The 57,671-nt window shown below is 34.1% G+C and carries 46 protein-coding genes (2 of these 46 cut by a window edge); 24 read left to right on the forward strand and 22 right to left on the reverse strand.

The features are described 5' to 3' along the window. The 4 genes from OZP15_RS00470 to OZP15_RS00485 all read left to right on the forward strand — a co-directional run. Nucleotides 1-617 carry the 3' portion of a 2-hydroxyacid dehydrogenase gene (locus OZP15_RS00470; RefSeq protein WP_269227838.1) on the forward strand. Its footprint begins 286 nt before the window's first position, so 617 of the gene's 903 nt are visible here — the last part of the coding sequence; the start codon falls outside the window, past its left edge; it ends in the stop codon at nucleotides 615-617. Between the two features lie 141 nt (nucleotides 618-758). After that, complete coding sequence (locus tag OZP15_RS00475) at nucleotides 759-1,133, forward strand: DUF805 domain-containing protein (RefSeq protein ID WP_269226538.1); 375 nt, start codon at nucleotides 759-761, stop codon at nucleotides 1,131-1,133. A 26-nt stretch (nucleotides 1,134-1,159) separates the two neighbouring features. Next, nucleotides 1,160-1,543 carry a DUF4234 domain-containing protein gene (locus tag OZP15_RS00480; RefSeq protein ID WP_269226539.1) on the forward strand — a complete coding sequence of 128 codons (384 nt, stop codon included), beginning with the start codon at nucleotides 1,160-1,162 and terminating at the stop codon, nucleotides 1,541-1,543. Beyond that, complete coding sequence (locus OZP15_RS00485) at nucleotides 1,521-1,982, forward strand: DUF2752 domain-containing protein (protein WP_281336698.1); 462 nt, start codon at nucleotides 1,521-1,523, stop codon at nucleotides 1,980-1,982. Before OZP15_RS00480 ends, OZP15_RS00485 begins: the two co-directional genes overlap by 23 nt. A 26-nt stretch (nucleotides 1,983-2,008) precedes the next feature. Here the strand turns inward: OZP15_RS00485 and OZP15_RS00490 are convergent, their stop codons facing one another. Continuing rightward, nucleotides 2,009-3,811 (reverse strand): lysophospholipid acyltransferase family protein, encoded by a 1,803-nt coding sequence (locus OZP15_RS00490; protein WP_269226541.1) that lies wholly within the window; start codon nucleotides 3,809-3,811, stop codon nucleotides 2,009-2,011. Between the two features lie 113 nt (nucleotides 3,812-3,924). On the opposite strand from OZP15_RS00490, the gene OZP15_RS00495 reads away from it, so the two are divergent. The 5 genes from OZP15_RS00495 to OZP15_RS00515 all read left to right on the forward strand — a co-directional run bounded on the left by OZP15_RS00495 (nucleotide 3,925) and on the right by OZP15_RS00515 (nucleotide 7,495). Beyond that, on the forward strand, nucleotides 3,925-4,689 hold the full coding sequence (locus OZP15_RS00495) for an exodeoxyribonuclease III (protein WP_281336699.1): 765 nt from the start codon (nucleotides 3,925-3,927) through the stop codon (nucleotides 4,687-4,689). Between the two features lie 69 nt (nucleotides 4,690-4,758). Then, nucleotides 4,759-5,700: an OmpA/MotB family protein gene (locus OZP15_RS00500; protein WP_269226542.1), complete on the forward strand. Its 942-nt coding sequence runs from the start codon at nucleotides 4,759-4,761 to the stop codon at nucleotides 5,698-5,700. 109 nt (nucleotides 5,701-5,809) lie between these two features. Then, on the forward strand, nucleotides 5,810-6,124 hold the full coding sequence (locus OZP15_RS00505; protein ID WP_269226543.1) for a nucleotidyltransferase family protein: 315 nt from the start codon (nucleotides 5,810-5,812) through the stop codon (nucleotides 6,122-6,124). Continuing rightward, nucleotides 6,114-6,455, forward strand: a complete 342-nt coding sequence (locus OZP15_RS00510) for a HepT-like ribonuclease domain-containing protein (RefSeq protein ID WP_269226544.1) — start codon at nucleotides 6,114-6,116, stop codon at nucleotides 6,453-6,455. The genes OZP15_RS00505 and OZP15_RS00510 overlap by 11 nt, the downstream gene beginning before the upstream one ends. A gap of 2 nt (nucleotides 6,456-6,457) precedes the next feature. Next, entirely contained in the window at nucleotides 6,458-7,495 is a 1,038-nt protein-coding gene (locus OZP15_RS00515) for an aldo/keto reductase (protein WP_281336700.1), read from the forward strand. 135 nt (nucleotides 7,496-7,630) lie between these two features. On the opposite strand, the gene OZP15_RS00520 is transcribed toward OZP15_RS00515, so the two are convergent. After that, nucleotides 7,631-9,280 carry a DUF4139 domain-containing protein gene (locus OZP15_RS00520; protein WP_281336701.1) on the reverse strand — a complete coding sequence of 550 codons (1,650 nt, stop codon included), beginning with the start codon at nucleotides 9,278-9,280 and terminating at the stop codon, nucleotides 7,631-7,633. A 205-nt stretch (nucleotides 9,281-9,485) separates the two neighbouring features. On the opposite strand from OZP15_RS00520, the gene hflX reads away from it, so the two are divergent. The 3 genes from hflX to OZP15_RS00535 all read left to right on the forward strand — a co-directional run bounded on the left by hflX (nucleotide 9,486) and on the right by OZP15_RS00535 (nucleotide 14,725). Continuing rightward, nucleotides 9,486-10,718, forward strand: coding sequence for a GTPase HflX (gene hflX / locus OZP15_RS00525; protein ID WP_269226546.1), 1,233 nt, complete (start codon nucleotides 9,486-9,488; stop codon nucleotides 10,716-10,718). Between the two features lie 213 nt (nucleotides 10,719-10,931). Beyond that, a complete protein-coding gene (locus tag OZP15_RS00530) occupies nucleotides 10,932-12,974 on the forward strand; it encodes a M3 family metallopeptidase (RefSeq protein WP_281336702.1) in 2,043 nt (680 codons plus the stop codon). Nucleotides 12,975-12,988: 14 nt separating this feature from the next. After that, nucleotides 12,989-14,725 carry a DUF885 domain-containing protein gene (locus tag OZP15_RS00535; RefSeq protein WP_281336703.1) on the forward strand — a complete coding sequence of 579 codons (1,737 nt, stop codon included), beginning with the start codon at nucleotides 12,989-12,991 and terminating at the stop codon, nucleotides 14,723-14,725. Nucleotides 14,726-14,850: 125 nt separating this feature from the next. Here OZP15_RS00535 and OZP15_RS00540 read toward each other — a convergent pair whose 3' ends face one another. The 6 genes from OZP15_RS00540 to OZP15_RS00565 form a co-directional block, all read right to left on the reverse strand. Then, nucleotides 14,851-15,132: a F0F1 ATP synthase subunit delta/epsilon gene (locus OZP15_RS00540; protein ID WP_269226552.1), complete on the reverse strand. Its 282-nt coding sequence runs from the start codon at nucleotides 15,130-15,132 to the stop codon at nucleotides 14,851-14,853. Nucleotides 15,133-15,204: 72 nt separating this feature from the next. Continuing rightward, a complete protein-coding gene (atpD, locus tag OZP15_RS00545; RefSeq protein ID WP_281336704.1) occupies nucleotides 15,205-16,716 on the reverse strand; it encodes a F0F1 ATP synthase subunit beta in 1,512 nt (503 codons plus the stop codon). Nucleotides 16,717-16,960: 244 nt separating this feature from the next. Next, nucleotides 16,961-19,849: a TonB-dependent receptor domain-containing protein gene (locus OZP15_RS00550; protein ID WP_281336705.1), complete on the reverse strand. Its 2,889-nt coding sequence runs from the start codon at nucleotides 19,847-19,849 to the stop codon at nucleotides 16,961-16,963. Between the two features lie 204 nt (nucleotides 19,850-20,053). Further along, on the reverse strand, nucleotides 20,054-21,901 hold the full coding sequence (gene glmS / locus OZP15_RS00555; protein WP_281336706.1) for a glutamine--fructose-6-phosphate transaminase (isomerizing): 1,848 nt from the start codon (nucleotides 21,899-21,901) through the stop codon (nucleotides 20,054-20,056). Nucleotides 21,902-21,909: 8 nt separating this feature from the next. Continuing rightward, on the reverse strand, nucleotides 21,910-23,520 hold the full coding sequence (gene bamH, locus OZP15_RS00560) for a BamH family beta-barrel-assembly machinery protein (protein WP_269226553.1): 1,611 nt from the start codon (nucleotides 23,518-23,520) through the stop codon (nucleotides 21,910-21,912). A 23-nt stretch (nucleotides 23,521-23,543) separates the two neighbouring features. Beyond that, entirely contained in the window at nucleotides 23,544-24,350 is an 807-nt protein-coding gene (locus tag OZP15_RS00565) for a glycogen/starch synthase (RefSeq protein WP_269226554.1), read from the reverse strand. Nucleotides 24,351-24,457: 107 nt separating this feature from the next. On the opposite strand from OZP15_RS00565, the gene panC reads away from it, so the two are divergent. The 6 genes from panC to OZP15_RS00595 all read left to right on the forward strand — a co-directional run bounded on the left by panC (nucleotide 24,458) and on the right by OZP15_RS00595 (nucleotide 29,254). After that, nucleotides 24,458-25,306, forward strand: coding sequence for a pantoate--beta-alanine ligase (gene panC / locus OZP15_RS00570; RefSeq protein WP_269226555.1), 849 nt, complete (start codon nucleotides 24,458-24,460; stop codon nucleotides 25,304-25,306). A 14-nt stretch (nucleotides 25,307-25,320) separates the two neighbouring features. Then, the gene (panD, locus tag OZP15_RS00575) at nucleotides 25,321-25,671 is read left to right on the forward strand and encodes an aspartate 1-decarboxylase (RefSeq protein ID WP_281336707.1); all 351 of its coding nucleotides are present in this window, start codon (nucleotides 25,321-25,323) and stop codon (nucleotides 25,669-25,671) included. A gap of 254 nt (nucleotides 25,672-25,925) precedes the next feature. Next, the gene (locus tag OZP15_RS00580; protein ID WP_281336708.1) at nucleotides 25,926-27,077 is read left to right on the forward strand and encodes an alpha/beta hydrolase; all 1,152 of its coding nucleotides are present in this window, start codon (nucleotides 25,926-25,928) and stop codon (nucleotides 27,075-27,077) included. Continuing rightward, entirely contained in the window at nucleotides 27,077-28,438 is a 1,362-nt protein-coding gene (radA, locus tag OZP15_RS00585; protein ID WP_269226558.1) for a DNA repair protein RadA, read from the forward strand. The genes OZP15_RS00580 and radA overlap by 1 nt, the downstream gene beginning before the upstream one ends. 13 nt (nucleotides 28,439-28,451) lie before the next feature. Beyond that, entirely contained in the window at nucleotides 28,452-28,589 is a 138-nt protein-coding gene (locus OZP15_RS00590) for a hypothetical protein (protein ID WP_281336709.1), read from the forward strand. 125 nt (nucleotides 28,590-28,714) lie between these two features. Next, nucleotides 28,715-29,254: a DMP19 family protein gene (locus tag OZP15_RS00595; protein WP_269226559.1), complete on the forward strand. Its 540-nt coding sequence runs from the start codon at nucleotides 28,715-28,717 to the stop codon at nucleotides 29,252-29,254. An 8-nt stretch (nucleotides 29,255-29,262) separates the two neighbouring features. Here OZP15_RS00595 and dinB read toward each other — a convergent pair whose 3' ends face one another. From dinB to OZP15_RS00610, 3 genes are all read right to left on the reverse strand, one after another. Beyond that, on the reverse strand, nucleotides 29,263-30,345 hold the full coding sequence (dinB, locus tag OZP15_RS00600; RefSeq protein WP_269226560.1) for a DNA polymerase IV: 1,083 nt from the start codon (nucleotides 30,343-30,345) through the stop codon (nucleotides 29,263-29,265). Nucleotides 30,346-31,006: 661 nt separating this feature from the next. After that, nucleotides 31,007-33,067 (reverse strand): rhamnogalacturonan lyase family protein, encoded by a 2,061-nt coding sequence (locus tag OZP15_RS00605; protein WP_281336710.1) that lies wholly within the window; start codon nucleotides 33,065-33,067, stop codon nucleotides 31,007-31,009. Between the two features lie 698 nt (nucleotides 33,068-33,765). Next, entirely contained in the window at nucleotides 33,766-35,847 is a 2,082-nt protein-coding gene (locus OZP15_RS00610; protein WP_281336711.1) for a recombinase, read from the reverse strand. Between the two features lie 187 nt (nucleotides 35,848-36,034). Here OZP15_RS00610 and OZP15_RS00615 point away from each other — a divergent pair, with 187 nt between their 5' ends. Together OZP15_RS00615 and OZP15_RS00620 are read left to right on the forward strand one after the other, a co-directional pair. After that, complete coding sequence (locus OZP15_RS00615; protein ID WP_281336712.1) at nucleotides 36,035-37,435, forward strand: T9SS type A sorting domain-containing protein; 1,401 nt, start codon at nucleotides 36,035-36,037, stop codon at nucleotides 37,433-37,435. Nucleotides 37,436-37,553: 118 nt separating this feature from the next. Further along, the gene (locus OZP15_RS00620) at nucleotides 37,554-38,021 is read left to right on the forward strand and encodes a CYTH domain-containing protein (protein ID WP_269226568.1); all 468 of its coding nucleotides are present in this window, start codon (nucleotides 37,554-37,556) and stop codon (nucleotides 38,019-38,021) included. On the opposite strand, the gene OZP15_RS00625 is transcribed toward OZP15_RS00620, so the two are convergent. The 4 genes from OZP15_RS00625 to pgi all read right to left on the reverse strand — a co-directional run bounded on the left by OZP15_RS00625 (nucleotide 38,022) and on the right by pgi (nucleotide 43,844). Next, nucleotides 38,022-38,579 (reverse strand): septal ring lytic transglycosylase RlpA family protein, encoded by a 558-nt coding sequence (locus OZP15_RS00625; RefSeq protein ID WP_349293278.1) that lies wholly within the window; start codon nucleotides 38,577-38,579, stop codon nucleotides 38,022-38,024. It abuts the gene before it with no gap. An 83-nt stretch (nucleotides 38,580-38,662) separates the two neighbouring features. Continuing rightward, nucleotides 38,663-39,085 (reverse strand): hypothetical protein, encoded by a 423-nt coding sequence (locus tag OZP15_RS00630; protein ID WP_269226569.1) that lies wholly within the window; start codon nucleotides 39,083-39,085, stop codon nucleotides 38,663-38,665. 100 nt (nucleotides 39,086-39,185) lie between these two features. Then, nucleotides 39,186-41,915 (reverse strand): TonB-dependent receptor, encoded by a 2,730-nt coding sequence (locus tag OZP15_RS00635; protein WP_281336713.1) that lies wholly within the window; start codon nucleotides 41,913-41,915, stop codon nucleotides 39,186-39,188. A gap of 285 nt (nucleotides 41,916-42,200) precedes the next feature. Then, complete coding sequence (pgi, locus tag OZP15_RS00640; protein WP_281336714.1) at nucleotides 42,201-43,844, reverse strand: glucose-6-phosphate isomerase; 1,644 nt, start codon at nucleotides 43,842-43,844, stop codon at nucleotides 42,201-42,203. 399 nt (nucleotides 43,845-44,243) lie between these two features. On the opposite strand from pgi, the gene OZP15_RS00645 reads away from it, so the two are divergent. The 3 genes from OZP15_RS00645 to OZP15_RS00655 all read left to right on the forward strand — a co-directional run bounded on the left by OZP15_RS00645 (nucleotide 44,244) and on the right by OZP15_RS00655 (nucleotide 47,230). Further along, nucleotides 44,244-45,452 carry a DNA cytosine methyltransferase gene (locus OZP15_RS00645; RefSeq protein WP_281336715.1) on the forward strand — a complete coding sequence of 403 codons (1,209 nt, stop codon included), beginning with the start codon at nucleotides 44,244-44,246 and terminating at the stop codon, nucleotides 45,450-45,452. Then, nucleotides 45,453-46,562: a hypothetical protein gene (locus OZP15_RS00650; RefSeq protein ID WP_269226574.1), complete on the forward strand. Its 1,110-nt coding sequence runs from the start codon at nucleotides 45,453-45,455 to the stop codon at nucleotides 46,560-46,562. A 230-nt stretch (nucleotides 46,563-46,792) separates the two neighbouring features. Then, complete coding sequence (locus tag OZP15_RS00655; protein WP_269226575.1) at nucleotides 46,793-47,230, forward strand: VOC family protein; 438 nt, start codon at nucleotides 46,793-46,795, stop codon at nucleotides 47,228-47,230. Nucleotides 47,231-47,255: 25 nt separating this feature from the next. Here OZP15_RS00655 and OZP15_RS00660 read toward each other — a convergent pair whose 3' ends face one another. From OZP15_RS00660 to uvrC, 4 genes are all read right to left on the reverse strand, one after another. Then, on the reverse strand, nucleotides 47,256-48,473 hold the full coding sequence (locus OZP15_RS00660) for a M23 family metallopeptidase (RefSeq protein WP_281336716.1): 1,218 nt from the start codon (nucleotides 48,471-48,473) through the stop codon (nucleotides 47,256-47,258). Between the two features lie 46 nt (nucleotides 48,474-48,519). Then, on the reverse strand, nucleotides 48,520-49,296 hold the full coding sequence (locus OZP15_RS00665; protein ID WP_269226576.1) for a DUF3108 domain-containing protein: 777 nt from the start codon (nucleotides 49,294-49,296) through the stop codon (nucleotides 48,520-48,522). Between the two features lie 746 nt (nucleotides 49,297-50,042). After that, nucleotides 50,043-52,313 (reverse strand): patatin-like phospholipase family protein, encoded by a 2,271-nt coding sequence (locus OZP15_RS00670; protein ID WP_281336717.1) that lies wholly within the window; start codon nucleotides 52,311-52,313, stop codon nucleotides 50,043-50,045. Nucleotide 52,314: 1 nt separating this feature from the next. Then, the gene (uvrC, locus tag OZP15_RS00675; RefSeq protein ID WP_281336718.1) at nucleotides 52,315-54,111 is read right to left on the reverse strand and encodes an excinuclease ABC subunit UvrC; all 1,797 of its coding nucleotides are present in this window, start codon (nucleotides 54,109-54,111) and stop codon (nucleotides 52,315-52,317) included. 169 nt (nucleotides 54,112-54,280) lie between these two features. Here uvrC and OZP15_RS00680 point away from each other — a divergent pair, with 169 nt between their 5' ends. Beyond that, entirely contained in the window at nucleotides 54,281-54,871 is a 591-nt protein-coding gene (locus tag OZP15_RS00680; RefSeq protein ID WP_281336719.1) for a 5-formyltetrahydrofolate cyclo-ligase, read from the forward strand. A gap of 135 nt (nucleotides 54,872-55,006) precedes the next feature. Here OZP15_RS00680 and OZP15_RS00685 read toward each other — a convergent pair whose 3' ends face one another. The 3 genes from OZP15_RS00685 to ileS all read right to left on the reverse strand — a co-directional run. Then, nucleotides 55,007-55,609 (reverse strand): lipoprotein signal peptidase, encoded by a 603-nt coding sequence (locus tag OZP15_RS00685; protein ID WP_269226579.1) that lies wholly within the window; start codon nucleotides 55,607-55,609, stop codon nucleotides 55,007-55,009. Between the two features lie 138 nt (nucleotides 55,610-55,747). Continuing rightward, nucleotides 55,748-56,128, reverse strand: coding sequence for a TraR/DksA family transcriptional regulator (locus OZP15_RS00690; RefSeq protein WP_269226580.1), 381 nt, complete (start codon nucleotides 56,126-56,128; stop codon nucleotides 55,748-55,750). Between the two features lie 7 nt (nucleotides 56,129-56,135). Further along, a protein-coding gene (gene ileS, locus OZP15_RS00695; RefSeq protein ID WP_281336720.1) for an isoleucine--tRNA ligase crosses the window boundary here: on the reverse strand, nucleotides 56,136-57,671 show its final stretch. It continues 1,866 nt past the right edge of the window; 1,536 of the gene's 3,402 nt are visible here — the last part of the coding sequence; its start codon lies beyond the right edge, outside the window — the gene reads right to left on this strand; the stop codon is at nucleotides 56,136-56,138.

The raw sequence follows: 57,671 nt of genomic DNA on the forward strand, positions 1-57,671 counted from the left end.
TTTTATCGCTTTTTAATAATTTGAATCAAGCCGACAGCGAAATAAAATCAGGACAATGGAACCGTGAAAAAAACCGTGGACATGAACTCGATGGAAAAACGGTTGGAATCATTGGTTACGGAAATATGGGCAAATCATTCGCCAAAAAACTGCGAGGTTTTGATGTTGAAGTGTTTTGCTATGATATTTTGGATAACGTTGGTGATGAAAATGCGAGACAAGTTTCCCTTGAAGAATTACAGCAAAAAACAGATGTTTTAAGCCTGCATATTCCTTGGACTCCCGAAACCGACAAAATGGTTAACGCTGATTTTATAAATGCTTTTGCAAAACCGTTTTGGATTATAAACACCTCAAGAGGAAAAAATATTGTCACGGCTGATTTGGTCGAAGCCCTGAAGAAAAAGAAAATTCTTGGCGCAGGTTTAGACGTTTTAGAATACGAAAAACTATCTTTCGAAACCCTTTTTACACACAAAGAAACTCCAGTAGCTTTCCGATATTTATTGAAAGCAAAAAATGTAATTCTCTCGCCACACATCGCCGGTTGGACTTTTGAAAGCCACGAACGACTAGCTCAAGTCATTGTCGATAAAATTAAGAAGATCTATTCTTAAAGTTTTTATTAGATTAAATTTTAGAAACCAATAACACTACTTTTCCTTATATTTTATATATTAGCATTTCCAATGGAATAAAACGACTCAAAAGAGTTGTCAAAATCCAAAAAACAGGAACTAACTAAAAATTTTAAAATTATGATCGAATGGTACAAAAAAGTAGTTTTTGAAAACTACGCAAATTTCAAAGGAAGAGCAAGTAGAAGCGAGTATTGGTATTTTGTTTTGGCTAATATGATTATTAGTATTCCATTAAATTATATTCTCCCATTGGTTATTGCACCAGAACTAGCATTAATAGGAACTATTTATAGCCTTGGAGTTTTTTTACCTTCCATCGCAGTAGGCATAAGAAGAATGCATGATGTAGGAAAAAGCGGTTGGTATATTTTAATTCCGTTATACAATTTCATATTATTATGTACAGATAGCGAAGAAGGAACTAATGAATACGGTCCAAATCCTGATAATCTTTTCGAAGAAATTGAAGAAATTGGAACTTCAGAAGCATAATATATTAATTTCATCTCAAGAAATATATGGAAACAACAAGACCAAAAGAAGATTGGAATAAACCAAATCGCCCTATTCCTGTATTCAAAGTAGATCCTGTTATGGTATTGATCCTCGGATTTTTAACCTGCGGATTGTACCTTATTTATTGGAACGTGAAAGTAGCTGAAGTATTGAATGCAGTAGCAGAACGAGAAGTTATTTCGCAACCTGTTGCTATTTTTGCTGGATGTTGCTTTCCTGTAAATGTATATTTCTTTTATTTAGCAGGTCAAGATGGATTGCCACAAGTGTATAAACGCATTGGCTATCCGCATAAAGACGATTCTACTTTGTTAGTCATTTTAGGGTTTTTCTTTCCAATGGCAGCAGCAATGATTGTTCAAAATGACATCAATAAATTATATTAATACACAATCCAAACGTAAAATCTACGGAATTATCGGTGCTATAATCACGCTGATAGTTCCGTTTTTTTTGATGCTTTTCAATCAGGATAATCATCTGGAAACGGATCAATCTTTGTGTCCATTCAAAATGCTTACAGGTTTTCCTTGTGCGGGTTGTGGTATAACAAAATCAATGGTTTATTTGTATCAGGGTAATTTACAAAAAAGCTTGTATTATCATATTCTGGGCCCATTTGCTATCTTGTTTTGCGTGGTTACAATTACGGTGCTTACCACAGAATTAATTACTAAAAAAGAATATTTCAACGAGTATCTTTACAATAAAAAACTGGCTTATGGTTTGGCACTGTTTCTAATAAGCTACCACCTCATCCGAATTATTTATTTTATCCAAAATAATTCAATGGATACTATTTTACAACAATCCATTTGGAGATAATCTGCTATCTAAAATCTGCTAACTGATTACTCCTCTTTCTCTGCCACTTTTCTTTCCAATTCTGCCTGAAATTCTTCCATCACAGGTCTTACAGTACTATCTGGAATATCAGAAATTCGAATGTACATCAAGCCATCTATCGCATTGTTAAACAAAGGATCGACATTGAAAGCCACCACACGAGCATTTTGTTTGATGTATTTTTTAATCAAAACAGGCAATCGTAAAGTACCAGGTTCTAATTCGTCAATCAATTTGTCAAATTTGTTTAAATCAGCTTCGGCTTCATCAAAAATAAAATCCTTGTCGGCATCTTTCAATTTTACTCGGAAGGCTTTTTTAGGATGAATGTATTGCGCAATATAAGGATCGTAAAAATTAGATTTCATAAATTCAATCATCAACGATTTTGAAAAATCAGAAAATTGATTGCTAATACTCACACCGCCCAACAAGAATTTATGTTCCGGATGATGCAAAGTGATATGAATAATTCCTTTCCAAAGCAGGAAAAGGGGCATTGGTTTTTGTTGGTATTCTTTGATGATAAAAGCACGACCCATTTCGATGGATTGGTGCAACATATCGTGTAATTCGGGTTCAAAGCGGAAAAGGTCATTCAAATAAAATCCTTCGACTCCATATTTTGGAAAAATTTCGGAACCCAATCCCATTCGATAGGCTCCTGCAATTTTTTGTGCATCGGCATCCCATAAAAACAAATGACGGTAATATTTGTCGTATTTGTCAATATCAATGGATTCGTTTGTTCCCTCGCCTACTTCTCTAAAAGTAATTTCTCTCAAACGCCCTATTTCATGAAGTACATTCGGAATTTCTTTAGCTTCGGCAAAAAATACTTCGTAGTTTTTACTTTGCAACAATCTACAATCATTGTTACGCAAAGCATCTACTTCTACTACAATTTTTTCTTGGCTGGCTGCAGTAACAATTTCTTTTGGATTCTTGGGCAATTTTAATGTAGGTGTTGCCAAAAAAGGTGTTTCTTTTTCGAAAGGATTGGCCAGCATATAGGTTTTCTTTCTTAAAAAATCAGAGTAATCTTCAATCGATTTATGCTCGTTTTGTTCAGTAACCGAAATTGGCTTTCCTATACGTACTTTAATCACACGATGCTTTTGAGTCAACAATTCTGAAGGTAGTTTTGCGGTTCGCAACGTACCACTAATTTTCGAAAGAAAATAAAACAACCAACTATTCTTGGCGTGAAAATAAATAGGAACTACAGGAACTTGAGCTTTTCTGATGACTTTGATTGCGCCTTCTTCCCATGCTTTATCCACTACTAATTTTCCGTCTTTATAAGTCGAGACTTCTCCCGCAGGAAACATCCCTAATGGTTTTCCATCGCTCAAATGACGAAGCGTTTCCTTAATTCCAATCACACTAGATTTGGCATCTTTGTGATTCTCGAAAGGATTAACAGGCATGATATAAGGCTTCATGGGATCGATGCGATGCAACAAAAAATTAGCAATAATCTTAAAATTAGGCTCTTTCTCCAGCATTAATTTCAAAAGCAAAATACCATCAATTCCTCCAAGTGGATGATTGGAAATGGTAATATAAGCACCGTCCTTGGGTAATCTTTTATAATCTTCTTCTGGAATTTCAAATTTTATCTGAAATTCATCTAATATAGCGTTCAGAAATGGCACTTCTTTTAAGTGTTTGTTTCTGTTATATATTTTATTTAAAGTCGAAATTTTCAATACTTTCATCAATAACCAACCCGATAGAGTACCTAAAACTCCATACTTATCCGTGTTTATTGCTTTTGCAACTTCTTTTGCGGTTACTAAACCCATTTAGTTTTTGTTTTTTTGAGCAGGAAACAAAGATAACAAAAAACTCCATTTTCTTCCTTTTAGGTTACCAATCTTTGAAGTTTTTATTACATTTGAAACACAAAATAAAAATAATGAAAATCATTTCGTATAACGTCAACGGTATCAGAGCCGCTATCTCAAAAGGTTTTATTAACTGGTTACAACAAGCAAATCCCGATGTAATTTGCCTACAAGAAATAAAAGCCACTCCAGAACAAATTCCGCTATTGGATTTTGAATTAGCTGGTTATCCTTATCATTACTGGTTTCCCGCCACCAAAAAAGGTTACAGTGGTGTGGCCATTTTATCCAAAATAAAACCCAACAATGTGGTTTTCGGAACAGGAATCGAGCACATGGATTTTGAAGGAAGAAATATTCGTGTTGATTTTGATGATCTTTCCGTAATGAGTTTGTACCTACCCTCTGGCACGAATATTGAAAGGTTGAACCATAAATTCATGTTTATGGATGATTTTCAAAATTACATTAACGAATTGAAAAAGGAAATTCCCAATCTAGTTATTTGTGGTGATTACAACATTTGTCACGAAGCCATTGACATTCACGACCCCATTCGAAACAAAAAAGTTTCTGGATTTTTACCCGAAGAAAGAGCTTGGCTGGACGCTTTCATGAAAAGTGGATTCGTTGATAGTTTCCGTCATTTAAACAAAGAACCACATCATTACACTTGGTGGACGATGCGATTTCCATCGGCTAGATTAGAGAATAAAGGTTGGCGTATCGATTATTGTTTGGTTAGCGAACCTTTAAAACAAAAAATCAAAAGAGCCGTTATATTACCCGAAGCCAAACATTCTGACCACTGTCCGAGTTTAGTAGAAATAGAATAAATCAATTTTAATGGCAATGACAATTTCAATTTCAAAAAAGAATAAAACATCAATTTCAAATTAACTAAAATGATAAAAAAAATTTCCCTCGGATTGTTGATTATAGCATTATCTACATCTTGTGTTTCCAAGAAAATATACAATGATTTAGAAAGCAAATTTGCCGATTTAAAGAAAGAAAACAGAAGTATTTCTGATGAAAATGAAGAGTTAAAAAAAGCAAAAAACAAACTAGAATTGGATCGTGATGCTTTGAACAAAGAATTAGCAAAAGTAAAATCGGAACGTGAAAAACTACAAGCTGATTTGGTTGCTACCAACAAAAATATGGATGCTTTAAAAGCATCTTATGCCGCTTTAGAGAAAAATAGTGATGAATCTTTGAAAGCGAATATGGCGAAAAATCGTCAATTATTAGAGCAATTAGCTGCCAAAGAAAAAGCATTGGCATTGGAACAAGAAAAATTGAGCAAAAATGCACAACGTTTGCAAGAATTAGAAGATTTGATCGCTGCCAAAGAAGCCAGTATGCGAAAACTAAAAGAAACCCTTTCAAAAGCCTTGAATGGATTTGAAGGAAAAGGCTTGACCGTAGAACAAAAAAACGGAAAAGTGTATGTTTCTATGGAGAACAAATTGTTGTTTAGTTCAGGAAGCTGGGCTGTAGGTTCCGAAGGTAAAAAAGCAGTTGTGGAAGTAGGGAAAGTATTGGGCGATAATCCTGAAATTTCTGTTTTGATTGAAGGACATACGGATGATGTTCCGTACGGAGGTTCTGGACCAATCGCTGACAACTGGGATTTATCTACCAAAAGAGCAACTGCTATTGTTGCGATTTTGAGCGAAAACAAAGCCGTTAACAAACAAAATCTAACCGCTGCTGGCAGAGGAGAATTCTCGCCATTAGCCAGTAATACAACAGCTGAAGGAAAAGCAAAAAACCGTAGAATCGAGATTATCTTAACTCCGAAATTAGACGAAATTGCTAATATGTTGAATGAGATAAATTAAGACTAATAGTAGTTTAGAACTAAATTGCAAAAGGTTCGTGGTTTTTCTGCGAACCTTTTGTATTTTTACTCCAGCTTATAATGAAAATTTAACGATTAATTTCAAACTTATGATACATCCAAATTTTCAATCCAATTTGCCCATTATAATTGATTTGTTTAAAAAACATAAAATCAAAAATGCTTATTTTTTTGGTTCTATTCTTACCGATAAATTCAATGATGAAAGTGATTTGGATATTTTAATAAATTTCAAACCCGAAATAACCGACCCTTTATTAAAAGGAGAATTAATGTGGAATCTACAGTTTGCTATTGAAGATACATTTCATCGTAGTGTCGATTTATTACAAGAATCAACTCCAAAAAACCCTTATTTTATCAAGGAACTTCAGGAAACTAAAGAATTAATTTATGAACAATAAATATTATCAAGCCTTGCAAGCTATAAAAACTTGTATCGAGAACATTGACAATTTTATTGGAACACCAAAAGTTTTTGAGCAATATGAAAGTAATGCACTTTTGCAAGCGGCTGTAGAACGAAATTTGGAAATAATTGGTGAGGCAACAAAACGACTTTTGATCATTGATCCTACTATTGCGATATCAAATACCCGAAGTATAATAAACACTAGAAACAAAATTAGTCACGGATATGATGAAATCGAAAATCCTCAAATTTGGGGTATAATCATTAACCACTTACCAATACTAAAAATAGAGGTGGAAAATTTATTAAACGCAGGAATATAAAAATGAAACACACCACTTTATCCAATACCGATATAAAAATTAGTAAAGTTTGCTTGGGAACAATGACTTTTGGTCAACAAAATACCGAAGCTGATGGTCACGCCCAAATGGATTATGCTGTAGAAAAAGGAATTAATTTTTTTGACACTGCCGAAATGTATTCCGTTCCAGGACGCAAGGAAACGTATGGCAGCACCGAGAAAATCATTGGAACTTGGTTCAAAAAAACAGGCAAAAGAGAAGATGTCGTTTTAGCTTCTAAAATTGCTGGCCCTAATCCTGGATTGGCTTACATCAGAGAAAATATGGATTTTTCACCTGAAAGTATTGCTTTGTCTATTGATAAAAGTCTGACCCGTTTGCAAACCGATTATATCGATTTATACCAATTGCACTGGCCTGAACGCAAAACCAACTTTTTCGGGCAGCGTGGTTTCAAAGTGCAAGATGATGCTTGGGAAGACAATGTTCATTCTATTTTAGCAACTTTGGATGGTTTTATCAAACAAGGAAAAATAAAATATTTTGGACTTTCGAACGAAACACCTTGGGGAATGATGCGTTTTCTGGAAGAAAGCAAATACCAAAATCTACCAAGAATTAAAACCGTTCAAAATCCTTATTCCTTACTTAATCGAAGTTTCGAAACTGGTAATGCCGAAGTGTGTATGAGAGAAAATGTGGGATTGTTAGCGTATTCTCCCTTGGCTTTTGGCAGATTGTCAGGCAAACATTTATCAGGCGAAAGTCATCCGAATTCCAGAATTGAATTGTTTCCACAATTGGCAAGATATAATAGTGCAAAAACTACCGAAGCCACCCAATTATATCAAGAAGTAGCTCACAAGAATGGTTTGACTTTAACGGAAATGTCTTTGGCATTCGTAAACCAACAAGCTTTTGTAAACAGTACCATTATTGGTGCAACTACAATGGAACAATTAAAGGAAAACATCGCTGCATTTGATATGGTTTTATCCGACGAAATCTTGAAGGAAATTGATGCCGTTCAGGCTGTAATTCCAGATCCTGCGCCATAATTATTTAACCACAAAGGGCACAAAGAAGGCACAAAGGTCACAAAGAAAATATATTCTTTGTGACCTTTTTTTGTAAAGAAATATAAAAATAATTAGTGAGCTTTGTGCATTCTTTGCGTACTTCGTGTTTAGATTTTATAAATTATCAATCGTCTTATCTTTGGGATATCTTACTCGATAACTAATCCTGATTTTCTTGGTTTCGTTTGGTTTTAAATCCAAATCCCAAGTAAGTATCCCCGTTTCTGTATTTACTTTTGCACTATCACTTTGCAACAATTCAATTTCGATTTCCTTGTCTGAACTCAACGGATATTGATCTTTCAAGAGTACTTGAGCCGTTTCTTTTTTGTTGTTACGAATGGTAATGTCGTAGGTAAAAGTTTGTTCCTTTTTAGAAGATAAAAATTTAGTCCCTGATTTATCCACTACTTTTTCGCGCTTAATGGAAATTTTCTTATCTCGGCCCATACTCAAATTCAAAGTGTCTGAAGTCTGACTTGGATTAATTTGTGTTTTGCCTACATACAAACCTTCAAAAATGATATTAGCTTCTCCTTTTAGTAAATTGTATTTCGAATAATCAGTGATTTCTGCTAGAAGAAAAGCTTCTTTTTCTAGTCTTGGAGCTGCATAATATTTGAAACTAGCAGGAATTTTTATTTCTTTCAACGCTACGCTATGTGCTTTTCCGTTGGATAAAATATCATACGGAATATCAATATCGAAAGAAATATTAAGTTGGTTTTCGATTATTGCGGAGTTAATTCCAGTTACAATAACTTCTTTAAATTTATCATCGCTAATTACTTCTTCAGCGAGACTATTTTTACTGATTGCTATTCCAGCAACTCTTCCTTGCAATTGGTTTTGGACAGAATTTTGATCCATATAACCTGAAAATGAAGCATTATTTTTTTGGTATCTTAAAGACCACGAACTTAAAATTGGAGCTTGATTATTCTGATTCGGATTTCCGCTGGATAAAATTAGTTTTACTTTCTTCCAATCGATTCCTGTATTTTGAATCACTTCGGCTTTATACATCATATTAATCGGTTCGGCAACGCTATTGGCACGCAAATCATAAAAAGGTTTCCAAGTTGCCGAATTGGTCAAATAATTAATATCAAAATCAACATTACCTGCAATTTCGTTCATCACTTGGATAATCAATTTCCCATTAGAAGTTTTATCTTCTTTCTGGGTGTTGATTTCTAATTTAGAATTCAATTTAGCCAAAAGTGCATTCAGTTTAGTCGATTTTTCGTCTAAAGCGTCGCAATTATTTTTGGCTTCGGTGCGTTTGGTTTTATAATAATCGGTCATTTTCATTAATTCCGCTACATTCAAACCTGAATTTACGCCTGAAACTTGTTGGTTTTTATCCAATAATTCGATGGTTTTGACTTCGGATTCACGAGTATTTCTAATTCTTTGCATTTCTTTTTTCACTAAAGCAATACTATCACGTACTTTTTTTATGGCAGGATTCGTTTCATCTAATTCATATTCAGAAATATAGTTATCCGTAAATTGTACTGAAAGTACTGTAACAGTTGATGCTGTTCCTATTTGAATGGTATTTTCATTCAAATAATTAGCTACATTTTTAACCACAATTTCGCTAGTGCCTTTTGGCAACATGACGGAGGTAGTTTGTGCAATTTCAGCCGAGTTGAAATAAACAGTCGCCGCTTTTACTTTGGCAGCAACAAATATTGGTTTTTGAGCAAAGGCAAATGCCGAAACCAAAAACGCCAACAAGAAATGATTTTTTTTCATAATGAATCAATTTAAAGATATATTGCTATAGATAACAAATAACGGAAAAAGGTTGGGAAGGTTTGGTATTTTATTTCATATTTAATATCGATCTCATTTTTTGTTCAGAATAAAAAGTAAAAAAATCGAGTTTTTTAGTATCTGAAAAGTTAACAACTCTATAAAGTCCGTAGCAAATGATTAAATTTGTGGCTTATTCAAAATTATGTTAGAAAAAGAAACAATAAATTTCGAAAAAACAGCCATTGTTGGTATTGTTACTCAAAACCAAAGTGAAGATAAACTCAACGAATATCTGGACGAATTGGACTTTTTGACTTATACCGCTGGTGGTGAAGTGGTGAAACGTTTTTGGCAAAAAATGGACAAACCCAATCCTAAAACCTTTCTAGGAACTGGAAAAATAGATGAAATTCATCTTTTTGTAAAAGAGAATGGCATTTCAACCTTAATATTTGATGATGAATTAACGCCTTCGCAACAAAAAAATATATCCAAAATTATTGATTGCAAAATTCTTGATAGAACCAATCTTATCTTGGATATTTTTGCCCAAAGAGCCGAAACTTCTTATGCGAGAACCCAAGTAGAATTGGCACAATGTATTTATTTACTACCTAGATTATCTGGTTTGTGGACACACTTGGAACGTCAAAAAGGTGGAATCGGGATGCGTGGTCCTGGAGAAACAGAGATTGAAACCGATAGACGTATTGTTCGGGATCGAATTTCGTTATTGAAAGAAAAAATCAAAACCATCGACAAGCAAATGAGTGTGCAACGCAGCAATCGTGGCGCTATGGTTCGTGTGGCTTTAGTAGGTTATACCAATGTAGGAAAATCTACATTAATGAATGCTGTGGGGAAAAGTGATGTTTTTGTAGAGAACAAACTTTTCGCCACATTAGATACAACCGTTCGAAAAGTGGTGATTAAAAACCTTCCTTTTTTACTTTCGGATACGGTAGGTTTCATTCGAAAACTACCCACTCAATTAGTAGATTCATTTAAAAGTACGCTAGATGAAGTTCGCGAAGCCGATTTGTTATTGCACGTTGTAGATATTTCGCACCCTGATTTTGAAGATCATATTGCATCGGTAAACCAAACTTTGGCAGATATTAAAGCCAAGGACAAACCCGTTTTGATGGTTTTTAATAAAATTGATGCGTATAAGAATTTGACCATTGACGAAGACGATTTAATTACCGAAAAAACACCAAGACATTTCACATTAGAAGAATGGAAAACTACTTGGATGAATCGTGTGGGTGAAGAAAATGCTTTGTTTATTTCGGCAACAAACAAACAAAATTTCGAAGAATTCCGAGAACGGGTTTACGAAGCCGTGAGACAAATTCACATTACTCGCTTTCCTTACAACAAATTTTTGTATCCCGATTACAAAGATGCGATTGAAAAAGAAGAGAAAGAATAATAAAAAACCAAAAAGACCTTTAAAAATTTTTAAAGGTCTTTTTTATTACAACATTTTGTGAAAAATATTTACAAATAACGTCATTTTGATAAGAATATATTGTCTTAAGGATTATTTTGTTATATTTACTTCATCGAAAACAAACAAACACACCAAAATCATCAAATGCAACTTTTCAATCATTTGATAATTACAACTCAACAGATTTATTATATGAAAAAAGTATTCATACTCGCCTTATTGACATTAAGCACAATGATTCAGGCACAAAACAAAGTTGAAAATATTCTTTTGAAACACGATAACGAGCCTATCGATTATACAAAAGTAAACGAATCCATAATACAAGAAGCCGTTGCCAAAGTCATAAAACTATCTGATGAAAAAATAAAAAAAATTGTCGCTGTTAAGACACAAACCATTCCTAATACTTTAACAGCTTATGACGATTTGCAATATGAATTGACTGATTTATCTATAAAAATTAGCCTAATTCAGTCCACATTTTCTAACGAAAGTATTCGCAATGCAGCTTATGCCGAAAGTGAGAAATTATCCGTTTATGGTAGTGGTTTAGGCTTAAATGAACCTTTATACAAAGCTTTGAAAAAGTTTTCGACCAACAAAAAAATCGTATTAAACGACAAACAAAAAAAGTATTTATCCGAAGCTATCGTTTCGTTCGAAAAAAGCGGAATGAAATTGAGTACTGCCGATAGAAAACCATTGTTAGCATTGAACAAAAAACTAATTGAATTAGGTAATGCTTTCGACAAAAACATAGCCGAAAGCAAGGATAGTTTAACTTTTAGCGAAAGCGAATTAAAAGGGATCGATGCCGAATCACTACAATCTTGGAAACATCCAAACGGCACTTATGTAATTCCGGTAAATAACACCAATGTTACAAAAATTAGTGAAAATGCCGAAAATTCAAATACTCGAAAAGTTTTTGGTTTGCGTTACAACAACAGAGCCTATCCACAAAATATTACCGTTTTAGACAGTTTACTTTATTACCGAAATACGTACGCTAAAAAACTTGGATTTTCTTCTTATGCGGCTTATTCAGTAGTGGATAAAATGGCTGCAAAACCTGAAAATGTCTGGGCATTCGAGAACGATTTGATTCAAAAACTGACTCCTTTGGTTACAGAAGAAGTTCAAACACTAAAAGCATTTAAAAAACAAGTAAATCCAACTGAATCGGGCGAATTTTTACCTTCTGATTTTGCTTATTACAGCAAAAAAATGCTCAATGACAAATACAAACTAGACAAAGACGAGGTTAAAAAATACTTTGAAATGAATGCTACTTTAGCTGGAATGTTTAATGTGTATGAATCTTTGTTAGGGATTGAAATAAAAGCGGTAACAAATATGCCTGTTTGGGACAGCAAAGTAAAAACCTATGAAATATGGTGTGAAGGCAAAAAAGCTGGAAGTTTTTATTTGGATTTGTTTCCAAGAGCCAATAAATACAGCCATTTTGCTTGCTTCCCGATGAGTCAGTACCTGAAAAAAGGAACTACCGAAGTACTTCCTGTAGCGGCTTTGGTTTGTAATTTCCCAGAAGGAACAGCTAACGAACCTTCGTTATTACCACATCAAAATGTGGTGACTATGTTTCACGAATTCGGTCATTTGGTACATTGGTTATTGGGTCATCCAGCTATTGCTTCTCAAAATGCTTTTGGTTTGAAAGGTGATTTTATCGAAGCACCTTCTCAATTTCTAGAAAATTGGTGTTGGGAATACGATGCTTTAAAACTTTTTGCGAAGCACTATAAAACAGGAGAAACATTGCCAAAAGAACTGTTCGACAAAATGAAACAAACCCAACAGGTAAATATAGGAAGCCAGTACATTCGACAAGTTTCATTAGGCCTTACCGATTTTACGTATGAAGACAAATACGAAGAAACCAAACAAAAAGGAATTTTGAAAGTCTTTAAAGAAATATCCCTTTTGAACCAATTGCCTTTTGATGATAACAATCACATGATCTGCAGTTTCACCCATTTGAATGGATATGGCGCTAATTATTATGGCTATTTATGGTCGAAAGTGTATGCTCAAGATATGTTTTCTCTTTTCAAAAAGAATGGTGTAATGGATGCAGCAACTGGAATTAAATACCGAAAAGAAATTCTCGAAAAAGGTTCAACCGCTCAAGAAATTGATATGGTAGAAAAGTTTTTGGGTCGAAAATCCAATTCAGATGCTTTTACGGAATCTTTGGGAATTAAAAAATAATCCAGTCAACACCAATGAAAAAATACATTTCACTTTTAGCTGTCGTTGTTTTAACTTTTTTTAGTTGTACCAAAACCGTTAAAAACACCGATTTCGAAAAATTATCCGAAGATTATTTGAAAAGCTATTTGGATTGGCGACCGCAATCTGGAGTTTCGCTTGGACTTCACGAATACGACGGAAAAATGGCTGATTATAGTAAAACATCCATCGCAGCCGAGGTATCAAGACTAAAAGAATTCAACCAAAAATTTGCTGAAATAGATTCGGCTTCTTTGAGTACCAAAGAATATTACGATTGGAAAATGTTGCGTTCCAATATTAAGAACGAATTGTTTGCCATAGAAGATTTAAAAGTTTATACCAAAAACCCGATGACTTATGCTGGATCCATTGATGTAAATATTTACATCAAACGAAATTTTGCTCCACTAGAACAACAAATCAAATCGATTATTGCTATTGAGAATGAAGCTCCGCAATTTTATGCAGCAGCAAAGGCAAATTTACAAGATTCATTGGCATTACCACACATTCAATTAGCGATTGACATTGCTAGAGGTTCGGCTTCGTTTTTAGGGAAAGATCTTTTGGTTGCTTTGAAAGACGTTAAAAATGATTCGTTGATGAAGGCTTTCAATAGTGCTAATCAAAAAGCCATTGTTGCTATCAATGATTATGCTGATTTTCTGGAAAAAGAAAAATTACCCAAAGCGACTCAAAACTACGCTATCGGCAAAGAAAATTATCAAAAAATGCTGTTATATGGCGAAGGAATCACCATGTCTGCCGATGCCATTTTAGCTATTGGAATGAAAGAATTACAAAAAGAACAAGCGGCTTTTAACGCTGCCGCAAAAATCATCAACCCCAACAAAAAGCCAATTGATGTTTACAATGATATGCAAAAAGAACATCCAACGGCAGAAAGTTTGATTCCAGATGCCAAAAAAAATCTGGAAGCCATTCGCCAATTTATGATTGACAACAAGATTATTACTATTCCGTCGGAAGTGCGGGTAAAAGTAGAAGAAACACCTGCTTTTGCTAGAGCCACAAGTACAGCGTCAATGGATACACCTGGCCCATTTGAAACCAAAGCCACCGAAGCCTATTATTACATCACTCCAGTTGACCCCAAATGGACACCGCAACAACAAGAAGAATGGTTGGCGCAATTTAATTTTTACACCACCGATGTGGTTTCTATTCACGAAGCTTATCCTGGACATTATACTCAATTTTTACATCTAAATGCTTCTGATGCTTCGAAAATTCAAAAGGTTTTTGGCAGCTATGCTTTTATCGAGGGCTATGCACATTACACCGAAAAAATGGTGCTCGATGCAGGTTTTGGTAACAACGGTGACCCAATTAAAGCGGCAAAATTTCGCATGGCACAATCAGGTGATGCCTTGTTGCGTATTTGCCGTTTGTGTGTGTCTATCCAAACGCATTGCTATGGAATGAATGTGGACGAAGCGACTGCCTTTTTTATGAAAAACTGGTATCAAGGTGACAAACCATCTCGTCAGGAAGCTTTGCGTGGCACTTATGATCCGGGTTATTTGTTCTATACTTTAGGAAAATTGCAAATCTTGAAATTGCAAGACGATTACAAAAAACAAGAAGGCAAAAACTACAGTTTGCAAAAATTCAACGATGCCATGCTGGACAACGGCATGATGCCTATCCAAACCATGCGTCAAATCTTATTGAAAGACAAAGCTATCTGGAATAAAATTCTATAATTAGTATTCTATTTTACTCAAAAAAAGGTCTGGTTTCTATATAGAAACCAGACCTTTTCATTTTCATTAACCGATAAAAAAAGCACCCTTAATCAGGATGCTTCTTTAATTCATAAATGAATGTTTTAGTCTGCTAAAACAATCACTTTATTGTCTTTCATTTCAATAGTTCCTGAAGTGATAGCTAAAGTATAATTTTGGTCATTAACTTTAGTAAACTTACCTGCTACCTCTTTAGAAAACTTGAAACTTGAAGCCTCAATTTTTACAACACCTTTTCCTAGGACTGAAACGATTGGAGCGTGATTATTCAATATTTGAAAGCTTCCGTCAATTCCTGGTAATGTTACCGAAGTAACTTCTGCCGAAAATAATTTTGCTTCTGGTGATACTATTTCTAAAATCATAATTTTTTAGTATTCAGTAATCAGTATTCAGTGTTCAGTTTAGAACTGAACACTGAACACTGAACACTATTTTTAAGCTTCTGCCAACATTTTTTCTCCAGCTTCGATAGCTTCTTCAATGGTACCTTTAAGGTTGAAAGCTGATTCAGGCAGGTGATCTAACTCACCGTCAATGATCATGTTGAATCCTTTGATAGTATCTTTAATATCAACCAAAACTCCTGGGATACCTGTAAATTGCTCCGCTACGTGGAAAGGTTGAGATAAGAAACGTTGTACACGACGTGCTCTAGATACAGAAAGTTTATCTTCTTCAGAAAGTTCTTCCATACCCAAAATCGCGATAATATCTTGCAATTGTTTGTATTTTTGAAGAATTTCTTTTACTCTTTGTGCACAGTCATAATGCTCATCACCAATAATTTGTGGAGTCAAGATTCTAGAAGTAGAATCCAATGGATCTACTGCTGGATAAATACCTAACTCGGCAATTTTACGAGACAATACTGTTGTTGCATCAAGGTGAGCAAATGTAGTTGCTGGTGCTGGATCTGTTAAGTCATCCGCAGGAACGTAAACCGCTTGTACTGATGTAATAGAACCTTTTGTTGTAGAAGTAATACGCTCTTGCATGGCTCCCATCTCTGTTGCCAATGTTGGCTGATACCCTACCGCAGATGGCATACGACCTAAAAGTGCAGATACCTCTGAACCTGCTTGTGTAAAACGGAAGATGTTATCAACGAAAAACAACACATCTTTTCCTTGATCAGATCCTGCTCCATCACGGAAATATTCTGCAATAGATAATCCTGAAAGTGCCACACGTGCACGAGCTCCAGGAGGCTCATTCATTTGTCCGAAAACGAAAGTAGCTTTAGACTCTCTCATTCCTGGCATATCTACTTTAGACAAATCCCATCCTCCATTTTCCATAGAGTGCATGAATTCCTCTCCGTATTTAATAATTCCTGACTCTAACATCTCACGAAGCAAGTCATTTCCTTCACGTGTTCTTTCTCCTACTCCTGCGAATACTGAAAGTCCACCGTGACCTTTTGCAATATTGTTAATCAACTCCTGAATTAATACTGTTTTACCAACACCAGCACCACCAAACAAACCAATTTTACCTCCTTTTGCATAAGGCTCAATAAGGTCGATTACTTTAATACCTGTGAATAAAACTTCAGATGAAGTTGATAAATCTTCGAATTTTGGAGCTGCTCTGTGAATAGACAATCCATTTTCACCATCTTTTGGCAAGTTTCCTAAACCATCGATAGCATCACCAATTACGTTGAACAAACGTCCGTAAACATCTGCACCAACTGGCATTTTGATTGGCTCACCTGTTCCAACCACTTCATAACCTCTGCTCAAACCGTCTGTTGAATCCATAGAGATGGTACGAACAGTGTTTTCACCGATGTGAGATTGTACTTCAAGAACTAATATAGTTCCGTCTTTTTTTGTGATTTCTAATGAATCATAAATTTTTGGAAGTTCAACATCTTTTCCGTTGAAAACTACATCGACAACTGGTCCGATGATTTGGGCAACTTTTCCTATTACTTTTGACATTGCTTATGTATTTATTAAATAGCTATTTAGGTTTATAAAGCACAACTTATTGAAACATTTCAAGAGGCTGCATTTTCAGTGCGCAAAGGTAATTTTTTAAAATATAAAAATCAACCCTTTTGTTATAAAAAAAATAATCTCTTTTAAATTAGTCATTTTTATACGTAAAATTAACCGTTTGAATTTGCTAAAAACCAAAAAACCATCACATTAAGCGATGGTTTTAAATATTTAAAATTACCATTTAAGGATTGATTGTCCAAGAAGCAAAATATTGCTGACCTATGGCACCCGCTCCTAATACTTGTGTATATTCTTTGTTACCAATATTTGCTGCTCCAATTTTAATTACTGATTTCAGTTTAGGAAGTCCGTAATTAATTTGAGCATCGACAACAGTAGCTGCATCAATCATACCATCCACCATTGTAGATTGCCACAAATATTCATTATTCCATCTTACGCTGGCATTGAATCCAAAATTTTTGAACAATTTATCATTTCCTACAGAGGCTTTCACTTTGTGTTTTGGTGTATTGAAACCCGCTTCGAAATCGGGATCTTTGGTTTGATCAAAATCAAATTGAGCATAGTTGTAACTCACTCCAAAATCATAATTCCCAAACATTTTTTTAGAAACTCCAATTCCAAAACCTAATGAATGAATTTCTAAAACTGTATTGGTATATAATTGATACGCTCTAAATTGGCTATTAGTCATTGCAAATACAGCTTTATAAGTTTCATCTGCTGCGGGTGTTAAAGCTCCTGTAAAATTAACATTATCACTTGCATCACCATACAATGGAGCCGCAGCATTTGTATTACCAATAAAATTGTTATATGTATTATAATAACCACTAAGGTCGATATTCACATCTTTAATTTGAGAACGATATCCTAATTCAAACGCTTTTACTTCTTCTGGTTTTACATAACCCACATTTGTTTTTTTTAATAAAGGCGCTGCTGCCATTTGTGCTGCCACTAAAGCTGCTGGAGTTGTTGGATTTGCAGCCCTCATCGCCGCACCAAATGCTGTTGCTGATGCTGCTGTAAAAGAGTTTAGATAAGCATTTTCTCCAGTCATAATCGACGTAGTTCCTCCAGCATACAAGTATCCTAATCCCATAGAATTAGCTACAGGCAATGTTTCTGAATAGCGTAATAAATTATCAGGTGCAGAACCAATTAAGACTGCGTTTCCAACATTGAAACCAATATATTGATCTTGTGTAGTAGGATTTCTAAATCCAGTTTGATAAGAAGCTCTTAAATTGTGCTGTTTTTTATCTCCAGCAGCATATCCTAATGATACTCTTGGCGAATAATTTCCGTCAAAATTTTTGGATTTATCATAACGAATAGATCCTGTGAATTTCAATCTATCGTCGATGAATTTTTTTTGAAGTTGTGTGTACACTCCATACTCATTATAATTAATTGGACTATCTGCATCTGTATAAATTCTTCCAAAAGAATTTAATTGATATTGTCTATATGATCCTCCAACTTGAATTTCTCCAAATTTAATAATGTCTTTAAAGTTATAATTAGCATCCGAATGGTAAATTCTAGAATTATCTACCAATTTTGAACCTGTTAATACACTTGGATCGGCAATAACTTGATTAAATGCGTCTTTAAAAGCTGCCGTTCCTGGTATCAATCTACCAATATCTGCCTGACTACGTGCAAAAGCGTGAGAAGCCACAATATTACCTGGAGTTATACCAGAGACTGCGCCTGAATAAGCACCTGCATATTTGGTAATATAATCCGAGAACCAAGTAGCATCTTGTTTCCACTTTCTATTGACATTGATTCCTGTAAATAGCATATCATACGATTTTCCACCGTCTTCAGAAGTAGTGTATCCTCTAACAAAAAAGTTTTTACCTTTTATTTCTAATTTGTGCTGTTGCATAGAAAAATTATTCAAATAATATCTATTCGCTCCTTGATACACTGCATTTCCAAAACCAAACTTACTTTGCCAAATCACTTCAACCCTTTCATCTCCCAAAGGTCTTATATGAAGAGAAAAATCAATCTTGGTATTACTCGCTTTATTATCTGTTAAATCAACCTCATTATATCCTGTTCTAGAAACGACTGTGTTCAAAGAAGGAATTGCCGCAACTAATGATGCTGGAGCTACAGTTGCTAAATTAATTGCTACTTCATCACCATACACATTTAACCCATTATAACTCGGATTAGTTCTGTCATTACTAGTCACCTCTCCATTTTGATATTCATTATAATTAGTAGCATACCAATCTGTTCCTTTCATAAAAGTCATATTCACTTTTGCCGCAAAATACTTGTTGAAAGCATGTGCCATTCGTATTCCAAAATCATGATATTCGTTTGTACCCGCTTCTTTTTGGCTTGTTGCTCCGTATTTTAGATAAGTTGAAATTCCAGGATAAGTAAACGGACTTTTGCTATTCATGAACATAATTCCATTAAAAGCATTGGCACCATATAAAGCAGAAGACGCCCCTGGCAACAACTCAACACTTTGCACATCAATATCAGATACACCAATCATATTTCCTAAAACAAAATTCAGCAACGGAGATGAATTATCCATTCCATCTACCAGTTGCATAAAACGCGTATTGGCAACAGTAGCAAAACCTCTAGTATTTATGGATTTAAAAGTCAAACTACTGGTATTCATTTGCACTTCTTTTAGATTTTCTAGTCCGTCATAAAAAGTTGGTGAAGCTGTTCTTTTAATCTCTTTAATCCCTACTCTTTCAATAGTAACAGGTGATTCTAAAATTCGTTCGGGAGTTCTTGAAGCAGAAACCACTACTTCATCTAGTTTTGTTTCTTCTCCAGAAAGTTTTACACTGACATTTTGTTCATTTGAAGTAACACTCATTTTTTTTGACTCATAACCCACACTGGTTACTTCGATTGTAAAAGGCAATGTTTTTGAGGTATTCAAAGAGAACTTTCCATCTGCATCTGTGACAGATCCAGCATTATCGCCAACAACTTGAATATTAGCACCCGGAACAGGCTGATTGTTAGAATCAGTAACTGAACCTGTAACTTTATTTTGTGCAAAACTAAAGCTGCAAAATAATAGAGATAGAAAAAATAAGTAGGTTTTCATTTTAATTTAGTTTTATGGATTAGCCTAGTAAAAGTAGGAATAATTTTGATATTAATAATCAAAATGCTAAAAAAAATAACAATCAATAAAAAATTATACTTATTTATAATTATTTTATATTAAAGGATTCAACAACCAATAAATTACACCATAAAAAAAGCGAGATAAAATCTCGCTTTTCTAAACCACAACTATAATTTACTACTATTCAACCGTAACTGACTTGGCTAAATTTCGAGGTTGATCTACATTACATTCTCTCATCACTGCAATATGATAAGACAATAATTGCAATGGAATTGTTGTAATCAGTGGTGACAAAGCATCGGATGTTTCTGGAATTTCAATAACATAATCAGCCAGTTCACGTACTTGTGTATCTCCCTTTGTAACAACAGCAATAATAATTCCACTTCTAGATTTAATTTCCTGAATGTTACTTACTATTTTATCATAATGACCTTGTTTTGGTGCAATAACCACTACAGGCATTTGAGCATCAATCAAGGCAATTGGACCGTGTTTCATTTCGGCTGCAGGATATCCTTCGGCGTGGATGTATGAGATTTCTTTTAATTTCAAAGCACCTTCTAATGCAACAGGAAAATTATACCCACGCCCTAAATACAAGCAATTATGTGAATCTTTAAAAACATTCGCTATTTCTTTAGCTCTATCGTTTGTTTCTAATGCTTCTTTTACTTTTTCGGGAATAATTTCTAGTTCCTCTAAATATCTGTGAAAATCGGCGTGAGACAAAGTTCCTTTTGCTTTTGCCAAACGCAAAGCAATCATGGTCAAAACTGTAATTTGGGTTGTAAATGCTTTCGTTGAAGCTACTCCAATCTCTGGACCAGCGTGTGTGTAAGCTCCAGCGTGCGATTCTCTTGAAATAGAAGAACCAACCACATTACAAACTCCAAAAACAAAAGCTCCTTTTTCTTTGGCTAACTTAATCGCTGCCATAGTATCGGCGGTTTCGCCCGATTGAGAAATAGCAATTACCACATCTTTGGAATTGATAATTGGATTTCTGTATCTAAATTCCGAAGCATATTCTACCTCAACTGGAATTCGAGTAAATTCTTCAAACACATATTCGGCAACTAATCCGGCATGCCATGAAGTTCCGCAGGCTACTATTATAATTCTATCGGCGTTGAGGAATTTCTCGATATTGTCTTCAATTCCTGCCATTTGGATAATTCCTTTATTGGCATGAAGTCTTCCTCTGTAAGTATCTTTTATAACGCTTGGCTGCTCATATATTTCTTTCAACATAAAGTGATCGTAACCACCTTTTTCTATTTGCTCCAAATTCATTTGAAGCTCTTGAATATAAGGATCGACTAACGAATCGTCTTTGATTTTTCTGACCTTCATTGGTTTGTGCAACCTAATATTGGCTAACTCACCGTCTTCCAAATAAACAGCATTTGATGTGTACTCGATAAACGGAGAAGCATCAGATGCTATAAAATATTCTCCTTCTCCTACTCCAATTGCCAGTGGACTTCCCAAACGAGCTACCACAATTTCATCTGGATTTTTTTTGTCAAAAACGGCAATAGCATAAGCTCCCACCACTTGGTTTAAGGCTACCTGAACGGCTTTTCCTAGTGTAAGTTTTTCTTTTATTTGAATTTCTTCAATAAGATTTACTAAAACTTCTGTATCAGTATCAGAATGAAATGTATAACCTCTTTTTATTAATTCTTCTTTTAGAGGTGCATAATTTTCGATAATTCCATTGTGAATTATCGCCAAATCACCTGAATTAGAAAGATGCGGATGAGAATTGACATCATTAGGAACCCCATGAGTTGCCCAACGAGTATGCCCCATTCCGATACTTCCGTTTGTAGAAATCTCTTTTGAAGTTTTTTCTTCCAGACTCGAAACTTTTCCTTTTGTTTTAGACAGCTTTAAGTCTGCACCATCATACAACATTACACCTGCGCTATCGTATCCTCGGTATTCCAGTCTTTTGAGACCTTTAATTACAATAGGATAAGCTTCTCTATGACCGATATATCCAACAATTCCACACATAGTTTTGGTTAATTAGGTTTAGTATAATAAATTTCAAGTTTCAATTTTTTGTTCGCATCAGTCGAATTACTTCCGTGAAGAATTGTTCCTAAAGGATTCATAACACTTGTCACTGGTGCTTGTATGAACGATCCACTTGGAGTTTTTAATTTATAAAAGTCAGCAATATTTATATCTTCAGTTACTGCAAGTCCTAATTCTATATTTTTAGCATCGGTATTTTTTACTAGATTTCTAATATGGCTCGTCAGATTGATTCTATAAGAAACTCCTCTTTTTTGAGTAGTTGCGTCTCTTTTTAAATAGCCCCCAAAAGTAAATTTAGAAACATATTTGCTAGTTGAGGCAGCAGCAATAAAATAGTCCAAAATAGTAGCGTTATTAGTAAAATCGTACAAATAAAGTCTTTCTGGCTCATAACTATTTGCCATTGAAGCAGCATCAACAGTCAAAATAAGACTAGCTTGATTAATCAACCATTTGTTTTTTCTAATTCTATCTAATTCGTCTGCTACACCATTTGGAGTGCCAGTTAAACCATCGTCACCGAAATTATCAGGTCCAAAAAGTTTCAACACCGCCATGGAACCTTCTCCCCCTTTTAAGTATAATTTTTCATCACCAAGATCTTTATCGGGAGTATTAATTGCACTCGTGTAAGCCGTATTTGGATTGGTTTTGTCCAACAGACTTGCCGTATTTCCGGTCAGGTTAAGCACAATTGTTTTATCCACTCTTGTTGTTGCAGTAGTTGTAACAAGATCTTCTTTGTACTTAATTGTTATGGTTCCTCTAGCAAAATTCATCATTGCCAAACTTCCTGAATCAGTTCCTGATTGTTCTACTTTGAAATACAATCCATTCAAATGACGTTTGAAAGCTTCATTAGTCACTAATGCACTAGCAGGAGCATTCAATATTTTATTCTTGAAAAAATCATTATTCAATCTCAAACGCATACTCGGAGTCCCATAGGTTTTTGTTGTTACATTATCAACAGTTGTTGAGAAAACATGCTGTTTAGGATTAAAGAAAAATTCATCATTTTGAGATTTATCAGTAGCATCATTCAAACGGTCTCCAATTTTTTTACCATCAAATTCAGTGTTTTGATTGGTATAAAAAAGTTGACCCACTCCTGTTTGCTGTCCCATATAGCGACCTGATTCGTATATACTTAATTTTATTTTTGCCTTATCAGCTCCATAAATTGAATCTAAAACATAAGTATTGCCTGCTGCAACACCTGCAGCTGTAATTGAAGTTGTTTTAGTAACATCCACAAAATAAGGAATATCTATAACCACACTATCTATAACAGCATTAACCCCTATAACAGGACTTACTGTTGCCAAAGCCACTTCTGTAGCAAAACTAGCTGTTGTTTTTTCAAAAGCGGTATTGTTGTAAATCCCCAAAGCATTTATTGGAAGATTATTAGATTGGATGGGACTTATTTCTTGATTGTAAGCAACGACACTAAAATTTTCACTATCTAAATCAAAATGGTTTTCACCAATTAAGCCCTCGCCGATTTCATTATAATCTTTGTCGCAAGAAATGAAAAGACCAATACTTACAGATAGCAAAAGAGCTTTGAACAAATTATTATTACACATATTCAATGGGAAATATTTTAAATTTATAGAACAGAATTTTTATAGAAATTAGTATATGCCTCGGCAAATTTATCTTTCGGGGCGAAAGGTAAAAAAGGTTTGCCTGAAGATTCTATAAATTTTGTTAAACTTGGAGATACCTGCTCTGAAGCAATAATCACAGCATCAGAATGGGCAATGGTAGCTTTCATAATATTCTCGTAATCTGGAGATTCTAAATCTAAAACACTATCATTCGGTACTCCGTCAAACTTTACTTTATTGATCATTTCTTTATCCAAAGTTCCGTCAAAAGACTGACCGTAAACCGAAGTTACAATTTTAGTTTCCGAAAATAAAGCTTCATTTTTATAATAATGTTTCATGTAAATAGGCAACATTCCTGCAAGCCAACCATGAACGTGAATTATATCAGGAACCCAATTCAGTTTTTTTACCGTTTCGACAACACCTTTGGCAAAGAAAATAGCACGCTCATCATTGTCAGGATACAAAACTCCATCTTCATCCGTAAACGTAGCTTTTCTCTTAAAATATTCGTCGTTGTCTATAAAATAAACTTGTATTCTTTCTTTTGGGATTGATGCTACTTTTATAATCAAAGGCATATCCAAATCATTTACTACCAAATTCATTCCCGAAAGACGAATTACTTCATGCAATTGATGTCTTCTCTCGTTAATATTACCATATCTTGGCATGAAAATTCTTATTTGTCCTCCTTGATTATTTATCATTTTCGGCACTTCATAAGACATTGAAGACACCTCATTTTCAGCTAGATAAGGCACAACTTCAGATGATACATACAATATCCTCTTATCTTCCATATTGAAATTTACTTAATTATTGGCAATAAAAACCGAGCAAAATTACAAAATTTTATGCAGTTATAGACTAAAATATTAAGTTTGCAAACTATTTCAACAAAACACAGATGCAAATTTTCAACGGGAAAGCCGCTTTGAAAGATTATTTAAAATCGATTAAAACGAGTAATTCTACTATTGGTTTTGTGCCAACGATGGGTGCTTTACACCAAGGTCATTTATCATTGATGCAGCAATCTATGCAGGAAAATCAGGCTACGGTGGTGAGTATTTTTGTAAATCCGACTCAATTTAACAATCCCGAAGACCTAGAAAAATACCCAAGAACACTAGAGGAAGATGTTAAAAAAATAGCAGCTTTAAATCCAGAAATAATTGTTTTTGCTCCCACTGTAGAAGATATTTATGAAGGTCAAACGGTGTCAGAATCCTTCGATTTCGATGGACTAGAAAACCAAATGGAAGGAAAATTCAGACCTGGTCATTTTAATGGAGTAGGAACTATTGTAAAACGTCTTTTTGAAATTGTAGAACCGACTAACGCTTACTTTGGTGAAAAAGATTTTCAGCAGTTGCAAATTGTGAAGAAAATGGTAGCTAAAAATAACTTAAACGTCAATGTAATAGGTTGTCCAATTCATAGAGAACCCAATAAATTGGCGATGAGTTCGAGAAACGCCCGTTTAACTCCCAAAGAAAAAGAAGAAGCAGGCATTATCTACAAAACGTTACTAGAAGCCAAAGCCAAATTCGAAAATAATAGTGCAAATGCTGTGACCAATTGGGTTAAAAAATCATTTGAAAAAAACCCTGATTTCCAATTAGAATATTTTCAAATTGCCGATGAGAAGACGCTTTTGCCTTGTTTAAAAAAAGTTAAAAACAAAAAATACCGTGCTTTTATAGCCGTATTTGTCAATAATATTCGATTGATTGACACCATTTCATTAAATTAATTTACTTTTGCAAAATGCAAATACAAGTTGTAAAATCAAAAATCCACCGAGTAAAAGTAACTGGCGCCGATCTTAATTATATCGGTAGCATTACTATTGACGAAGCATTAATGGAAGCTTCCAATATCATTGAAGGCGAAAAAGTGTCTATCGTAAACATCAATAATGGCGAACGATTTGAAACCTACGCAATCAAAGGCGAAAAAAATTCAGGCGAAATAACCCTAAACGGACCAGCTGCCCGAAAAGTGCAAAAAGACGATATCATCATCATCATTTCGTATGCTACATTAGACTTTGAAGAAGCCAAAACCTTCAAACCTTGGATACTTTTTCCTAACGAAAAGGATAATTCACTGACATAAAATCTTCGGCCACCAATTACACTAATTGTCACTAATTTTTTAAAATTAAAAAATTGAATTACATTGATTTTATCAATTTAAAAATTCGTGCAATTGAAAACGAATTAAAATTCGTGTAAATTCGAGTAATTCGTGTTTGAAAATTGTAAATGAGAATACCTTATTTATAGATTCTGTTATCAATAAAAACAAATAAAGCAGTATATTGCTCCTTTATTTGACCAAAAATTTCTACTGAAATTAATCTTGAAAACATGAAACAACTATTCCTTTTATTGCTTTTTTCGGCAACTGTTTTTTCTCAAAAAACCACTGAAACCTTCGTTTCGACTAAATTAGGCGAAAGCAGAGAAATTACCATCGGATTACCAGCTTCTTACGAACAAAACAAAAGCAAACAATACCCAATCCTTGTTTTACTAGACGGAGATTATTTATTTGATCCTTTTTTTGGTGCTTTGAATTATGGTGCATATTGGGACGATTTGCCCGAAACCATCATCATTGGCATTAGCCAAAACAAAAATGACGAAAGAACCGCTGACAGTAATTATGACGATTTAAACGGTGTTCCTTCCGAAAAAGGAGCTAAATTTTTTGAATTTATCGGTGCAGAATTGCTTCCATATATCGAAAAAAAATACCGCATCGCTCCCTTCCGAATGATTGCGGGACACGACACTACCGCTGGTTTTTTGAACTTTTATCTCTACAAAGACAACCCTGTATTTAATGGCTACATTTCATTAAGTCCTGAATTGGCACCAGAAATGGATGTTCGAATTGCTGATATGCTTTCCAAAATTAAAAAACCTGTTTTTTATTATCAATCTACCGCCGATGGCGACATGAAAGAAATCTTGGAAGATGCCAAAAAACTGGATGCCAACATCAAATCGGTGACCAATACCATGCTCAATTACAAATACGATCATTTTAATGGAGCTAACCATTATTCATCAGTTCTATACTCGATTCCGAATGCGTTGTACCAATTTTTTGATTGTTACAAACCCATTTCGGTAGCAGAATTCAACTCAAAAATTGCCATTCTTCCCAATAACTTCGTTAAATATTTGACCGATAAATACGACGGAATTGAAAAAACATTAGGCTACAAAGTCCCAATAAGAACCTCTGATTTCAAAGCCATTGAAGCTGCCATTTTAAAAAACAAAGCGTATGCTGAATTAGACGAATTGGCTCAAATTGCTCAAAAAAATTATCCCAAATCAATGTTAGCTGACTATGAATTGGGCTTAATGTTCGAAAAACTGGGCGACACCAAAAGAGCTGCAAAATCGTATCAAAAAGCATCTCAATTAGAAGAAATTGGCAACTTGTCAAAAGATATGATGCTAGAAAAATTTGACGAAATGCAAAGTTTAACACCAAAAAAGAAATAATGGCTAAAGTAAAAACTACCTTTTTTTGCCAAAATTGTGGTGCCCAATATTCTAAATGGCAAGGACAATGCAATTCTTGTAAAGAATGGAACACCATAGCCGAAGAAATTATCCAAAAAGAAGAAAAAGTAGCTTGGAAAAGTGAATCAGGATCTACTTCTAAAGCTCCAAAACCTTTACGAATTAACGAAATTGACTCCACTCAAGAAATCCGAATGGATACGACTGACGGGGAACTCAATCGCGTTTTGGGTGGCGGAATTGTTCCAGGTTCTTTAATCCTTTTGGGTGGCGAACCTGGTATTGGAAAAAGTACACTTTTACTTCAAATTTCTTTAAAATTACCCTACAAAACTCTATATGTTTCGGGCGAAGAAAGCCAAAAACAAATAAAAATGCGTGCCGAAAGAATCACGCCAAATGGAGACAATTGCTACATTCTGACCGAAACCAAAACCCAGAATATCTTTAAACAAATTGAAGCCATTGAACCCGAAATCGTCATTATCGATTCCATTCAAACGCTTCATACGGATTATATCGAATCGACTCCAGGAAGTATTTCTCAAATTCGGGAAACCACTGCCGAACTAATCAAATTTGCCAAAGAAACCAATATTCCAGTTATTTTGATTGGTCATATTACCAAAGACGGAAACATTGCCGGCCCCAAAATTTTGGAACACATGGTCGATACGGTTTTACAATTTGAAGGCGATAGAAATCATGTGTATCGCATTTTGCGTTCGCATAAAAACCGTTTTGGTTCTACTGCCGAAATTGGAATTTATGAAATGCTGGGCAATGGTTTGCGAGAAGTTTCCAACCCTTCAGAAATATTGATTTCACACAAAGACGAGGAATTATCCGGAACCGCCATCGCAACAACCCTCGAAGGAATGCGCCCGCTGATGATAGAAATTCAATCTTTGGTTAGTACCGCAGTTTACGGAACACCGCAACGCAGCACCACGGGTTACAACGCCAAAAGACTCAACATGATTTTAGCCGTTTTAGAAAAAAGAGCAGGTTTCCGATTGGGAGCCAAAGACGTTTTCTTGAATGTAACTGGCGGCATTTCAGTAGATGATCCCGCTATTGATTTGGCTGTTGTCGCCGCCATTTTATCCTCTAACGAAGATATTCCGGTAAATAAAGATTTTTGTTTTGCTGGTGAAGTTGGACTTTCGGGGGAAATTCGTCCTGTAAACCGCGTGGATCAACGCATTCAAGAAGCTGAAAAACTGGGATTTTCGACTATTTTTGTTTCCAAATACAATAAAATCGCCTTGAAAAATAGCATCATAAAAATACGATTGGTGGCGAAAATTGAAGATGTGGCGAGTGAATTGTTCGGATAAAATATGATATATCATGCCAAAAGGACCAGAAAAAAACACCAAAAACAAGGCTTTACATACCAAATTGCTTAATCGAAAAAAGGCTAAATTACAAGAAGAGAAAAAAGAAAAAGCCTTGCGATTGAAAGCTCTAGTAGCAAAAATAAATTAGAAAAAGGAATAGTACTAAAACCTTTGTCAAAGTTTTGAACTTTGACAAAGGTTGCAAAGTCTAAAGATAATTTCGTTTCTGTTTTTATTTAACAGCAATTTGCCCAAAATCTAAACACAAAACCTATGGAATTCGGTAGAATAATTGTTTCGGAAACAGCTTTTAATACTGAAAATCTTCAGGATGTGATTCACTCTAATATTTCGGTTATCAACTTGATGCGTGAGGAAAAAATCGACGACGAATTCATTCACGAAGATGCGTTGATGAGCTATTATTTGGACTATTATTACTCTCAATATGTAGCTGGAAACTTTGCTCAATTTGTACATCATTCGGGTTGGAATTCCGAATTGAACGAATTGATTGAAGAAGGTTTAGCCTTAATTGGTGCCGAAAAACACTTGGAATTATTTCAACAATTATCCAAAAAAGTAAAATTAATGAGTAGTGTTAAGCTCAATAAATTCTTGAACGGAAAACTAGAAGGCGTAAATCCAACTAGAGATTTACTCATCAACGATACTTTTTTTGAAATTGAAGAAAATCTAATCACTTTGAATGCTAATTTTTTGAAATCACATCCTGATTTTGAAGTTCTTTCCGTGGATGAAATGTTTGCCGCATTAGAAGAATTCGTTGGTCACGAAATTAAAAGAACCTAATGTCAGTCTTAAAAAGCAAATTTCAACTGCACTACAACTGTTTTTTTTTCTTCGGTATTCAAATTACTCAAAGAAATTCCTAGCAACCGAACAGAATCTTTCATTCGTTCTTGAAACAAAAGTTCTTTCACACTTTCGAGAATCAATCCTTTGTCTGAAATAAAATAAGGCAAAGTTTTACTTCGGGTTTGCTGGGTAAAGTCGCTGTATTTTATTTTGAGTGTAACAGTCTTTCCGGCAACATTGTTTTTTTTCAATCTTCTTTCCAATGATGTGGCAATTTTTTCCAGTTGTTCCAGCATAAAAATCTCCGAAGATAGATTGACATCAAACGTATGTTCGGCCGCCACAGATTTAGTTATTCGATCTGATTTTACAGGACTGTTATGAATGCCTCGTACCACATTATAGTAGAAATTGCCTGATTTTCCGAAATGTTTTTCTAAAAATTCTAATGATTTGGATTTTAATTCCAATCCTGTGAAGATTCCTAATTGGTACATTTTTTCGGTAGTAACTTTCCCTACTCCATAAAATTTGCGAATGGGCAAAACTTCCAAAAAAGGAATCACCTCATCGGGATTGACTGTTTTCTGACCATTGGGTTTGTTGTAATCACTGGCAATTTTGGCCACAAATTTATTGACTGAAATTCCAGCGGAAGCCGTAAGACCTACTTCATTCAAAATGCGTAATCTTATTTCTTGTGCCAATAGAGAGGCACTCGGATTACCTTTTTTGTTGGTCGTAACATCTAAATAAGCTTCGTCTAATGACAAGGGTTCAACCAAATCAGTATATTCATGGAATATCTTGTGAATTTTTTGGGATATTTCTTTGTAGCGGTCAAATCTAGGGCGTACAAAAATCAATTCAGGACAAAATTTCTTGGCTAAAGTGCCACTTATAGCACTTCGAACTCCAAATTTTCGAGCTTCATAACTTGCTGCTGATACAACTCCACGATTTTCTGCTCCGCCAACAGCAATGGGTTTTCCGCGCAAATCGGGATTGTCCATTTGCTCTACCGAAGCATAAAAAGCATCCATATCGATGTGTATGATTTTTCTATTTGGTATGGATTCAAGCATGAAACAAAATTAGGTAAAATCTTTTTTGAAGTGTAAAAAGTAGATAAAAGTTGAAGGCATTCGTTTTTAAAAAAAGTTTGACACAAATTTCACAAATTAGCACGAATAACAAAGTACTTAAATTTCACGAACACTTAAAATTTGAAAATTTATGTCAATAAATCTTAAAGGCGAATGCCCTGATAAAAGATGATAGACAAAGAAATGAAATAAATAGAGAAAGGCTTTTTAGTTCATTGTTGTCCGATTAAATTTTATGAATATTAAACAGGTCGCTCCTATGGAGCTTTATTCAAAAAAAACTATTTTCTACAAACAGTTAGCTCCTAACGGAGCTTTTTCTAGTGCCATCGGGACGTACTGTTTGTAGAAAAAAATGTGCCACCAAAAACAAGCTTCAGCGGAGCGAACTGTTCGTTTATACAATAAACAATGAGGGTTCAGAATTTAATTTATGGTTTTATCGGACAACAATGTTTTTGTTATAGCAATTTCAGAAAATTGCATATTATGTTGTACCCGAGGATTATTTGTGCTTTTCTGAAATAAAAAAAGTTTATTGAAAAGAATTTCAATAAACTTTCGGCAACATCATATTTTATAATACCTAACAGCGTTTTTACCAACTATTTTTGACTATTAAACCTTAATTGTTAAGTAATTAATTTTTTATAATTTTAAAAGTAGTTGCTCCGGTTAGGTTAGTTTTTAACAAATACACTCCAGCAGGCTTAGTAGTTAAATCTATAGTAAATCTATTTCCATTTAAAACGTGTTTCTGTTTTGCAATTAAAACTCCATTTATAGTGTACAATTCGCTTTCAACATCGCCAATAAAAGTAGGTAAATCTATGTTGAAAACGTCTTTTGATGGGTTTGGATATACTTTTATCAACTCTTGTGGTTTGTTTTGAACCACGTTCAAAGAGGATTGACTATTAACTAATTTAATATTTGGTGAAGGTGGTGTATCCATACCTCCTCCAAAATAAAAACCAAGATTTGGAGGTTGATTGTAGGACATGTTTTGCCATGCAACTGCAAGCCTATAATTTGGATCATGCATCAATGTGTACATTCTTTGATTTGTTTGAAAGGGCGTTACAAAAACAACCATACCCGTATTGTCACTTCGTCTGTAAATAATCTCCTCACGCCAATCACCCAATATATCAGCCATCAAACAAGGATTGGATTTTGTTGAATTATTATCGCTAATTGGTGCTAAATTGTAAAGTGTAGCTATTCTGTCAGTTCCTGTACCATTCCATTTGTTTATTACAGTTCGGTCTAATAATTCACGTTGTACATCACCGTTCCACCAAACCCCAAAATTATAGGTTGCTCCGCCACCAGCAGTAACTGGCAATGTGGTTGATATAAGCGCTCCTGTACAGCTACGAAGACCTGAACCATCAGAACCCCACACTTCCATACCTTTGTAATTTGGGTCTATATCGGCGGTCATGCATCTTCCAATATCTCCGCTTGTCCAACTTGCCCATTGAACCGCGCCTGTTGCTGCATTTCTTAACGCTAGACCAGGTCTTGTTGTGCCATTAGCCGTTTCGAAGCAACTAAAATTTTCTAAACCTGGAATATCAGGATTGATATCTGCCAAATGAGAAGAATCGCCATGTCCAAAAGTAGTGGAATAAAGTCCTTTACCGTATTCGTCTATTGCCATTGCGCCATAGGTTATTTCGTCTCTGCCATCGCCATCAACATCGCCAACAGAAAGATTATGATTTCCTTGACTTGCATAGGTCGAAGCTACACCGTTTGGACTACTATCCCAAGCCCATCGCTTCGTTAATGTATTGGCACTAAAATCCCAAGCTTCAATTTTTATTCGATGGTAAATTCCTCTACCTATTATTATACTTGGATTTATGCCATCTAAATAAGCTACAGACATCATGCATTTTGTTGCTCTATGCCCTAATTGTGAATTATTCATGCCAGCAGTCCCCCATTGTGAGAGTGGGTCACGGGCAATATAATTAGCCCATGCAATTTCTTCTCCTGTGGTTCCTTTGAAAACAGAGATGTAATCAGGGCCATGAATTCTATAATATGATGAATTTAAAACTGCTGTTGATCGGTAACTCAATTGGCCGTCACCATTTCTATCGCCAATTACATTGCCTACTCCATCCGTAAACGAATCTGATGTCCTTGTAATTACTTCAGCTTTGCCATCGTTATCAAGATCATAAACTAAAAAATTAATTTCTACCGTATTTATCACGTTAGGGCCTAAATTAATAGCCCACATAAATGTACCATCAAGTTTATACGCCTCTAAAAAATGATAATTTGTGGAGCTAATATTTTCGTCATTTGCGAGTCTTTTAACAACAATTTCATATTGACCGTCACCATCCAAATCACCAACAGACGCATCATTTATATTATAATCGGTATGAACACCATTAATTGACCTTACTGGAATTGTGAAGAAATTTTGCCCTTTAATACCTGACGCAACAGAAAGTGCCTGTTCTGTACCGTTAATGACTGCCGCAACTCTATAAGTTTGGTTGGCACTATTTGTATCAGTATAGTTTGAGGTATTTAAGTTTGAAGCAATTAATACATTTTCGCGATAAAGGTTGTAAGTAGCATTTTGGCTGTATTCATTACCAGGAATCCTCCAACTTACAAGCACAGAATTAGTACCTGTTCGCATGGCAATTATGCCTCTATCTAGATTTTCCATATAACGCTGTCCGAAAAGAGAACAACTCCACAGTGTAATTAGCCAAATTAGTGAACTGTTTACCATTAGCTTACTAAATATACTTTTGGATTTAAATCGAAAAAAAGACAAGCAATTGCTATTAGTAAATTTTGCTTTCATTTGCATACAGTATTTATGAATAATTGAAAAATAAGGTTCTACTGGATTTTGTGTGATAATTAAAATAATCAAAAAAAACATTTAGAACGTTAAGAAAATTAAGTTTTGCAGTTTGTTTATTCGCATTAGCTTAACAAACTTAATGTTCCTGATGGTTTAAAGTTTCACACAAAAACCCCTGAAGAACCAAAAATAAAATTATGGTTTCTATTTTGTAACAGTTTTTTCAAACCTTTGCTCAAAATAAAATTACTTGAATTTTAAGATTGAAAAAATCAATTTATGAAAATTATCGACATAATATTGCGTAAAGTTCATTAAAACTGAATCTTCAACTATCCTGCACCTACCTGCAATAATCCATATATTACAGTTAAATTTAGTCTATGTTCTATCAGATGATGAAAAAAAGGCTAACTTCAATATAATAATTCAACCAAGAATGCCTCGAATTATTGCTAATTTTTACTGACAAAATCATTGTGTGGCGGACGGTATTTTATAGTTTTACTAATTAAATAGTGAGCTACACGCATCAAGATTAATGACATTCTATATTATTTGCCTTCCTCGACATGCAAATAATTTTCGACCACAACGGATTTGACTTTCTTTTCGGTTGGAAAAAAGAAACTAAAAGGTTTGGATTTGAAATGATTCCAAATCGAAGCAGTTACAAATCGCAATTCGAATAATGGAATGGCTCGCGAACGAAATGCTAATCCCAAAGAAAGACTAAAACTCACCATAAAATTGACCAATCCTATAATTCCAATACCAAAAATACCCCAAAACAACATCGAATCACTAACTTCATAATTGGCTCCATACATTCCTAAAGCTAAATTTCCGCTCACAAAAGTTATGTGTCGAATATCCAGATTGAGCCCTAAAAACAAACCGATAGAAGCGGTGCTGCCCATGAAAACTCCAAACCAAAAATTAGAAATAATACCCGCCCATTTTTTTTCGTATAATTTGGCAAACTTTAATGTGCGCACTTTTCCGAAACTTTTCTTCAATACAGGATGTTCAGCAATACGAAAATAAACCTGATTGTGTTTGTCTCTATTAGCAATACTTCCCGAGATGATTCCAGACAAAAACAAAAACAAACCAGCAATTGCTGCGTGAAAAATCGCCAAGGAATGGACTGGGCTAATATCAGTGATTAATTTTTGCCACTTGGTAGCCGCAATATTATAATCAAAAGCATAATCGATGAGCCAAATTCCTAACAAAGATATTGGAAAAGCCATAATCACATTGCCCACAAAAGCGATGAACTGTGACCGAAATACTCGTGCAAAAAGAATAGCAAAAGCGTTGTATTTTTCGGTTTTTTTGCCTTGCTTCAACTCGCCCTCTTCCAAGGCTTTAATCAATGCCGAAGCAGTCATGGCAGGCTGTTTTGTCGCCAAGGTAAAACCCAAAATATAAATAATAATAAATCCAAAAGCATAATTCATGCTGTATAGAAAGGCATGACCAAAAATACTGGTATCCACTTTAGAAAGCAGTACTTTAATAATACACAAAATTCCCACAATAAAACCACCTCCTAATGCATTCCAAAACATTTTAAAATATTCATTTCGAGTTTCGGTAATGTATTTTTCGCCAGTCTTTGCTGTGTGTTGGGTAATTTCATAAGAAATCAACTGAATACTTTCGGCAATGAATTTTCGAACATTATTCTTGTAACAATTGAATTTTATTAGTTGTACAACCAATGCAATTTCATTGTTTTTTTTATCCATTTCAGAATCGACAATAAACAGGGAAATTAAAAATTTCAATCTATCTAATTGTTGTTTTATTTTCAATAAATTCTGATTGACCCGAAGCGAAATACCATATTTGGAACTGTTATGAAATGCTTTTTCTACAAATCCTTCGCAATGTTGGTGTAAAACTAATAGTTGAGCATAAGACAAATCATCTGACGAGATATAATGTTTGTCGGCTCTATTGATTTCATCTTCGATAAGAAATAATTCTTTTTCGAATGCCGAAAAGGGACTTTCATAATCATCAAATTCAGGCACCATTTTTATCACATCTGTTTCCAGCGCACGACCACTGATTCGTTGTGTAATTAAGTGGGTTGCTACTAATAATTCTGAAAAAACCGAATTCGCTTCGGCGTTTTCATACATCGATTCGAACCCCAAAATATCATATAATTCAACTAATTGCTCCATTAGAATTTTATCTATCCAGGTGCCATCGTTGGCTAGGTAAAAAACCTGATTCAGAACATATTCTAGTGTATCTTTTTGAGGTTGATACGGCAAAAATTTAGCGAAGATTCTTTTTTTGACTTCAAAAATAAAATCCACATCTTGCAAAATGGCAGCATCAGTAAGTATTTTGTTAAATTTTCTGTTCTTTAAAACTTCTTTTAAATAGATAGAAAATTGTATTCGATAAGAGTAATTTGCTTTCAAAAAGAGTATTATTTCTTTCAAATCTACTCTTTCTGTATATTTAGTATTCAGTGGACGAATCAATCTAATTAATTCAATCAAAGGCTCTAATTGATCTTCTTTTTGGCGCCAAGACTGACTTTCTCCAAAAAAATCAGTTATCAATCCTGTTATTGTAGGTTTTTGTTTTGCTTTGAAAAGTGACTTCATAAATTGGATTGCATTTTTGTAAAAATACGTATTGTTGTTTCAAATTTCAATAAGATATTCATAAATTACCCATACCTAAAATAAAAAATCAACGTTGAACTTCTTTCTTTATGTAGAATTATCTTATAACAAAATTAAAAAAGCAAAAAAATTTGATACCTTTGAGCTATTGACTAAACCAAAAACCATGAGCAAAAAACTTTACATCCTACTTCTTTTTCCTGTTTTATTATGGAGTCAAATCAAAGAAGCCAATAAAACTACCCATTACTATAAAGATAAAATAGTTTCAGTTGAAGTTTGGCGAGGAACCGATAAAATACTGGATAGTATGAAAACCTATCACAATAACGGAAAGATAAACGAGGTCTTCTATTATGATGAAAAAGGACGAAGAAATTCGAATTCGTTTCAGTATGACAAACATGGCGAAAAATTAGTGACTTGGAATTTTTTACACGGAAAATTAATATCTAGAACTGATCATAAATTGCCAATTGAAAATAAGGAAAATGAAGAATCTGTAAAAAAAAATCTTCAGGCACTTAAAGAACTAAACACTAGAACCAATTACAATCCAATCAATATAAATGATTTATTTCAAAGAGGTTATTTAAGAAGTCGTCTTGGAAACAGAAGTTTGGCACTTGATGATTTAAAAAGAGTAGAATCTATAATCAATAAAAACGAAAAAGACACCACCAAAGTAATTCCTGAAACTGAAAAAGCAAATCGAGAAAAATACAAAAGCACTCTATTTGACTTGCTTGCTAATCAATTTGGAGCACTTGAAATGGAAAACTGGGCCTATCAATATTATCTTAAAGCGATGCGAGCTGCTCCTAAAGATTATCGAATTTTGCATAATTTCTCCAATTACTTACAACAAAAAAAGTCCAATGATTTGGCACGCTATTATTTAGAAAAAATTATTGCTGAACAACCTCAACACGGTCATGCAAGATGGGCATTGGCGAGATTATACAGTGATAGCGGCGAATATCAAAAAGCCATGGAAAATATTAATGAAGCCTTCCTTAAAGAAAAAATAATCATACAGCGAACACCTAATTATGGAGGGAGAGATTTAAGAACAACTAGAGGATTATTGTACCACAAGCTTGGTGAGAGTGAAAAAGGAATTCAAGATTTGAAAGAATCTCTGAAAATGGAACCCAATAATTCATATGCCATGAAAAATCTGGGTATTATTTACCTAGACCAGAAGAAATATAACCAAGCTTGCGAATTATTCGAAAAAGCAAAAACATTGGATTATACCTTGGTTTATGACGAAAATGATTTAGAGGCATTGTTGCAAAGTGCCTGCAATAACACAGAACTTGAAGTAGTAGTCGAGAAACCAAAACCCTTTATTTATCCAAACCCAGCTACTACTCATATTAGCATCCAAAACTATGATTTCAAGAATTTTGATTATGAATTTTTTGATTTCGAATCGCATTCGGTTTTGCGTGGCAACACTACTGATACGACCATTGGCGTTACCCAATTAAAACCTGGTTTTTACATCCTTAAAATTTATAATAACGATTCGCCACAAACTTTTAAAGTAATCAAAGAATAGTAAATATCAATTACGAATTAAAAATTACAACCCGAGCAATAGTGAACAGGCGAAGCAATTACGTTTAAAAATAATTCAATTGAATATCGAAAATGTATTATTATAACTATAATTAATAATGATTGAAATAGAAAGGAAATTTTTAGTTACATCAAATGCTTTTAAAGACGTAGCATTTACTCAAAATAGAATTGCACAGGGATATTTAAGTTCGGTTCCAGAACGAACAGTTAGAGTGCGAATAAAAGGAGAAAAAGGTTTCCTGACCATAAAAGGCAATTCAAGCGAATCTGGTTTATCTCGCTTTGAATGGGAGAAAGAAATTCCTGTTGAAGAAGCGAAAGCTTTATTGAATTTGTGTGAAAAAGGCGGAATTGACAAAACTCGTTTTGAGATAAAATCAGGCAATCACATCTTTGAAGTGGATGAATTTTATGGGGAGAACGAAGGTTTGATTATAGCCGAAGTTGAACTAAAATCCGAAACCGAAATTTTTGAAAAGCCCAATTGGATTGGCGAAGAAGTAACAAACGACAATCGGTATTACAATTCGTATTTAAGCAAAAATCCGTATAAGAGTTGGTAATTATTTCTGCAAAACTTCAATGGTTACCTTCATCGCACCTGATGCTTTGTTGCTGGCAATTTCCATAAAAGCACGTCTGGATAAGTCAATTTCTCGTGCTCTCACAAAAGGACCTCTGTCGATGACCTCGACTATTACTGATTTGCCATTGGCTTCGTTTGTAATTTTTACTTTGGTACCAAAAGGTAATTTTTTGTGCGCTGCGGTATATTTATTTTTGTCGTATTTTTTTCCGCTTGCGGTTCTTCTTCCGTGAAATTTATCAGCATAATAAGAAGCGTGTGCGGCTTTTTTATAAAATTTAAAATCTCCTGTTACCAGCAATAAACTATCCGAAAACATTTCTAATTCCTCGACAGCTGCTTTATTTTTTTTGACACTGTCTTTTTGTACGATTGTTTTTTGCTTGTCTTTAGTTAAGTTTTGACTACTTGCAAAAGCAACAAATACAATTGAAAGAAAAAGCAGTATTGTTTTTTTACTTCGTTTTATAAAATTATCTCTTTGGCATTGCTTTGCCAATTGGCTGTCGCTCGTATCGTGAATCTTTAATTTCATTTGGAACTTTTTAGTTAAACTTCAATTGGCAAAAACCATACCTAGGTAAAAAAAGTCCTTTTCAGGACTTTCTTTTTAATTTTTTATAACCACATTTTCCAGGGAATTTTACTCAAAATAAGCAGTAATCCTAAACCGTAAAAAATAGAAAATGTTTTGAATTTGGATTCACTGGTCGTTAGTTTTTTATGTTTCGACCAACCGACTGTAATCAAAACAATAGCTATAATATTGATTAACGGATGCTCTAATGAAGTTAATCTAATTGCTGCGTCTTTCATTTGTCCTAAAGAAGCAAAACCCAATGGAGAAACAAAGTATAAAATAAAACCAATCAACAATTGGGTGTGTATTCCTGCCAAAGCAAATAGGGCAATTTTTCGGTCTTTAGCAGTAAATTCTTTTTTAGAAGATAATCCAATAAAGGAATTAACCACTGCAATTACTAATACTAAAAGTGCTAGATAAGCCCAGCCAGAATGAAATTTTTGAATAAATTCGTACATAAAATAAGTTTTGTTTTAACAAATATAAATAAAAAAAGCATAAAAAAAACGGCATCTACTCTTGAAGCGATGCCGTTTTGTAATTTAGGATGTTTCTTTTTTAGAAATTATAACGAACACTAAAATTCCAAGTTCTTCCTAAACCGAAATAACCTTGGTTCCCATCGGCTATTCCTTTATAAACTCTATTATTTGACTGGTAAGTTCCAAGAGAAGCATTGGATGTACTGATGTTGTCAGTAACTTTAATATTACTTGACAATTCTGATAAATATACTTCATCAAAAACATTGTTTATATTTACTCTGAACACAACACTATTTGATTTGAATTTTCCAACAAGCAATTTATACGAAATTCCAGCATCTACTAAATCATAAGATGGCAACTCTAAATTATTTTTTACAGCTCCAACATTTGAGTAAAGTTTATCATAATTTCTCCAGTCTGCATCAATTGAAAACCCTTTGATAAATTCATATTTTGCGCCTAACCCCCAAGTTGTTTGAGCCGCATCACCCACTTTTCCTCCATCTACATCAACAAGCGTTTCTGATAATAAATTTTGATTATCATCTGTTTCTCTTGTAATTGAATTTCCTTTGTATTCCCAATTTCCAACTGATGCAAAACCTCTAACATCAAGTGAACTCAATATTTTGTAGGTAAAATCCAATTCCAAACCTGAATGCAATTGTTCAACACCAAGATTTGATTTATAAACTAAATCTCCAAAAGCTAAAGTTGTTGATCCTATAGTTTCTCCTGCAGCAATAGTTACTGTTCTTGATGTAGAAGCCACTCTATCTTTCCATGAAGTCCTGTAAGCGTTTAAACTTGCATTGAAATTTTTAGATTTAAAATTGTATCCAGCCTCAAATCCAAGAATTTTCTCGTTTGAAGTTAATGGATTCACTTCATTAGTAAAGTTCAAATAAATATTATCATGGTATGGTTGACGGTTGTAATACCCTGCATTTACATAAAACGAATGATTATCCGCCACTTTATAACTTGCTCCACCTTTGGCATTGTAACCAATATTATTTACTTTTTCTGATTCTTCAAATTGAGGCAAGTAATCATATCTGTCAAATCTTTGGTGATTTTGATTAGATACTGATCCTTGAAAAAATGCAGAAAAATTATCATTACTGTACTCTAACTGACCAAAAGCTCCTCCATAAGAAATAGTTTCACTGTAATCATAATCAATAATTTGATTTTGAGGGATAGTTTGAAAAAAAGCATTCCATGGCTCTGGTGGCAAAGATTGATTAACAACTTGTGAAACATTACTGCCTTGGGTTTGGTGATTTTCTCCTCTTAATCTTCTAACATCAGTGAAATTATTTAACCCCACAAAATCAGCCACTTGTCTGTAATGGGTACCTTTGTATGTTCTTAAATCTAACCCTAAATTCAATGATAAATTTTCAGTGATATTCGTTTTCAAATTTGAAACAACTCCATACCATTCATGATTATTCATTGATGAACGAATTAAATAACTATTTGAGGATTGACCAGCACCACCTGCAAGTGCTTGGTTATTTGCATATATTTGATCAAAATCTATATAAGTAGTCTGTGTTGTACCAGTATATGGATTAAGCTCACTTTTATATTTTTTATTTGCTGATCCTCCATAATTTCCAGTTCCTCCACCTCTTCCCCAAGAAGCATATACCACAGTAGATAAATCTACTTTATCATTTATTTTATAATCCCAGTTAAAATTAGCTACCGGTTTATGATAGAAATTAGTTCTTTCAGAAACATACTGACCATTAAGATAGCCATAGTTATTATTGTATTTTCTACCAAAACCTAAATAATCCGATATTCTTTTAGAAAAATTTTGATCGTGTGCTTGTGGAGCTCCTGTTATCAAAAAGTTGAAATTATGTTTGTCATTTGCTTTATATCCTACAGAAAGAAAATAACTTTGACCTTCTCCTCTAGTTCCTTGATTGTAGCCATCACCTTGCCAGTGAGAAATCATAAAACTTGCTCCCCAACCGCTTTTGCTAATACCTGTATTATAAGCAATTGTAGTTTTGTAATAGTCATCATTCGCAAAACCAGATGATAAAAACCCTCCCTCTTTCATATCGGTGGCTTTAGTCACAAAATTCACAGTACCTCCAACAGAAGAAATTGCTAATTTAGAAGACCCCAAACCTCTTTGAATTTGTATAGCATTAGCAATATCACCCATTCCAGACCAGTTCGACCAATACACTTTACCATCTTCCATACCGTTAATCGGTTGTCCATTCAATAAAAATGCTGTGTTATCTTGTTGAAATCCTCTAACAGTAACTCTAGAATCTCCAAACCCTCCTGCTTGACCTGCAACATAAACAGATGGTGTATTAACCATTGTTTGAGTAATATCCATAGTACCTATCTTTGTTTGGATTTCCGAAGCTCTGATAGTTGAAACTGCAATAGGAGTTTTTCTTTCTTTGGCTAAATCAACAACTCCTTTTCCTATTACAACAATTTCTTCTAATTGATTAGAATCTGATTCTAAAACAATAGTTCCCAAATTTGTAGTTCCCCCATTGGAAACCGAAAACACAACAGTTTTAGCGTTATAACCAATAAAAGAAATTACTAATTCACCAGAAGTAGTAGCATTTATAGAAAATTTACCATCAAAATCTGCCGTTGCAGCAGTTTTAGTCCCTTTGATAGCTACATTTGCACCAGGCAAAGAACCATTTCCATCTGTGATTGTTCCTGTAATTTTTCCCTGTGAAAATACTGTCGAAACCATCAAAAACAGTAATCCAGAAAGTAACCAATTGTTAATCTTTTTCATTGTTATTTAGTTTAGTAATTTCAGCAAAATTCTAACATTTTATTGACAAAACCATTAACAAAAGATTAAGAAACTCCGTTTCTAATAACGAATTCTTAACAAATACTTATTTTAACCTAAAAATTATTAAAATCACAAAATTTATAGCAATTAAAAATCAATCTATCATCTATAAAAAATAGTATCATCTCATTAAACAGCAATTATTATCTAATTCTTTCCACAAAAAAAGGCTTGATTATAAATAAACAAGCCTTTAAATCTTTTAATTTTATTATGAAAAATCTATTTATTCTTCAAAAAATGATTTAACAAAAACTGGGTCGAACTATCGTGTGCATTTACTTTTTTGGCTACTATTTCGTCCAGAATAGAATTGGCTAATTGCTTGCCTAGTTCCACTCCCCATTGATCATAACTGAAAATATTCCAGATAATTCCTTGCACAAAAATCTTGTGTTCGTATAAAGCCACCAAAGAACCCAACGATTTTGGCGTTAACTTTTCAATCAAAATGGTATTGGTCGGTTTGTTTCCAGTAAATACTTTGAAAGGCAAAAGGTAACTGGCTTTCTCTGCTGAAAGTCCTTGTTTGTCAAATTCGGCTTGTACTTGCTCTGCAGTTTTACCGTTCATCAAAGCTTCGGTTTGTGCAAAAAAGTTCGACATCAATTTGTCGTGATGATTTTGATTGCCATACAATGGTTTTACAAATCCAATAAAATCCGTTGGAATCAACTTGGTTCCTTGGTGGATTAATTGAAAAAAGGCGTGTTGCGAATTCGTTCCTGGCTCGCCCCAAATAATCGTTCCGGTTTGGTAATTGACAGGTTTTCCGTCACGTCCTACACTTTTTCCATTACTTTCCATTGTTCCCTGTTGCAAATAAGGAGCCAGTTTTTGCAAATATTGGGTATAAGGAATCAAAGCTTCACTTTCGGCACCAAAGAAATTGTTGTACCAAATGCTCAACAAAGCCAAAGTAACAGGAATATTTTTATCGAAATCGGTCGTTTTGAAATGTTCGTCCATTTCATTCGCACCTGATAATAAAGCATCATAGTTTTCAAAACCAATGGCTAAACTGATCGAAAGTCCTACGGCACTCCAAAGCGAAAATCGTCCGCCAACCCAGTCCCACATTGGAAAAACATTCTCTGGATTGATTCCGAATTCAGTCACTTTTTCCAAATTGGTCGAAACCGCCACAAAATGTTTGGCTACATCATGAGGCAAAGCAAATTTCAAAAACCATTCTTTGATGGTTTCCGAATTAGTTAAGGTTTCTTGAGTGGTAAATGTTTTAGAAACAATCACAAAAAGAGTGGTTTCTGGATTTAATTTTTTGATGATTTCGTTCACATGATCGCCATCTACATTCGATACAAAATGAACATTCAACTGATTTTTATAATACTGCAAAGCCTCAACCGCCATGGCTGGCCCAAGATCCGATCCACCAATTCCGATATTGACAATATCGGTAAAAGGTTTTCCGGTATATCCGGTTCTGTCACCGTTTATAACTTCGTTCGTAAAAGCTTTTATTTTATTTTTTACCTCAAAAACTTCTGGAATTACATTCACTCCATCTACATTGATCACCGCCGATTCTTTAGCTCTCAAAGCAGTATGCAAAACGGCTCTGTTTTCGGTTTGATTAATGATATCGCCATCAAAATATTGAGCAATGGCTTGTTTTAATTGGGTTTCATCTGCCAGTTCCAACAATAAATTTATAGTATCTTGATTGATGATATTCTTGGAATAATCTACCAAAAAATCATTCCATTGCAAATGAAATTTTTCGGTTCTGGATGTATCGTCCTGAAACAATTGCTTCATCGAAGCCTGTTGCAATTCCTGAAAATGTGCTTGAAGCTTTTGCCAAGCTGCTATAGTTGTAGGGTTGGTGTTTTGTAATGCCATTGCTTTTTCTGTTTTGATAAATGTAAAATTACACTATTCCGTTGAAAATGGGCAATGGTTTTTTGATTAAAATATTGAAAAAAATTATTCTGCACAGGGAAGTTTAGTGTGAATGAAAGCGGTTGGAAAATAAAGCAATAACCCAAAAACAAAATGTAGTTTTTTGTAAGAAATAATGAATATATTTGATGGAATATAAATTGAAATAAACATTTGTCAATATAGCTGGTTTTGGGAGTAAATGCGAAGGTTGTTTTAATCATCTACAAGTCATTTGATCCGATTTCTGTCACTAATAACTTTCGAAGCATGATATAATAACCTTGTTGATAATAATATTTTTTTCAATTTAAAAACACTGTTCTATTTTGTAAATTGCGACTATCTAATAATAATTAAATGGAGAGTTATTCCGTAATTAAGGAAAAGTTGAAAATTGAAGTTGAACGTGAAGCTAATCTTGGCGTAGCTCATCTAACGCATTATTTTCAAAATCACATCAATGGTGTTTCCCAACATTATATTGAACCTGCAACATCATATTTAAAAAAAATCTCCGAGGAATTAAATTTGGTAGAAGAGCCACAAATGCAACAATTATTACCAATGCAATTTGATGTTCCTTTCCCACCACCTTTAGATTATGATTTCACATTCATTGATTTGTTTGCAGGAATTGGTGGATTTCGAATTCCAAGTCAAGAATTAAATGGAAAGTGTGTGTTTACTTCTGAATTTAATTATCATGCTCAAAGAGCATATGAAATTAATTTTGGAGAAGTTCCTTTTGGAGATATTACAAAACTTGATTTAAATATTGTTCCAAAACATGATGTTCTAATGGCTGGATTTCCTTGCCAACCATTTAGTATATCAGGTAAGATGAAAGGATTTGAAGATACAAGAGGAACATTAATTTATAATGTTTTAAAAATAATAGAATTAAGAGAGCCTAAAGTTGTTCTTCTTGAAAACGTTAAGCATTTAGTTCATCACGATGAAGGAAGAACACTAAAAATAATATTGCAACATTTAGATGAATTAGGATATGAAACTTCATGTAAAATTCTGAATGCTTCTGATTTTGGTGTCCCTCAAAATCGTGAGAGAATTATTATTGTTGGTCATAAAAAGAAAAAATTTAATTTTTCAAAAATTAAAACTATACCAAAACCTATTCTAAAAAACTTCTTGGACAAAGATGTTGAATTTGAATATTTGAATGAACCATACACTTTAATTGAAGATTATAAAACTCAAGCAAGTGGATTAATATTCATCGGTTATCGAAACAAAACTATTAGAAAGGCTGGTGTTAGACCTGGAACTGAAAATCTTTCAAGAGTTCATAAACAGCCAAATAGAATATATTCTTCTGATGGTTTGCATCCAGCATTACCTTCACAAGAAAGTTCGGGACGATTTTGGATTTATGATAATGGAAGAGTTAGAAAGCTAACTATTAATGAATGTTATAAAATAATGGGGTTTCCCGAAAACTTCATTAAAATAAATAACTTAAGCGAACTATATAGACAAGTTGGAAACAGTGTTTGTGTGCCTATGGTTAAGGAAATAATGAAAGAAATAAAAAAACAATTACTATAAATGGCGACACCAACTGAATTTCTTGATGAACAATATAACCAAGCTATGTCAATTGTTGGCTCTAAAGAAACAATAACATCAGGTTTAAACGCAACAGAACAAGCTCTTTTAAATACTATTTTGCAATATTCAGAATCAGCGAAAGGTGTAATTACTGTATTTATTACAAGCGTTGTTTATAAAATATTAAATCCTCAACAAGATATAAGAAATCATCAAGATGGAATTCCTAATGGTTATTCAGGAAGAACGTTTGACAATAAAAACATCACTCCTTTTTTGAAAAAACACAAATTCCCAGCAATGGCAGAAAGTGGTTGGCTTACTCGTTCATTAGAACAGAAAGTACCTTATGACTTAAACTATACCGGTTCAATCAAACCTGACAGTTTAAAAGCAGCTTTTTTAACATTGCTTGATAATATTCAAAAAGGTGCAAATTGTAATGATTATTTAAGCTTTATGCTTCAAGGATTAATCATTAAAAGAAATCAACATACAATTGATTTAGCCAAACCAACAGCTCTTTCAATCAATTCAATACTCTATCTTTTAGGAAACCATTTTAATGCTAACTATAAAGCAGAAGGCGCTTCGCGCCTTCCTGTTTTAGCATTTTATGCTATTTATGAATGTCTGATTAATGAAGCAAAACGGTTTGAAAATAAACAGTTGTTACCAATAGAAAGTCATACTTCAGCAGATGCCAGAAGTGGAAGAATTGGGGATATTGATATTATAGACGAGAATAATAGATCGTTTGAAGCTATTGAAGTAAAACACGGAATTACAATAACTTTACAACTTGTTTTAGACGCATACGCAAAGTTCCAAACTACTCCTGTAAATCGTTATTATATACTTTCAACAGCACCTCAACCTAATGAAGAGGAATGGAATAAAATCCAAGACGAAATACAACGTATAAAAAACGTTCATGGTTGCCAACTAATTGTGAACGGAATTATGCAATCATTGAAATACTATCTTCGTTTACTTGACAACTCTTTTGAATTCATTGATAAATATGTAAATCTACTTGAAAATGATACTGCCTTGAAGTTTGAACACAAAGAAAAATGGAACAAGCTAATTAGTGAAATGGGCTAAACTAAAAAGGCAAACGCATAATCAGTGAACGGCTCTCCCAATCGCTCGGATATATATAAAATAGTCCTTTTGTGGATACCATTCAAATGAGCCACAAAAAACAAAATTAGCTACACAAACTATTTTCAAGAACGTGTTTGGCGAATTTCTCCGACTTCGCCATTGTAATGTCAGAATGTTTATCTCCTTGCAGAGCGAAACCATTTAACATAAAAAAAGCAATAAAAACCATGGCACTTATCAATCCCTACATTAATTTCAACGGAAATGCCGAAGAAGCTTTTACCTTTTACAAATCAGTATTTGGTGGAGAGTTTGCACAGATTATGCGTTTCAAAGATTTAGCCAGTGCTGATTTTCCAGTATCCGAAAAAGAAGCCAATAAGATTATGCACATTGCTTTGCCTATTGGTCAAAATGTTTTAATGGCTAATGACGTTCCAGAAAGTATGGGACGAACCAACGAAAACGAAAACAGAAGCAAGATTTCAATTAGTGCAGAAAGCAAAGAAGAAGCAGACCATTTATTCAACGGACTTTCGGCAGACGGACAAATTGAAATGCCAATGGCAGACAGTCCTTGGGGTTCTTATTTTGGAATGTTTAGAGACAAATACGGAATTGAATGGATGGTGGATTTTGACCCAAAATACAAAGGAAAAGTTTAATCCTGAAAACCCATCTTCAAATCCTTTACAAATCCGCCACACTATCCAACACTTTTTTCAAAGGCTTCATTTGCAGCATAAATCGAGGTAAGTTTTTGCTGTCCATAGGTTGTGAATTGGGTAGTTTCAATCGTAGCGCATCTACTTGCACACCGTTTTTCCAAAAGCGATAACAAACGTGTGGTCCTGTGGCCAATCCTGTACTTCCTACTTTCCCGATAACAGCACCTTGAGCAACACGTTGTCCTCGGCGAACCAATATTTTTGACATGTGTAAATATTGAGTCGAATAGGTTTTGTCGTGTTTTACTTTAACGAAATTTCCGTTTCCTGCCGTATAACCAGTTTGTTCTACCACACCAGAAGCTGTGGTCATAATTGGCGTTCCTGTTGGTGCCGCATAATCAGTTCCTTTGTGTGCTTTCCAAATCATTTGCACGGGATGGAATCTGTTTTTGGCAAAACGAGAAGTGATATTCACGAATTTTAATGGTGCTTTCAGGAAGAAATTCTTCAGTGCTTTTCCGTGATTGTCGTAATAATCTATTTTTCCTGAACCCGCATTTTGCTCAAATGGAAAAGCATAAATGATTTTGCCTTTGTACTCAAAAAAAGCAGCTTTCAGGCTATCGACTCCATCATAAATCGTGTCGTCTATGTATCTTTCGGTAAAGGTAACTCCAAATTTGTCGCCTTTTTTCAGCTTGAAAAAGTCAATTGACCAGGCATAGACTTTGGTTAGTTTATTGGCCAAAGCCGCATCTACTCCATTTTTACTTAAGGCTTCCGAAAGAGAACCGTCTAATTCGCCAGCCACTGTTCGTTGTTTGATTTGAACGGGTCTAATTATTTTAGCAACCGAAACTGAATCTCTAAAATCAACTACATAATAACTGCCTCTGTCGGGTTGATAAATTAAAACCTGTAGTTTTTTGAATCTATCTTTAGATCGCAATAAGGTATAAGCTTTACCTAATCGAACCGTTCGAACATCAAAGGTGTCTTTTATTTTGGCGATAATATCATAAACCCTATTTTCACCTATATTTTGATCTTCGATGATACTCCCAAAAGTATCTCCTCGCCCGATGGTATCGTGATGGACATTAAAATTATCAAAATTGAATCCAAACTGCTGTACTACAGTTCGTTTTTTTGGTGCAGGAATTACACTGGCTGTTTCTGATTTTTCACAAGAAAACAAAGAGAACACTAGTATAATGATTAGGGCTATTTTTCTCAAAAGCGAAGGTTTTTGATCATTAAGTTAACTTGGTTTGTTACCAAAATTATTTTTTCTTTTTAATTGTCAAAGGATGTTGTAGTCCTTTATAGGAATCCAAATCGGCTTTGAGCGAACCTACTGCAAGACTTGCTTTTATTCGCACAGGCAATTTGTTTTCGTCGTTTGTTATCCAAATGGTTAGGCTTTCTTGTTCCTTAAAAACTCTTCCAGATTGCACCATTGGACGAAAAACCATAGTTGAAACGACTCCAAATTTAGTTGTAATATCCTCACGTCCTATATACTTTAACCTAAATTTTGTAGTTTCATTATCAAAAAACATATCAATAAGAACAGAATCTCCCGGTTTTATTTTATCAATATTAGGATAATTTCTCAAATAATAAAAAGAAGACAGAATATCTTGAGTGTTTGGAGGAATAGAAAATGTTTTTTCGGTTTTGTGTTTGTAATCCTTTACTAAAACCTTGTTTTCTGATGGTTTGAAAAAGCCTTCTTGATTTTTGGTGTAACCGCCTTCATTTATTTTTCGAACGTATTGATACGGATTTCTGCTTGTTTTGTCGATGTAGCTTTCATAAGTATCTTCTACATTAAAGAAAAACTTGGACATTCCTGTAGTATATCCTTTTCCAATGACATGAAATACTTTTTTGTTGTTTAGAGTAGCATCCTTTACTTCAAGGGTGGCGTAACCCGCATTAACAAAACCATAATGCACTCGGAATTTAAACCATTCGCCTACATCAAAGGCGTCTTCTTTTCGGGAATCAAAACTCAAGCTGGTTAAGAATACAAATAATAGAATTATTTTTTTCATTTTGTTGTTTGTTTATTCCCAAGAAATGCAAATTTTATTCCAAAAGTAATAAAAACAAAAAAACCCAGCCAAAAAATGACTGGGTTTAATGCTATTAACTAACCAAAAAACATAAATTATGAAAATTTATATTTCTTAAAGAAGGAAACCACCCCTTCTTTATTATTGATACAAAGATAAAATAGGAAAAGCGTTTTTTTACACAAAAAATAAAGTTTAACAGAAGATTTACGGAGGTGCTTGCTGATAATGGGTTATTTTTTCACATAATATAAAAAAAATTCGTTTTTTTATTAATCATCACAATATCTAGAGACTGTTTGTTAAATTAAAATCAGTAAAAATGCCTTTTCAGCATAAAATTTTAGGAATTTTTTAGAAGAATTATAGTATCAGTCGAAAATTTCGCAATAAAAAGCGATAATAAGAAGCTGAAAAAAGAAGAGTCGTTGAAAATAGTTTTGTTGGTAAGGTGGCAAAGATTTTTTTTTTAACCAAAAAAACTTAACCCGTTGGATGTAATTATTAAAAAAAGAATCCTAAAAAGATATAAAATTTAAACACATAGAATCATAGAAAAAAGAGTTGTATATCCCAATTCTTGGGTTCACATAGCTATGTTTTTCTTTAATAAAGTGAAACGCCTTTCAAAATTTACAAAATCTATGTTTCTATGTGTTTAAAAATCAAAAATTTTGAATTACACCCAACGGTTAAAAATTTAACAAAGATTAAGTACTTTAAGTTTAAAACCAAAATCCAATGCTAAACCAAGTAAATCCTTGTGAAGTTTCAGGCGACCAAGAATATTTTACTTCTAATGGCCCAATAATGGTTTCTAAACCATATCCTACGGCATATCCAGAATATTTAGGCAACGAAATCCAATCTAGTGACTCGAAAATATTAGCTCCAATATTAGCATGATTGACCGAAAAATTGAGATGATTCTTTTTGAAAACCTCAAAATCGAGTGTAGCCGAAGTTTTTAGATAACTATTGCCAGCAAGACTCAAAAAATCATAACCATAAAAAGGCTTAAAATTATTCAAAGGAATATATCCATAACCGCCTAAAACAAAATCAAAAAAGGGAACGCTATCATCACCGATAGTAAAACCGCCTTCGGCTTGAATTTTCAAAGTCGTTTTCTTTAATGGCTGGAATGCTATTCCAAAATCAGCTTTGGCAATCGAAAAAGGATTGAATTTTCGAGTGTAATTAGAAGAAAACAAATAATTATGCAAGTCTGATGTAAAATACCAACCTTGTTTAGGAAAATATTTATTATCAAAAGAATCGTATTTCATATAAACAAAAGCACTCGTGTAATTACTCCTATCTAAAACAGGATCAACCGCTGATAAGGTTTCTGACTCTATATTGACATACTTATATTCTAAACCACCACCTATTAAAAATTTCTGTACAAATATGGATTGAATATAAAACTGACTCGAAACATCTATAAGATCTACATTTATAGAATTCAAATTATCTAAAGGAATACCCGAAATACTCCCAATTTGATTGGTTACATTTTTATTAAATTGATTCAACTGCGACTTAAGTCCAATACTCAAATTATACCCATTATCAATATAATAATCCAGATTATAACGCAAATTATCACCCACCATAAAATCGAATGAAGCTACATCGTTTTTGAAAAACGTCTTTTTATTCGTCAGATTCACAAGAACTGCACTTTTGAAAAGTCCGTCATAATGCAATCCAAATTTCAAAAAAGTTCGCACTGGATTTTCAATAAAATTCAGCGTCAAATTATCGCCTTTCCCATTAGGTTCTAGCGAATAAGTTACGGCTCCAAAGTTGTAAGTAGCATCAATATTATTAATACCTGTTTCTAAATCTTTGTAACTGATTTTAGCACCTGCTTTAAACTTTAGTTTTCCCTCAATATAATTCTGGGAATAACTATTCAAATTTTTACATAAAATAGAAACAATATGCAAACTATCGGATTCAATCTTTAACTTGGGTTTTTTGTACGGATTCGATTTATCGGCTAGTTTATCTATGCTTTCATAAACTGAAAATGCCGCTTCCTCACCTCTTTGAATAATTTCTGCTGCTTTTTCAAAAGACACCGCTCCATAGTCTTTAATGTCGGGTTTAATGTAAATATTGGTGTTTTTAGAATCGCGCTGCATTTTCTTTATCATCTCTAGATTGGTAATCTGAAACAATATTTTCGAAGCATCTTTAAGGTCTTCACGATCCCGCAACCCATTTTGAACATCGACACCAATAATGATGTCGGCTCCCATTTTTCGCACTTCTTCAATAGGATAATTATTAGTAATCCCTCCGTCGATTAAAAATCTTCCGTCCAATATTACAGGAGAAAAAACCGAAGGCAAAGCTGAACTGGCATACAAGGCTTGCGCCAAAACACCTTTGTCCATCACTACTTGTTCGCCACGTTCAATATCTGTAGCAAGGCACAAAAAAGGAATGGGCAATTGTTTAAAATCACGAACATGCCTTACATGGAGCATGAGCTGATTGAATAAATTGTAATTAAACATTCCTTTGGAGAGCGATTGTGGAACACCAATTTTGAGTTTGTTGAAAGGAAGTATCAAAGCATACAATTCATCATTTCGTTTTTCATAAAAACTTTTAGAGGTTCGAGGTATGAAATCAATCAGCAAATTGTCAAAATTAGTAACTCTAACGATAGAATCTATTTGTGCAGCATTATAACCCGACGCATAAAGTCCGCCAATAACCGCTCCCATACTAGTTCCGCCAATGAAATCAATTTTGACACCCGCTTCTTCCAATACTTTTAAAACACCAATATGCGCAAACCCTTTGGCACCACCACCACTCAAAACCAATCCGATTTTATGTTTTTTGATGCTGTCTTGAGCTTGCGAGGCAAAAGGCAAAAGGCAAAAGATAAAAGACAATAGGCAAAAGGCAAAAGGCAAAATCGTACTCTTTTTGCTTCTTGGCTTTTGCCTATTGCCTATTGCCTTAATTCTCATATTAACTATTTTTACTGTAAAAGTCGGTAATTTTTTTGGCTTTTGATATACCTACAACGTCTGAAATTTCTTTTTCTGTTGCTAATTTTAATCTTTTTACACTTTTGAAATGTTGTATCAATGTCAACATCGTTTTTTCGCCAATTCCAGGAATACTTTCTATCGAAGAATTGAGTGCTGATTTGCTTCTTTTGTCCCGATGATGCGTAATTCCAAATCGGTGTGCTTCGTTTCGCAATTGCTGAATAACTTTCAAAGTTTCTGATTTTTTGTCCAAATACAACGGAATCGAATCGCCAGGATAAAACAATTCTTCCAGCCTTTTAGCAATGCCTATAATCGTGATTTTGCCTCTTAATCCCAGTTCGTCAATACTTTTCAAAGCCGAGGATAATTGTCCTTTTCCACCATCAATGATGATGAGCTGCGGCAAGGGTTCGTTTTCGTCCAATAATCGCTTGTATCTTCTATACACCACTTCGGTCATCGAAGCAAAATCATCAGGGCCTTCGACCGTTTTGATATTGAAATGACGGTAATCTTTTTTACTAGGTTTTCCATCTTTAAAAACCACACAAGCCGAAACAGGATTGGTTCCCTGAATATTTGAATTATCAAAACATTCTATATGGCGTGGTTCTACAGGCAATCGCAAATCTTTTTGCATTTGAGCCATAATTCGGTTAGCGTGACGATCAGGATCTACAATTTGGAGTTGTTTTAGCTGTTCGATTCGGTAAAACTTTGCATTTCGAATGGACAAATCCAAAATCTGCTTTTTATCGCCCAATTGCGGAACGGTAACTTTTATTTTCTCGCCTAAATCGACTTCAAACGGAACAATTATTTCTTTGGATAACAACTGAAAACGCTCTCGAAGTTCGATAATCGCCAACTCTAATAACTCTTCGTCCGATTCGTCCAGTTTCTTCTTGATTTCCATAGTGTGCGAACGAATAATCGAACCGTGGGAAATTTGCAGAAAATTGACAAAAGCAGCACTTTCGTCCGAAATTATAGAAAACACATCGATATTCGTAATTTTCGGATTGATAATCGTTGAACGAGATTGGTAATTTTCAAGAATTTCTATTTTCTCTTTTATTTTCTGCGCTTCTTCAAAACGCATATCTTGAGCCAAATCAGTCATCAATTTCTTGAAATCCTTCATCGATTCTTTGAAATTCCCTTTCAGAATTTCTCGAATAGCATCAATTTGTTTCTGGTAATCTTCTAATGATTCGTAGCCTTCACAAGGGCCTTTGCAATTGCCAATATGATATTCCAAACAGACTTTGAATTTTCCACTTTCGATATTCGATTTACTTAAATCATAATTACAGGTTCGCAGCGGATACAATTCTTTTATTAAATCTAAAATCGTACTTACCGTCTTGAAACTGGTGTAAGGTCCAAAATATTCGGATCCGTCTTTAATCAATCGTCTAGTAGAAAAAATGCGTGAAAAAGGTTCTTTTTTGATACAAATCCAAGGGTAACTTTTGTCATCCCTTAAGAGCACATTGTATCGTGGCTGCAGAGTTTTGATAAGATTATTTTCCAGTAAAAGCGCATCGGTTTCCGTAGGAACGACGATGTGTTTTATAGTTACAATTTTCTTGACCAAGACATTCGTTTTGGCCGTATCGTGAATTTTATTGAAATAGGATGAAACTCTTTTTTTTAGGTTTTTGGCTTTGCCTACATACAAAATCTTCCCTTCCTTATCGTAATATTGATACACGCCAGGACCATCAGGCAAGGTTTGAATTTGAAGTTCTAGAGTTGGGATTAGCATTTTAGATTGCAGATTGTAATTGACGTTAAAAAATTAGCCACAGATTAAACGGATTTTCACAGATTATTCAGTCTAACCTCTTTCATTCAACAGACCACCATTTAATTCAAACAAATTTAACTTTAAAATTGGCATAAAACAAATACGCTCTTTTTATTACTTTTACTTCATGAACAAAAAAGAATTACGCACAAAATACAAAGCCTTACGAAACCAACTTTCCGAAAATGAGTTGGAAGAAATGAGTTTGGCTATTTCCAATAAAGTGTTGACACTTCCTATTTGGGAGAAAACTTATTTCCATATTTTCCTGCCCATTACGGAACACAAAGAAGTTAATACTGAATATATTCTGCATTTGCTTTCTGGAAAAGACAAGGAAATTATTATCTCAAAAAGTGATTTCGAAACCCGAGAAATGACGCATTTTCTTTTGACGGATAATACCAAAATTAAAAAGAACAAATACCATATTCCAGAACCTGTGGATGGCATTGAAGTTCCTTCCAAAAAAATTGATGTGGTTTTTGTACCTCTTTTAGCTTTTGATAAAATTGGAAACCGAGTAGGTTATGGCAAAGGTTTTTATGATAAATTTTTAAAGGAATGTAAACTCGACACGAGCGGTAGCGAACTGGCGAATCAAACCATCAAAATTGGGCTTTCTTTTTTTGAAGCTGAAGAAAAAATTGAAGATGTTTTTGAAAACGATGTAAGGCTAGATTATTGTGTAACTCCTAATGAAGTTTATGAGTTTTAAGTCAAAATGTTTTTAAAATATACGGAGAAGTTGTAAACCATTAAGGCATTTAATAAAATTAAGAATAGTACAAAACTTAATTTTCTTAAATGCCTTAATGGTTCTTTTATGTATTTCAGAATGCTGTTACCCGATTTAGTGCTCGTGATGAAATGCTTTTTTATTAAAAACAATCAAAATTCCAACGCCTGTAGAAATCGCAACATCAGCAATATTGAAAATCGCATTGAAGAATTTGAAATGTTGTCCGCCTATAACAGGAATCCATTCTGGCCAATTTCCTTCGAATAATGGAAAATAAAACATATCAACTACTTTGCCATAAAGCCATGTTCCATAAGGCTTGTCCGAAAACAAAGTTGCCAGTTGATACGAACTGTCATCAAAAATAACACCGTAAAAAACAGAATCGATAATATTTCCTAAAGCACCAGCAAGTATTAGAGAAATCGCCACTACCAAATAATTAGAACTGTGTTTTCTTTCAACAGAATCCCAAAGCCAATACCCAATTACAGGCACTACTAACAAACGAAATAGAGATAAAATTAATTTCCCGTAAGTTCCAGGAATTTCAGTTCCCCAAGCCATTCCTTCGTTTTCGACAAAATGAATTTTGAACCAACTAAAAACTTCAACTTCTTGTCCTAAAATAAAATTAGTTTTAATGTATATTTTAGAAAATTGGTCAACAAGTAAGAGGATAAAAACTATAAGATAAGCGTTTCGTAAAGACATTTTGTACATTTTAATGGCGCAAAAATAGATAAATTCTAAAAATTAAATTCCAAATCAAAAAGAAATTCCAAATTTAAAAACCCAAATTCCAAAAGCTAGGATTGGAATTTGGGTTTTTAAATTTGGAATTTGGAATAATTATCTTTGCAAATTCTTCGCTTCGATGCTCATTGTTGCATGAGGAACAATCATTAATCGTTCTTTGCTGATTAATTTACCTGTCACTTTACAAGTTCCATAAGTCTTATTTTCAACACGGAAAAGTGCATTTTTCAAATCACGGATAAACTTTTCCTGACGGATGGCTAACTGTGAGTTTGCTTCTTTCGACATGGTTTCGCTTCCTTCTTCAAATGCTTTAAAAGTTGGCGAAGTATCGTCTGTCCCATTGTTTAAATCGTTCATATAAGCACTCTTGATTAAATCTAAATCTTCTTGTGCTTTGGCAATTTTCTTTAAAATCAACTCTTTGAACTCTGCTAAATCAGCATCCGAGTATCTTGCTATTTCATCTATCATCTTCTTATTATTTTGTAATTGATATTCTTGTTTTTATATCGTCGAATTCTACTTCGATTCCCTCATTTATAGCCTCTTCAAAAACCAATATTTCTGTTAGTGTTTCTGATTTGATGTATGCTTCGTTTGCTTTTACAGCTGTTTCCAATGCTGCATTTTTTTGCAAATGAACTTTAATTTTATCGGTAACTTCAAAACCAGAATCTTTTCTGATGTTCTGAATTCGGTTAACCAATTCTCTAGCAATTCCTTCTTCTCTCAATTCTGGAGAGATGGTAATGTCCAGCGCTACCGTTATTCCATTGGAATTAGCAACCAACCAACCTTCAATATCTTGCGAAGAAATCTCTACATCTTCTAGCGATAAATTTATGTTATTTTCTCCAATAACAATGGTTATGCTTCCTGCCTTATCTAATTGATTGATTTGTTCCGCAGAAAAACTTTGTATCTCTTTGGCTATCAATCCCATATCTTTTCCGAAACGCGGACCAAGTGCCTTGAAATTGGGTTTAATCTGCTTCACTAAAATACCTGAAGCATCATCCAAAAGCACGATTTCTTTCACGTTTACTTCTGCTTTTATCAGGTCAGAAACCGCCTCAATTTCAAGCTTCTGATTCTCGTCAAGTACTGGAATCATTACCTTTTGCAACGGTTGACGCACCTTGATCATTTCCTTTTTTCGAAGCGATAAAACGAGTGAAGAAATGGTCTGCGCTTTCTGCATTTTGCTCTCCAACGATTTATCAACAAAGTTTTCAACTGAAACAGGGAATTTTGCCAAGTGAACCGAGTCAAATTTCTCTGTATTTGTAGCTAATGTCAAGTCTCTGTAAAGTTTGTCCATAAAGAACGGAGCGATTGGAGCACCTAGTTTACTGACAGTCAATAAACACGTATATAACGTTTGGTAAGCCGCAATTTTGTCCTGTGCATAATCCCCTTTCCAGAAACGACGACGACACAAACGAACGTACCAGTTACTCAAATTTTCCTGCACAAATTCCGAAATCGCACGAGCCGCTTTTGTTGGTTCGTAATCCGCATAAGCTTCATCCACCACTTTTACCAAAGTATTCAACTCCGAAATAATCCATCGGTCGATTTCCGGTCTTTCGTTCAACGGAACTTCTGCTTCGGCATAAGTGAAATTATCGATATTGGCATACAACGCAAAGAAAGAATAAGTGTTGTACAAGGTTCCGAAGAATTTACGACGAACCTCTGCAATTCCTTCAATGTCAAATTTCAAGTTGTCCCAAGGATTCGCATTCGAAATCATGTACCAACGCGTGGCATCTGGTCCGTATTCAGCAATTGTTTCAAAAGGATCGGTTGCATTTCCTAAACGTTTCGACATTTTGTGTCCGTTTTTGTCCAAAACCAATCCGTTGGAAACCACATTTTTATACGATGGCCTATCAAAAACCAAGGTTGCAATGGCGTGCAAAGTATAAAACCAACCACGAGTTTGATCTACTCCTTCAGCAATAAAATCCGCAGGAAAATCTTGATTTCCGTCAATTTTATCTTTGTTTTC

Origin of the sequence: Flavobacterium eburneipallidum (assembly GCF_027111355.2) — a bacterium.
GTDB classification, from domain to species: domain Bacteria; phylum Bacteroidota; class Bacteroidia; order Flavobacteriales; family Flavobacteriaceae; genus Flavobacterium; species Flavobacterium eburneipallidum.

Bases quoted from the DNA above. Each gene is read 5' to 3' on its own strand.
- OZP15_RS00510 (WP_269226544.1), top strand. From the start codon at position 6,114: ATGAACAATAAATATTATCAAGCCTTGCAAGCTATAAAAACTTGTATC.
- OZP15_RS00690 (WP_269226580.1), bottom strand. From the start codon at position 56,128: ATGATAGATGAAATAGCAAGATACTCGGATGCTGATTTAGCAGAGTTC.
- OZP15_RS00495 (WP_281336699.1), top strand. From the start codon at position 3,925: ATGAAAATCATTTCGTATAACGTCAACGGTATCAGAGCCGCTATCTCA.
- OZP15_RS00580 (WP_281336708.1), top strand. From the start codon at position 25,926: ATGAAACAACTATTCCTTTTATTGCTTTTTTCGGCAACTGTTTTTTCT.
- uvrC (WP_281336718.1), bottom strand. From the start codon at position 54,111: ATGCTAATCCCAACTCTAGAACTTCAAATTCAAACCTTGCCTGATGGT.
- bamH (WP_269226553.1), bottom strand. From the start codon at position 23,520: ATGTGTAATAATAATTTGTTCAAAGCTCTTTTGCTATCTGTAAGTATT.
- OZP15_RS00670 (WP_281336717.1), bottom strand. From the start codon at position 52,313: ATGAGAATTAAGGCAATAGGCAATAGGCAAAAGCCAAGAAGCAAAAAG.
- OZP15_RS00500 (WP_269226542.1), top strand. From the start codon at position 4,759: ATGATAAAAAAAATTTCCCTCGGATTGTTGATTATAGCATTATCTACA.
- OZP15_RS00630 (WP_269226569.1), bottom strand. From the start codon at position 39,085: ATGTACGAATTTATTCAAAAATTTCATTCTGGCTGGGCTTATCTAGCA.
- OZP15_RS00595 (WP_269226559.1), top strand. From the start codon at position 28,715: ATGGAATTCGGTAGAATAATTGTTTCGGAAACAGCTTTTAATACTGAA.
- OZP15_RS00665 (WP_269226576.1), bottom strand. From the start codon at position 49,296: ATGAAAAAAATAATTCTATTATTTGTATTCTTAACCAGCTTGAGTTTT.
- OZP15_RS00610 (WP_281336711.1), bottom strand. From the start codon at position 35,847: ATGAAGTCACTTTTCAAAGCAAAACAAAAACCTACAATAACAGGATTG.
- OZP15_RS00655 (WP_269226575.1), top strand. From the start codon at position 46,793: ATGGCACTTATCAATCCCTACATTAATTTCAACGGAAATGCCGAAGAA.
- OZP15_RS00475 (WP_269226538.1), top strand. From the start codon at position 759: ATGATCGAATGGTACAAAAAAGTAGTTTTTGAAAACTACGCAAATTTC.
- atpD (WP_281336704.1), bottom strand. From the start codon at position 16,716: ATGTCAAAAGTAATAGGAAAAGTTGCCCAAATCATCGGACCAGTTGTC.
- OZP15_RS00605 (WP_281336710.1), bottom strand. From the start codon at position 33,067: ATGGAAAATCTAGATAGAGGCATAATTGCCATGCGAACAGGTACTAAT.
- hflX (WP_269226546.1), top strand. From the start codon at position 9,486: ATGTTAGAAAAAGAAACAATAAATTTCGAAAAAACAGCCATTGTTGGT.
- panD (WP_281336707.1), top strand. From the start codon at position 25,321: ATGCAAATACAAGTTGTAAAATCAAAAATCCACCGAGTAAAAGTAACT.
- OZP15_RS00540 (WP_269226552.1), bottom strand. From the start codon at position 15,132: ATGATTTTAGAAATAGTATCACCAGAAGCAAAATTATTTTCGGCAGAA.
- OZP15_RS00680 (WP_281336719.1), top strand. From the start codon at position 54,281: ATGAACAAAAAAGAATTACGCACAAAATACAAAGCCTTACGAAACCAA.
- dinB (WP_269226560.1), bottom strand. From the start codon at position 30,345: ATGCTTGAATCCATACCAAATAGAAAAATCATACACATCGATATGGAT.
- glmS (WP_281336706.1), bottom strand. From the start codon at position 21,901: ATGTGTGGAATTGTTGGATATATCGGTCATAGAGAAGCTTATCCTATT.
- radA (WP_269226558.1), top strand. From the start codon at position 27,077: ATGGCTAAAGTAAAAACTACCTTTTTTTGCCAAAATTGTGGTGCCCAA.
- OZP15_RS00590 (WP_281336709.1), top strand. From the start codon at position 28,452: ATGCCAAAAGGACCAGAAAAAAACACCAAAAACAAGGCTTTACATACC.
- OZP15_RS00520 (WP_281336701.1), bottom strand. From the start codon at position 9,280: ATGAAAAAAAATCATTTCTTGTTGGCGTTTTTGGTTTCGGCATTTGCC.
- OZP15_RS00485 (WP_281336698.1), top strand. From the start codon at position 1,521: ATGACATCAATAAATTATATTAATACACAATCCAAACGTAAAATCTAC.
- OZP15_RS00550 (WP_281336705.1), bottom strand. From the start codon at position 19,849: ATGAAAACCTACTTATTTTTTCTATCTCTATTATTTTGCAGCTTTAGT.
- OZP15_RS00620 (WP_269226568.1), top strand. From the start codon at position 37,554: ATGATTGAAATAGAAAGGAAATTTTTAGTTACATCAAATGCTTTTAAA.
- OZP15_RS00480 (WP_269226539.1), top strand. From the start codon at position 1,160: ATGGAAACAACAAGACCAAAAGAAGATTGGAATAAACCAAATCGCCCT.
- OZP15_RS00645 (WP_281336715.1), top strand. From the start codon at position 44,244: ATGGAGAGTTATTCCGTAATTAAGGAAAAGTTGAAAATTGAAGTTGAA.
- panC (WP_269226555.1), top strand. From the start codon at position 24,458: ATGCAAATTTTCAACGGGAAAGCCGCTTTGAAAGATTATTTAAAATCG.
- OZP15_RS00490 (WP_269226541.1), bottom strand. From the start codon at position 3,811: ATGGGTTTAGTAACCGCAAAAGAAGTTGCAAAAGCAATAAACACGGAT.
- OZP15_RS00685 (WP_269226579.1), bottom strand. From the start codon at position 55,609: ATGTCTTTACGAAACGCTTATCTTATAGTTTTTATCCTCTTACTTGTT.
- OZP15_RS00635 (WP_281336713.1), bottom strand. From the start codon at position 41,915: ATGAAAAAGATTAACAATTGGTTACTTTCTGGATTACTGTTTTTGATG.
- OZP15_RS00615 (WP_281336712.1), top strand. From the start codon at position 36,035: ATGAGCAAAAAACTTTACATCCTACTTCTTTTTCCTGTTTTATTATGG.
- OZP15_RS00505 (WP_269226543.1), top strand. From the start codon at position 5,810: ATGATACATCCAAATTTTCAATCCAATTTGCCCATTATAATTGATTTG.
- OZP15_RS00650 (WP_269226574.1), top strand. From the start codon at position 45,453: ATGGCGACACCAACTGAATTTCTTGATGAACAATATAACCAAGCTATG.
- OZP15_RS00530 (WP_281336702.1), top strand. From the start codon at position 10,932: ATGAAAAAAGTATTCATACTCGCCTTATTGACATTAAGCACAATGATT.
- OZP15_RS00625 (WP_349293278.1), bottom strand. From the start codon at position 38,579: ATGAAATTAAAGATTCACGATACGAGCGACAGCCAATTGGCAAAGCAA.
- OZP15_RS00515 (WP_281336700.1), top strand. From the start codon at position 6,458: ATGAAACACACCACTTTATCCAATACCGATATAAAAATTAGTAAAGTT.
- OZP15_RS00535 (WP_281336703.1), top strand. From the start codon at position 12,989: ATGAAAAAATACATTTCACTTTTAGCTGTCGTTGTTTTAACTTTTTTT.
- pgi (WP_281336714.1), bottom strand. From the start codon at position 43,844: ATGGCATTACAAAACACCAACCCTACAACTATAGCAGCTTGGCAAAAG.
- OZP15_RS00565 (WP_269226554.1), bottom strand. From the start codon at position 24,350: ATGGAAGATAAGAGGATATTGTATGTATCATCTGAAGTTGTGCCTTAT.